Annotated in this window: 47 protein-coding genes and 3 pseudogenes (1 of these 50 only partly in view); 28 read left to right on the top strand and 22 right to left on the bottom strand. The window is 73.6% G+C overall.

Annotated elements, in window-relative coordinates:
• Positions 1-347 precede the first annotated feature (347 nt).
• Entirely contained in the window at positions 348-791 is a 444-nt protein-coding gene (locus AB0947_RS00480) for an ATP-binding protein (RefSeq protein ID WP_366748067.1), read from the top strand.
• A gap of 81 nt (positions 792-872) precedes the next feature.
• Here AB0947_RS00480 and AB0947_RS00475 read toward each other — a convergent pair whose 3' ends face one another.
• Entirely contained in the window at positions 873-1,916 is a 1,044-nt protein-coding gene (locus AB0947_RS00475) for a DUF2637 domain-containing protein (RefSeq protein WP_366748066.1), read from the bottom strand.
• Between the two features lie 314 nt (positions 1,917-2,230).
• Entirely contained in the window at positions 2,231-3,073 is an 843-nt protein-coding gene (locus AB0947_RS00470; protein ID WP_366748065.1) for a (2Fe-2S)-binding protein, read from the bottom strand.
• Between the two features lie 179 nt (positions 3,074-3,252).
• Between AB0947_RS00470 and AB0947_RS00465 the strand changes: the two genes are divergently transcribed.
• On the top strand, positions 3,253-4,041 hold the full coding sequence (locus AB0947_RS00465) for a GntR family transcriptional regulator (RefSeq protein WP_366748064.1): 789 nt from the start codon (positions 3,253-3,255) through the stop codon (positions 4,039-4,041).
• 376 nt (positions 4,042-4,417) lie between these two features.
• Here AB0947_RS00465 and AB0947_RS00460 read toward each other — a convergent pair whose 3' ends face one another.
• Positions 4,418-5,182: a hypothetical protein gene (locus AB0947_RS00460; protein WP_366748063.1), complete on the bottom strand. Its 765-nt coding sequence runs from the start codon at positions 5,180-5,182 to the stop codon at positions 4,418-4,420.
• Between the two features lie 166 nt (positions 5,183-5,348).
• Positions 5,349-7,022 (bottom strand): PucR family transcriptional regulator ligand-binding domain-containing protein, encoded by a 1,674-nt coding sequence (locus tag AB0947_RS00455; protein WP_366748062.1) that lies wholly within the window; start codon positions 7,020-7,022, stop codon positions 5,349-5,351.
• A gap of 352 nt (positions 7,023-7,374) precedes the next feature.
• On the opposite strand from AB0947_RS00455, the gene AB0947_RS00450 reads away from it, so the two are divergent.
• From AB0947_RS00450 to AB0947_RS00425, 6 genes are all read left to right on the top strand, one after another.
• Entirely contained in the window at positions 7,375-8,268 is an 894-nt protein-coding gene (locus tag AB0947_RS00450) for an FAD binding domain-containing protein (protein WP_366748061.1), read from the top strand.
• Positions 8,268-8,843, top strand: coding sequence for a (2Fe-2S)-binding protein (locus tag AB0947_RS00445; RefSeq protein WP_366748060.1), 576 nt, complete (start codon positions 8,268-8,270; stop codon positions 8,841-8,843). Before AB0947_RS00450 ends, AB0947_RS00445 begins: the two co-directional genes overlap by 1 nt.
• Before the next feature lie 2 nt (positions 8,844-8,845).
• The gene (locus AB0947_RS00440) at positions 8,846-11,227 is read left to right on the top strand and encodes a molybdopterin cofactor-binding domain-containing protein (RefSeq protein ID WP_366748059.1); all 2,382 of its coding nucleotides are present in this window, start codon (positions 8,846-8,848) and stop codon (positions 11,225-11,227) included.
• A gap of 155 nt (positions 11,228-11,382) precedes the next feature.
• Positions 11,383-12,840, top strand: a complete 1,458-nt coding sequence (locus tag AB0947_RS00435; RefSeq protein ID WP_366748058.1) for an NCS2 family permease — start codon at positions 11,383-11,385, stop codon at positions 12,838-12,840.
• 39 nt (positions 12,841-12,879) lie between these two features.
• The gene (locus tag AB0947_RS00430; RefSeq protein ID WP_366748057.1) at positions 12,880-14,031 is read left to right on the top strand and encodes an XdhC/CoxI family protein; all 1,152 of its coding nucleotides are present in this window, start codon (positions 12,880-12,882) and stop codon (positions 14,029-14,031) included.
• A gap of 43 nt (positions 14,032-14,074) precedes the next feature.
• Positions 14,075-14,713, top strand: coding sequence for a LysE family translocator (locus tag AB0947_RS00425; RefSeq protein WP_366748056.1), 639 nt, complete (start codon positions 14,075-14,077; stop codon positions 14,711-14,713).
• A 28-nt stretch (positions 14,714-14,741) separates the two neighbouring features.
• Here AB0947_RS00425 and AB0947_RS00420 read toward each other — a convergent pair whose 3' ends face one another.
• Positions 14,742-15,182: an SRPBCC family protein gene (locus AB0947_RS00420; protein WP_366748055.1), complete on the bottom strand. Its 441-nt coding sequence runs from the start codon at positions 15,180-15,182 to the stop codon at positions 14,742-14,744.
• Positions 15,183-15,374: 192 nt separating this feature from the next.
• Between AB0947_RS00420 and AB0947_RS00415 the strand changes: the two genes are divergently transcribed.
• A complete protein-coding gene (locus tag AB0947_RS00415) occupies positions 15,375-16,388 on the top strand; it encodes a DUF2278 family protein (protein ID WP_366748054.1) in 1,014 nt (337 codons plus the stop codon).
• Between the two features lie 13 nt (positions 16,389-16,401).
• On the opposite strand, the gene AB0947_RS00410 is transcribed toward AB0947_RS00415, so the two are convergent.
• On the bottom strand, positions 16,402-17,169 hold the full coding sequence (locus AB0947_RS00410; protein WP_366748427.1) for a polysaccharide deacetylase family protein: 768 nt from the start codon (positions 17,167-17,169) through the stop codon (positions 16,402-16,404).
• Between the two features lie 177 nt (positions 17,170-17,346).
• Here AB0947_RS00410 and AB0947_RS00405 point away from each other — a divergent pair, with 177 nt between their 5' ends.
• From AB0947_RS00405 to AB0947_RS00385, 5 genes are all read left to right on the top strand, one after another.
• The gene (locus tag AB0947_RS00405; RefSeq protein ID WP_366748053.1) at positions 17,347-19,044 is read left to right on the top strand and encodes a serine protease; all 1,698 of its coding nucleotides are present in this window, start codon (positions 17,347-17,349) and stop codon (positions 19,042-19,044) included.
• The gene (locus AB0947_RS00400; protein ID WP_366748052.1) at positions 19,041-21,308 is read left to right on the top strand and encodes a tetratricopeptide repeat protein; all 2,268 of its coding nucleotides are present in this window, start codon (positions 19,041-19,043) and stop codon (positions 21,306-21,308) included. Before AB0947_RS00405 ends, AB0947_RS00400 begins: the two co-directional genes overlap by 4 nt.
• A 71-nt stretch (positions 21,309-21,379) precedes the next feature.
• A complete protein-coding gene (locus AB0947_RS00395; RefSeq protein WP_366748051.1) occupies positions 21,380-23,017 on the top strand; it encodes a VWA domain-containing protein in 1,638 nt (545 codons plus the stop codon).
• Positions 23,014-24,093 (top strand): hypothetical protein, encoded by a 1,080-nt coding sequence (locus AB0947_RS00390; protein ID WP_366748050.1) that lies wholly within the window; start codon positions 23,014-23,016, stop codon positions 24,091-24,093. The genes AB0947_RS00395 and AB0947_RS00390 overlap by 4 nt, the downstream gene beginning before the upstream one ends.
• A complete protein-coding gene (locus tag AB0947_RS00385) occupies positions 24,090-25,409 on the top strand; it encodes an ABC transporter substrate-binding protein (RefSeq protein ID WP_366748049.1) in 1,320 nt (439 codons plus the stop codon). Before AB0947_RS00390 ends, AB0947_RS00385 begins: the two co-directional genes overlap by 4 nt.
• A 132-nt stretch (positions 25,410-25,541) precedes the next feature.
• On the opposite strand, the gene AB0947_RS00380 is transcribed toward AB0947_RS00385, so the two are convergent.
• A complete protein-coding gene (locus tag AB0947_RS00380) occupies positions 25,542-26,384 on the bottom strand; it encodes a patatin-like phospholipase family protein (protein WP_366748048.1) in 843 nt (280 codons plus the stop codon).
• Between the two features lie 117 nt (positions 26,385-26,501).
• On the opposite strand from AB0947_RS00380, the gene AB0947_RS00375 reads away from it, so the two are divergent.
• Complete coding sequence (locus AB0947_RS00375) at positions 26,502-27,626, top strand: winged helix DNA-binding domain-containing protein (protein ID WP_366748047.1); 1,125 nt, start codon at positions 26,502-26,504, stop codon at positions 27,624-27,626.
• Positions 27,627-27,736: 110 nt separating this feature from the next.
• On the opposite strand, the gene AB0947_RS00370 is transcribed toward AB0947_RS00375, so the two are convergent.
• The 3 genes from AB0947_RS00370 to AB0947_RS00360 all read right to left on the bottom strand — a co-directional run bounded on the left by AB0947_RS00370 (position 27,737) and on the right by AB0947_RS00360 (position 32,591).
• The gene (locus tag AB0947_RS00370) at positions 27,737-28,525 is read right to left on the bottom strand and encodes a serine protease (protein WP_366748046.1); all 789 of its coding nucleotides are present in this window, start codon (positions 28,523-28,525) and stop codon (positions 27,737-27,739) included.
• Positions 28,526-28,736: 211 nt separating this feature from the next.
• On the bottom strand, positions 28,737-31,559 hold the full coding sequence (locus tag AB0947_RS00365) for an AAA family ATPase (protein WP_366748045.1): 2,823 nt from the start codon (positions 31,557-31,559) through the stop codon (positions 28,737-28,739).
• A 201-nt stretch (positions 31,560-31,760) separates the two neighbouring features.
• On the bottom strand, positions 31,761-32,591 hold the full coding sequence (locus tag AB0947_RS00360) for a helix-turn-helix transcriptional regulator (protein ID WP_366748044.1): 831 nt from the start codon (positions 32,589-32,591) through the stop codon (positions 31,761-31,763).
• Positions 32,592-32,706: 115 nt separating this feature from the next.
• Here AB0947_RS00360 and AB0947_RS00355 point away from each other — a divergent pair, with 115 nt between their 5' ends.
• Together AB0947_RS00355 and AB0947_RS00350 are read left to right on the top strand one after the other, a co-directional pair.
• On the top strand, positions 32,707-34,380 hold the full coding sequence (locus AB0947_RS00355; protein WP_366748043.1) for an AMP-binding protein: 1,674 nt from the start codon (positions 32,707-32,709) through the stop codon (positions 34,378-34,380).
• Entirely contained in the window at positions 34,377-35,969 is a 1,593-nt protein-coding gene (locus AB0947_RS00350; RefSeq protein ID WP_366748042.1) for an AMP-binding protein, read from the top strand. Before AB0947_RS00355 ends, AB0947_RS00350 begins: the two co-directional genes overlap by 4 nt.
• A 94-nt stretch (positions 35,970-36,063) precedes the next feature.
• Here AB0947_RS00350 and AB0947_RS00345 read toward each other — a convergent pair.
• Both AB0947_RS00345 and AB0947_RS00340 read right to left on the bottom strand, forming a co-directional pair.
• Positions 36,064-36,480 (bottom strand): annotated as a pseudogene (locus AB0947_RS00345) (hypothetical protein); the annotation flags it as partial.
• Between the two features lie 732 nt (positions 36,481-37,212).
• Positions 37,213-37,470 (bottom strand): annotated as a pseudogene (locus tag AB0947_RS00340) (hypothetical protein); the annotation flags it as partial.
• 224 nt (positions 37,471-37,694) lie between these two features.
• On the opposite strand from AB0947_RS00340, the gene gcl reads away from it, so the two are divergent.
• The gene (gene gcl / locus AB0947_RS00335) at positions 37,695-39,482 is read left to right on the top strand and encodes a glyoxylate carboligase (protein WP_366748041.1); all 1,788 of its coding nucleotides are present in this window, start codon (positions 37,695-37,697) and stop codon (positions 39,480-39,482) included.
• A gap of 79 nt (positions 39,483-39,561) precedes the next feature.
• Here gcl and AB0947_RS00330 read toward each other — a convergent pair whose 3' ends face one another.
• From AB0947_RS00330 to AB0947_RS00310, 5 genes are all read right to left on the bottom strand, one after another.
• A complete protein-coding gene (locus tag AB0947_RS00330) occupies positions 39,562-40,248 on the bottom strand; it encodes a TIGR04222 domain-containing membrane protein (RefSeq protein WP_366748040.1) in 687 nt (228 codons plus the stop codon).
• Positions 40,249-40,407: 159 nt separating this feature from the next.
• Complete coding sequence (locus tag AB0947_RS00325; protein WP_103811724.1) at positions 40,408-40,641, bottom strand: hypothetical protein; 234 nt, start codon at positions 40,639-40,641, stop codon at positions 40,408-40,410.
• A gap of 467 nt (positions 40,642-41,108) precedes the next feature.
• A complete protein-coding gene (locus AB0947_RS00320) occupies positions 41,109-42,572 on the bottom strand; it encodes a catalase (RefSeq protein WP_366748039.1) in 1,464 nt (487 codons plus the stop codon).
• A 205-nt stretch (positions 42,573-42,777) separates the two neighbouring features.
• On the bottom strand, positions 42,778-43,665 hold the full coding sequence (locus tag AB0947_RS00315; protein WP_366748038.1) for a 2-hydroxy-3-oxopropionate reductase: 888 nt from the start codon (positions 43,663-43,665) through the stop codon (positions 42,778-42,780).
• A 28-nt stretch (positions 43,666-43,693) separates the two neighbouring features.
• Entirely contained in the window at positions 43,694-44,542 is an 849-nt protein-coding gene (locus tag AB0947_RS00310) for a TIM barrel protein (protein WP_366748037.1), read from the bottom strand.
• Between the two features lie 149 nt (positions 44,543-44,691).
• On the opposite strand from AB0947_RS00310, the gene AB0947_RS00305 reads away from it, so the two are divergent.
• The 9 genes from AB0947_RS00305 (at position 44,692) to AB0947_RS00265 (ending at position 52,454) form a co-directional block, all read left to right on the top strand.
• Positions 44,692-44,967 (top strand): thiamine-binding protein, encoded by a 276-nt coding sequence (locus AB0947_RS00305; RefSeq protein ID WP_366748036.1) that lies wholly within the window; start codon positions 44,692-44,694, stop codon positions 44,965-44,967.
• Positions 44,964-45,326 carry a helix-turn-helix domain-containing protein gene (locus tag AB0947_RS00300; RefSeq protein WP_366748035.1) on the top strand — a complete coding sequence of 121 codons (363 nt, stop codon included), beginning with the start codon at positions 44,964-44,966 and terminating at the stop codon, positions 45,324-45,326. The genes AB0947_RS00305 and AB0947_RS00300 overlap by 4 nt, the downstream gene beginning before the upstream one ends.
• A 151-nt stretch (positions 45,327-45,477) precedes the next feature.
• Complete coding sequence (gene uraD, locus AB0947_RS00295; RefSeq protein WP_366748034.1) at positions 45,478-45,990, top strand: 2-oxo-4-hydroxy-4-carboxy-5-ureidoimidazoline decarboxylase; 513 nt, start codon at positions 45,478-45,480, stop codon at positions 45,988-45,990.
• Positions 45,991-45,994: 4 nt separating this feature from the next.
• Positions 45,995-46,390 carry a hydroxyisourate hydrolase gene (gene uraH / locus AB0947_RS00290; RefSeq protein WP_366748033.1) on the top strand — a complete coding sequence of 132 codons (396 nt, stop codon included), beginning with the start codon at positions 45,995-45,997 and terminating at the stop codon, positions 46,388-46,390.
• Between the two features lie 5 nt (positions 46,391-46,395).
• Positions 46,396-47,319 (top strand): factor-independent urate hydroxylase, encoded by a 924-nt coding sequence (gene pucL, locus AB0947_RS00285; protein ID WP_366748032.1) that lies wholly within the window; start codon positions 46,396-46,398, stop codon positions 47,317-47,319.
• A gap of 64 nt (positions 47,320-47,383) precedes the next feature.
• Positions 47,384-48,796, top strand: a complete 1,413-nt coding sequence (locus tag AB0947_RS00280; protein ID WP_366748031.1) for a nucleobase:cation symporter-2 family protein — start codon at positions 47,384-47,386, stop codon at positions 48,794-48,796.
• A 68-nt stretch (positions 48,797-48,864) separates the two neighbouring features.
• A complete protein-coding gene (locus AB0947_RS00275; RefSeq protein ID WP_366748030.1) occupies positions 48,865-50,250 on the top strand; it encodes an 8-oxoguanine deaminase in 1,386 nt (461 codons plus the stop codon).
• Between the two features lie 278 nt (positions 50,251-50,528).
• Entirely contained in the window at positions 50,529-51,896 is a 1,368-nt protein-coding gene (locus AB0947_RS00270; RefSeq protein WP_366748029.1) for a nucleobase:cation symporter-2 family protein, read from the top strand.
• 180 nt (positions 51,897-52,076) lie between these two features.
• The gene (locus tag AB0947_RS00265; protein ID WP_366748028.1) at positions 52,077-52,454 is read left to right on the top strand and encodes a nuclear transport factor 2 family protein; all 378 of its coding nucleotides are present in this window, start codon (positions 52,077-52,079) and stop codon (positions 52,452-52,454) included.
• Between the two features lie 72 nt (positions 52,455-52,526).
• Here AB0947_RS00265 and AB0947_RS00260 read toward each other — a convergent pair.
• The 3 genes and pseudogenes from AB0947_RS00260 to AB0947_RS00250 form a co-directional block, all read right to left on the bottom strand.
• Positions 52,527-52,722: pseudogene (locus tag AB0947_RS00260) on the bottom strand (IS630 family transposase); the annotation flags it as partial.
• Positions 52,723-52,896: 174 nt separating this feature from the next.
• Positions 52,897-53,661, bottom strand: coding sequence for an XRE family transcriptional regulator (locus AB0947_RS00255; RefSeq protein ID WP_366748027.1), 765 nt, complete (start codon positions 53,659-53,661; stop codon positions 52,897-52,899).
• 984 nt (positions 53,662-54,645) lie between these two features.
• Positions 54,646-56,085 carry an MFS transporter gene (locus AB0947_RS00250; RefSeq protein WP_366748026.1) on the bottom strand — a complete coding sequence of 480 codons (1,440 nt, stop codon included), beginning with the start codon at positions 56,083-56,085 and terminating at the stop codon, positions 54,646-54,648.
• 118 nt (positions 56,086-56,203) lie between these two features.
• On the opposite strand from AB0947_RS00250, the gene AB0947_RS00245 reads away from it, so the two are divergent.
• On the top strand, positions 56,204-56,605 hold the full coding sequence (locus AB0947_RS00245; RefSeq protein WP_366748025.1) for a helix-turn-helix domain-containing protein: 402 nt from the start codon (positions 56,204-56,206) through the stop codon (positions 56,603-56,605).
• Positions 56,606-56,618: 13 nt separating this feature from the next.
• Here AB0947_RS00245 and AB0947_RS00240 read toward each other — a convergent pair whose 3' ends face one another.
• Both AB0947_RS00240 and AB0947_RS00235 read right to left on the bottom strand, forming a co-directional pair.
• The gene (locus tag AB0947_RS00240) at positions 56,619-57,041 is read right to left on the bottom strand and encodes an acyl-CoA thioesterase (RefSeq protein ID WP_366748024.1); all 423 of its coding nucleotides are present in this window, start codon (positions 57,039-57,041) and stop codon (positions 56,619-56,621) included.
• Positions 57,042-57,094: 53 nt separating this feature from the next.
• A protein-coding gene (locus tag AB0947_RS00235) for a hypothetical protein (protein ID WP_366748023.1) crosses the window boundary here: on the bottom strand, positions 57,095-57,671 show its 3' portion. It continues 44 nt past the right edge of the window; 577 of the gene's 621 nt are visible here — the last part of the coding sequence; its start codon lies beyond the right edge, outside the window; it ends in the stop codon at positions 57,095-57,097.

The following is a 57,671-nucleotide window of genomic DNA, read 5'->3' as shown; positions in this document are numbered from 1 at the left end:
GCAGGGCTGATCCAAACGAAAGACCCTAAGGGGAGGGATTTCGGCCAGTTTCACGTGGCGTGACGACGCGACGCCATCCGGTGCCGGACGCGGCCGGACCGGTGTCCCGGGGCGTCCGTGGCGTCCGGCGGCGTCCGGTGGGCGCGAGGTCCGGCCGCCGCGGTGTCCGGTGGCCGGACCGGGCGCGGTGCGGATATGGCCGAACCACCGGTCATCGGGCATGCGCCAGGACTGCCCGGGTGCCCGCTGGGCAAGCATCCCCCCGTGAACGTGTTCGACCAGGAGGGGCAGGGACCGGCGGCGTGCGGGCGGGGGTCATGAAGAGGCAGGCGCGAGGGGGCGGTCCCGTGGCGGCAGGGGCCTTCTCGGCGACAACGGGGGAAGAGACCGACACCATCACCGAACACGCGCGGCGGCTGCGGCGCGAGCTGGGCCGGGCAGACCTCAGGGCGGTGCCGGAGGCCCGCCGGGAGCTGCGCGAACTGCTGCGGCACTGGGGCAAACCGGGCCGCTCGGAGATCGCCGAACTGCTCACGAGTGAACTCGTCACCAACGCGCTCGTCCACACCGACGACGACGCCGTCCTCACGGCCGTCGTGGACCCCGGCGGACTGCGCGTGGAGGTACGGGACTTCGTGGCCCGCAGACCCGAGCCGCACGTGCCGGACACGGACGACGACACCCACGGCCGGGGCCTGCTGCTGGTGCAGTCCCTCGCCGACGACTGGGGCGTACGGCCGCACGAGGTGGGCAAGTCGGTGTGGTTCGAACTCGGCGCCGAGGCGGCGTGAGGCACGGCGGCACGGGACGGGGGCGTGACCCGCGCGGTCACGCCCCCGTCCCGTACCGCGGTCGCACCGCGGGTCCGGCCGTCAGCCGAACTGCTGCTCAAGGTCCTTCAGCTTGCGCTCCAGGGAGTCCAGGCGCGGCAGGGCCATGGTGTCGTCCTCGGCGGTGAGGTCGACGGTCACCGGCTCACTCCCGCTGGGGACCCGCTGCAGGGAGGGCCGTGCGCGGACGGGCAGCTGCTCCGCGGTCGATATGGCAGGCTCCGCGGTCGCGGGAGCCGGGCCGCGCTCCACGGCCTGCACCTCCACCTGCCGGCCGGCGCCCCGGCTGACGAAGCCGCGGTGGCCCCGGCTGATCGCCTTCAGCTGGGCGCGCTCCACACGCTGCTGGTCGCGCCGCCGCTGCCGGGTCTCCTCCTTCTGCCGCTTGTCCTCGCGGACCTCCTCGACGGCCTCGTCGAGGCTGCGCACGCCCTCCAGGAGCATCAGCGACCAGGCCCTGTAGGTCTCGCGGGGCGCCCGCACCCAGCGCACGATCCGGATCTGCGGCAGCGGACGCGGCACCAGGCCCTGCTCGCGCAGCGCGGCCCGGCGGGTCTGCTTCAGCGCCCGGTCGAACAGCACGGCCGCCGACAGCGACATGCCGGAGAAGAACTGCGGCGCACCGGCGTGCCCCGCGCCCCGGGGCGCGTGCACCCAGTTGAACCAGGCCGCCGCCGCGGCGAACAGCCAGACGAGTATCCGGGAGCCGAGCGCCGCGTCACCGTGGCTGGCCTCGCGGACCGCGAGGACGGAGCAGAACATCGCCGCGCCGTCCAGGCCGAACGGCACCAGGTACTGCCAGCCGTCGGTCAGCCCGAGGTTCTGCTCGCCGAAGCCGACGAGCCCGTGGAAGGACAGGGCCGCCGCCACCGCCGCACAGCAGAACAGCAGCACGTAGGAGGCCGTTCCGTAGATGGCCTCCTTGCGCCTGCGGCGCTCCTCGCTGCGCTCCCACGAGTCGTCCGCGCTCGCGTTCTCCCCGGTCGAGCGCTTGCCGCGCGCGAGCACCGCCACCGCCGCCAGCACGCCCAGGAGCAGTACGGCGCCCGGAAGCAACCAGTTCAGCGATATGTCGGTCAGTCTCATCAGGGTCCCTTGCATTGGGATAGGGCGTAACGCCCGCCATAGTGGCCCACTCCCGAGGGCCCTCAGGGGGTTTCGGGGCAAGAGGCCGCCAATAAGGTGCAAGGGGATGCCCAGGACGGCGTTCTGCTCGAACTGCCGCTTGAGGGGCGGGAGTTGAGTTCGAATAAGACTACCCGTACGGGTGGTTCCTCGGAAAGTTCCCGCGACGGGTGAGGAAGTTGTGAATCACCTGTCCGGGAACCGCGCCGAGGGCGGGCGGTCATGTGCGGAAGATCCTAGTGGACGCACGGGCGTGCTTCTGCCCTGACCACCCCTCAGGCCGCCGCGCACGTTGTGGGCTTGGCGATCCGCTCGCCGTCACGGGTGCGCGGGCAGGTGGCGCAGGTGTCCTCCGGGCGGACGGTGTAGAACATGCAGCAGCTCACCCGGTCCCGGGTGGGCAGCGTCGAGCCGTCCGGCGCGGTCAGCGTCCGGAACCCGGCGCCACCGGCGTACGGCAGGGTCGTCCCCGGCAGCAGCAGCTCCAGCTCGCGCTCGGCCCGCGCCGCCTCCCGCTGGCCGAACAGCCCGGCGACGTACCACAGGCCCTCCACCAGCTCGTCGGTCGCCATGCCCCACAGCGCGCGCCCCCGCCGCCGCATCCGGGGCCCGAACGCGCCGAGCACCGGCTCCAGGTGCCCGGCCACGGCCGCCCGCACCTCGGCCCGCAGCGCCTCCTCGTCCGGTACGACGACCGTGCCGGGCAGCGCGGCGGCGGGGTCGCCCGGCAGGCAGGCGAGGGAGACGGGGGGCCGTACGGCCATCCGGCCGGCCGTGCGGTCGTACCAGACGTGCGTCACGGGCAGCCGGGGCACCCGGCGGTGCAGGAACCACGGGACGGTGATCAGCAGACAGGCCGGCCAGGCGTAGCGGTGCAGGCCGAAACTCGCGACGACGTCCGGGCGGGCCGGCCGGCCGTAGTCCCGCACCACCTGGTCCGCGTCCCAGGCGAGGAAGGCGTCCAGCTCCGCGCCGCCCGCGGCGAGCCCGGCGGCGCCGGTCCAGCCCGCGCCCGCCGGTGCCGGGTCGTCCGGTCCCAGCTCGGTCACGGTCAGGCCCGGGAAGGCCGTGGCGAGGCGGTCGTACGCGGCGGTGAGCGGCGAGGCCGCAGCGGGCATGACGGGACCACCGGTCCTTGGACGCGTCCGCGAGCGCGGACTGGGCTGCACAGGTAAGCCTTACCTTAGCCGGAGTTGCCGGAGTTTGAACTGCCGCTCGGTGCGCCTAAGGTGCTTGACGGACAAGCGACAACCCGTCGTTAATGACCCCAAGTGCCGACAAGCCGCCAGGAGGAGCCGTGAAGCAGGGCGTGCAGGGCTCCCCGGGCGCGCCGGCCGCCGCCCACGTGCCCGCGCAGCAGCGGCAGCGGCCGGCCGCCGCCGCCGACCCGGGCCGGGAACGGGACCCCGCGGTACCGGGCGCGGCACGCGGCGAGCACACCCACGGCCAGCGGCCGGTCCCGGAGCCCCGGGCCGCGGTGCAGCGCTCCTCGGTGCGCGGGCAGATCCTGGACGCGCTGCGCACGGCGCTGGTCACCGGTGACCTGAAGCCGGGTGAGGTCTACTCGGGGCCGGCGCTCGGGGAACGCTTCGGCGTCTCGGCCACGCCCGTACGGGAGGCCATGCAGCAGCTCGCGCTGGAGGGCGCCGTCGAGGTCGTGCCCAACCGCGGCTTCCGGGTGGTAGAGCGGGGCGCGCGGGAGCTGGCCGAGCTGGCGGAGGTGCGCGCGCTCATCGAGGTGCCGGTGATGCTGCGGCTCGCGCGTACGGTGCCCGCCGAGCGGTGGGCCGAGCTGCGGCCGCTCGCGGAGGAGACGGTACGGGTGGCCGCCGCCGGCTGCCCGGCGGGGTACGCGGAGTCCGACCGGGCCTTCCACCGGGCCCTGCTCGCCCTGTCGGGCAACGAGCAGCTGGTCCGTGTCGCCGAGGACCTGCACCGGCGCGCCCAGTGGCCCCCGGTGCGGCGGGGACGGGCCGGGCTGCTCGCCGACGCGGCGGAGCACGCCGCCCTGCTGGACGCGCTGGCCTCCGGCGACGTGGAGCGGGTGCGGGGGCTCGTGGGCGGGCATGTCGCGGGCGCGGGCTGAGTGCTGACGGGAACGTCCGGGTACCGGTCGTCCGCCGGGTGCGGGTCCGTCGTGGCCGGTCGCGCGGTTCCCCGCGCCCCTCGGGGTGTGCGGCCGGCGTGCCCCCGGGAAGGGGCGCGGGAAGAGCACGGCACCGGGTCGTCGGCGACGCCGTCGACGCGCTGCTGGTGGGCGCCGCTCTCGGTGGGCTGTCCGGCGGCCCGTCCGGCAGTCGGCCCGGTGGCCCGCCGGGCGGCGTGTCCGGTGGTCCCTCCGATGCGGTGCCCTTGTCGAACGCAGCGGTCGTGACTCCGGTGGAGGCCGTTCCGGCGCGGAGCGGAGCGGTCGGCGTGCCGACGCCGGCCGGAGCCGTCGACGCGCGGGCGAGCACGGTCCCCTACGCCGTCGCCGCCCCCGGCGCGGGCGGTGCCAGCTGTTGCGCCAGCCACGTCGGCACACCGCCCAGCAGCCGGAACAGACGGCGGGCCTCCTCGCGCAGCCGAGACGCCTCCGGTTCCTCCTGCGTGTCGGCCAGGGAGACCAGCGCCGGCGCCGTGCCCACCAGGTAGCCCAACTCCTCCCTGATCCGCAGGGACTCGGCGAAGCCGTGCCGGGCCTCCGCCAGCTCGCCCTCCCGCAGAGCGAGTCCCGCCAGGTGGCGCCAGGTGAAGGACAGCAGCAGCGGGTCGGCGTTCGCCGCGGCGGCGGCGTGCGCCCGGCGGAACGCGGCGCGTGCCGCCTGCGGGGCGCCGGCCAGGTTCTGGGCCACCAGCCCCCGCCGGAAGTCCAGCAGGGCCCGCCCCCCGCCCCCCGGCGGGATCAGCGCCGCCGCCCGGCCCAGCGCGGCCCGCGCCTCGTCGGCCCGGTCGCGCACCCCGAGCAGCGTGGCGGCGTACGCCAGATAGCCCCGCTCGCACGCGGCGGCGCCCCGCTCCTCGTCGCTGTGCGCCACCGCCTCCGCCGTCCGCAGCGCGTCCTCCGCCTCCTCCCAGCCCCGCTCGGTGTACAGGCACCGTTCGGCCAGCAGGGCGGCCCGCTGCAGCGCCGGGGCGGGGCGGTCGGCGGGCAGCAGAGCCGCCGCGTCGGCCCAGCAGGCCCGGCTGCGCAACCGCCATACCGCGGTCTGGAGCGGATCGTCACCGGTGGTTCCGTTACCAGACATGGCGGTATGCGCCACGTTGCCCTCCCCGAGCACGCCATCGAGCTGTTGAGTGGTGGCGGCATTCCAGCACCAATCGCGGGGCCCGGCCAAGAGGGTGGGTGAAAGATTTCACAAAGTCGTGGGGCGCGGGCGTGACCTCATCCGGCCGCCGCACGCCCCGCTGACCTCAGCTCATGCGCAGGGCCAGGAAGAAGTCCAGCTTGTCCTCCAGGCGGGACAGGTCCCGTCCCGTCAACTGCTCGATCCGGCCGACCCGGTAGCGCAGCGTGTTGACGTGCAGGTGCAGACGGGTGGCGCAGCGCGTCCAGGAGCCGTCGGAGTCGAGGAACGCCTCCAGGGTCGGGATCAGCTCGGCCCGGTGCCGGCGGTCGTACTCCTTCAGCGGGTCCAGCAGGCGGGCCGTGAAGGCGCGCCGGACGTCGTCCGGGACGAACGGGAGCAGCAGGACGTGCGACGCCAGCTCCTGGTGGCCGGCCGCGCAGACACGGCCGGAGCGGGCGGCGGCCACCCGGCGGGCGTGCCGGGCCTCCTCCAGGGCGCCGCGCAGGCCCTCCGCCGAGTGCACGGCCGCGCTGACCCCGAGGGTGAGCCGGCCGTCGTCGTCCAGGCCGGCCGACAGCGGCTCGCGCACCGACCGCAGCAGGGCGTCGGCGAGCAGGCCGGTCTCGGAGCCGTCGTGCTCGGCGGCGACCGCGGGCAGCGGCACCAGGGCGACGGCCTCGTCGCCGGTGTGCGCCACGGCTATGCGGTCGGAGGGCTCGGGGCCGGTGGCCAGCGGGTCGACCAGCACCTCCTCCAGCAGGGACTGGGCGACCGGGCCGCCCTCGACCTCGCCGCCCTCCCACTCCACCCGGGCCACCACGACCTGCCAGTGCGGAGCCGCCCCGAGCCCGGGGAGCAGCACCGGGGCCGCCACCCGGAGCCGGGCGGCGATCTCGGCGGGCGCGGCGCCCGTCTGCACCAGCTCCAGCACCTCCTGGGCGAGCCGGCGGCGGACCGTGCGGCCCGCGTCCCGGCGGTCCCGCTCGACGGCGATCAGCTGGGTCACGCCCTGCAGCAGGTCCAGGCGCTCGCCGGGCCAGTCGCCGGCGTCCGCCTCGACGGCCAGCAGCCAGTCCGACAGGACCGTCTCGCGGACATCGCGGGCGGCCTGCGGGGAGCGGGCGGAGGAGCGGACCGGGAAGAGGGAATAGGCGGTGCCGGACACGTGGACGCGGTGCGGGCCGCGGCGGCCGGTGCGGGTGGCCGCGAGGTGCTCGGCGGCGAGCCGGGCGCAGGTCTCGGCGGGCAGCGCCGGGCCCGCCGCCTTGGAGCCGGCGATCATCCGGCCGGTGGGGGAGAGCACCCAGGCGCGCAGGTCGAGGTCGGAGCCGAGCAGGTCCAGGACGACGTCCGGGCCGCCGCCGGCCGGACCCGAGGTCATCATCCGGCGGTGCCGGTCCACGACGGCCGCCAGGTCCCCGGCGCGCTCGCCGGAGACCTGCCGCACCACGTGCTCGGTGATCGTCGCGAACGCCACCGACTCGTGCACGGCGAACAGCGGCAGTCGGTGCTTCGCGCAGGCCAGCACGAGGTCGTCCGGCACATCGCCCAGCTCGGCCTCGCCGGCCGCGAGGGCGGCCACCCCGGCCTGCACCAGGAGGCGTACGAACGGCTCGGAGTCGGCGGCGTCCCGGCGCCAGGCCAGCCCGGTGAGCACCAGCTCGCCGCCGGAGAGGTAGCGGCTCGGGTCGCGCAGGTCGGTGGTCATGACCCCGCGCACCGCGCGGTCCAGTTCGTCCTCGCCGCCGAGCAGCCGCAGGCCCAGCGCGTCGGTGTCCAGCAGTGCGCGCAGCCGCATCTCGTCGCCGCCGTTCTTCTGTCTCGAAACCTACGATGGATCTTGGAGGGGCACCGTGGAGTGGCCCGGTGAGGGGCCGCACCGGCCGGAGTCAGGGGCCGCCACGCCGTCACCTGTGTTTCTCCGGGAAAACGGAGAGGTGAGCGATGACCTCCGTTCATACGAATCTACAAGATGCTCCCGCTGGCCAGCGAACTCCTTCATGGTTTCGGTGACTGACCCCGTCGGAGCACAGGACGGTGTACTGAGGCCACTCCGCGTGAACAGCACATGAACGAGCCGGGCCCGCCGCACACGGATTGGCTCAATCTGCACGACCTCAAGAGCACTGAGACGAAGAAGAGAGCCGGTCATGGACTTCCTTCGCCCCGCCAGCTGGGAGGAGGCGCTCGCCGCGAAGGCCGAGCACCCCACCGCTGTGCCGATTGCGGGTGGCACCGACGTGATGGTCGAGATCAACTTCGATCACCGCAGGCCCGAGTACCTCCTCGACCTGGGCCGCGTCGGCGACCTCTACGAGTGGGAGGTCGGCGAGGACACCGTGCGGCTGGGTGCCTCCGTCCCGTACACCGCGATCATGGAGAACCTCCGTGCCGAGCTGCCGGGCCTCGCGCTCGCCTCGCACACGGTCGCCTCCCCGCAGATCCGCAACCGCGGCGGCGTCGGCGGCAACCTCGGCACGGCCTCGCCCGCCGGCGACGCCCACCCCGCCCTGCTCGCGGCCGGCGCGGAGGTCGAGGTGGAGTCGGCGGCCCGAGGCACCCGGCGCATCCCGGTCGACGCGTTCTACACGGGCGTCAAGCGCAACGCGCTCCACCCGGACGAGCTGATCCGCGCCGTACACATCGACAAGGCCGACGGCCCGCAGCAGTACTCCAAGGTCGGCACCCGCAACGCCATGGTCATCGCCGTGTGCGCCTTCGGTCTCGCCCTGCACCCGCGGACCCGGACCGTGCGCACCGGCATCGGCTCGGCCGCGCCCACCCCGGTGCGGGCCACGGCCGCCGAGGAGTTCCTGAACGCGGCCCTGGAGGAGGGCGGCTTCTGGGACAACGGGAAGATCATCACCCCGTCGGTCGCCAAGCGGTTCGCGGACCTGTGCTCCGCTGCCTGCAACCCGATCGACGACGTCCGGGGCACCGCGAGCTACCGCCGGCACGCGGTCGGCGTGCTGGCCCGCCGGACGCTGACCTGGACCTGGGAGTCGTACCGCGGCGCCCGCCGCGCCACCGAGGGAGCTGCGTGATGCGCGTCAACTTCACCGTCAACGGACGCCCGCAGGAGGCCGACGACGTCTGGGAGGGCGAGTCCCTGCTGTACGTGCTGCGCGAGCGGCTCGGCCTGCCGGGCTCCAAGAACGCCTGCGAGCAGGGCGAGTGCGGTTCCTGCACGGTCCGCCTCGACGGCGTGCCCGTGTGTTCCTGCCTGGTCGCGGCCGGCCAGGCCGAGGGCCGGGACGTCGTGACCGTCGAGGGCCTGGCCGGCCACGCGAGGCAGCGCTCCCGCGGGACGGGCGCCCGCGGCGGCACGAGTCCGGACGAGGCCAGGGGATGGCAGGCCGAGGGCGCCGGCTCGCACACCGGCGAGGGCGCCGGACTGAGCCCCGTCCAGCAGGCGTTCATCGATGCCGGCGCCGTCCAGTGCGGCTTCTGCACCCCGGGCCTGCTCGTCGCCGCCGACGAGATGCTGGAGCGCAACCCGAACCCGAGCGACGCCGACATCCGCGAGGCGCTGTCGGGCAACCTGTGCCGCTGCACGGGCTACGAGAAGATCATGGACGCGGTCCGCCTGGCGGCCGCCCGCCAGTCCGAGGGGGTCTGAGCATGCCGGCCAACGGCGCACCCACCAAGATCACCCAGGGGTCGCAGACCAGGGGCGGCATCGGGGAGTCCACGCTCCGCCCGGACGGCACCCTCAAGGTGACCGGCGAGTTCGCGTACTCGTCCGACATGTGGCACGAGGACATGCTGTGGGGCCAGATCCTGCGCTCCACCGTCGCGCACGCCGAGATCGTCTCCATCGACACCTCCGAGGCCCTCGCCCTGCCCGGCGTGTACGCCGTCATGACGTACGACGACCTGCCCACCGAGGTGAGGAACTACGGCCTGGAGATCCAGGACACCCCGGTCCTCGCGCACGGCAAGGTCCGCCACCACGGCGAGCCGGTGGCGATCGTAGCCGCCGACCACCCGGAGACGGCCCGCCGCGCCGCGGCGAAGATCAAGGTGGACTACAGGGAGCTGCCCGTCGTCACCGACGAGGCCTCCGCGACCGCACCGGACGCGATCCTCGTCCACGAGCACCGCGACGACCACCACGCCGGGCACGTGCCGCACCCGAACATCGTGCACCGCCAGCCGATCGTCCGCGGCGACGTGGCGGAGGCGCGCCGGCGCGCGGACGTGATCGTGCGGGGCGAGTACACCTTCGGCATGCAGGACCAGGCCTTCCTCGGCCCCGAGTCCGGCCTCGCCGTGCCCGAGGAGGACGGCGGCGTCCACCTCTACATCGCCACCCAGTGGCTCCACTCCGACCTGCGCCAGATGGCGCCCGTCCTCGGCCTGCCCGAGGACAAGGTGCGCATGACCCTGGCCGGCGTCGGCGGTGCCTTCGGCGGACGCGAGGACCTGTCCATGCAGATCCACGCCTGCCTGCTGGCGCTGCGCACCGGCAAGCCGGTGAAGATCGTCTACAACCGGTTCGAGTCCTTCTTCGGGCACGTCCACCGCCACCCCGCCAAGCTCCACTACGAGCACGGGGCCACCCGCGACGGCAAGCTGACCCACATGAAGTGCCGGATCGTCCTGGACGGCGGCGCCTACGCCTCCGCCTCCCCGGCGGTCGTCGGCAACGCCGCCTCGCTGAGCGCCGGCCCGTACGTGATCGACGACGTCGACATCGAGGCCGTCGCCCTCTACACCAACAACCCGCCCTGCGGTGCGATGCGCGGCTTCGGCGCGGTCCAGGCGTGCTTCGCCTACGAGGCGCAGATGGACAAGCTGGCGAAGGAACTGGGCCTGGACCCGGTGGAGTTCCGGCAGCTCAACGCCATGGAGCAGGGCACCGTCATGCCGACCGGGCAGCCGGTCGACTCCCCGGCGCCGGTCGCCGAACTGCTGCGCCGCGTCAAGGCGATGCCCATGCCGCCCGAGCGCCAGTGGGAGTCCAGCGAGGGCGCCGACGTGCGCCAGCTGCCCGGCGGACTGTCCAACACCACGCACGGCGAGGGCGTCGTACGCGGGGTCGGCTACGCGGTCGGCATCAAGAACGTCGGCTTCTCCGAGGGCTTCGACGACTACTCCACCGCCAAGGTGCGCATGGAGGTCGTGGGCGGTGAGCCCGTCGCCACCGTGCACACCGCGATGGCGGAGGTCGGCCAGGGCGGAGTCACCGTCCACGCGCAGATCGCCCGCACCGAGCTGGGCGTCGCACAGGTGACGATCCACCCGGCGGACACCCAGGTGGGCTCGGCCGGTTCGACCTCGGCCTCCCGGCAGACGTACGTCACCGGCGGCGCCGTCAAGAACGCCTGCGAGCTGGTCCGCGAGCGGGTCCTGGAGATCGGCCGGCGCAGGTTCGGCTCCTACCACCCCGCCTGGGCCACGGCGGAACTGCTGCTGGAGGACGGCAAGGTCGTCACCGACGGCGGGGAGGTCCTCGCCGACCTGGCCGACGTGCTGGAGGACCAGGCCGTGGAGGTCGAGGAGGAGTGGCGGCACCGGCCGACCGAGCCCTTCGACCTGCGCACCGGCCAGGGCAACGGACACGTCCAGTACTCCTTCGCCGCCCACCGCGCGGTCGTCGAGGTCGACACCGAACTCGGCCTGGTCAAGGTCGTCGAACTGGCCTGCGCCCAGGACGTCGGCAAGGCGCTCAACCCGCTCTCCGTCATCGGCCAGATCCAGGGCGGTACGACCCAGGGCCTGGGCGTGGCCGTGATGGAGGAGATCGTCGTGGACCCGAAGACCGCGAAGGTCAGGAACCCCTCCTTCACGGACTACCTGATCCCCACCATCCTCGACACGCCGACCATCCCGGTCGACGTGCTCGAACTCGCCGACGAGCACGCCCCGTACGGGCTGCGCGGCGTCGGCGAGGCCCCGACCCTGTCGTCCACCCCGGCCGTCCTCGCGGCGATCCGGAACGCGACCGGGCTGGAGCTCAACCGCACGCCGGTGCGGCCCGAACACCTGACGGGAACGTGACCCTTCGGGGATCCAGCCGGTGATTCTCCGGGGGGACCTCGTCCCCCCGGGCCCCCACTGTTCGTCTCGGGCCGTCCCCCGGGTCGTCCAATCCCAAATCCCGTGCCCGGACAAGGCGCCGCACGGGTGCACCTATGAACCTTGGGAGTTGGCCCATGACCCAGCAGTCAGTGGAGCCCGGGACCGCCGCCGAGGACGCGGGCGAAGGCAGCCGCGTCCCGGCCGGGCGGTCCTGGCTCGACCGGTACTTCCACATATCCGGAAGAGGATCCACGGTCGCGCGTGAGGTGCGCGGCGGCATCACCACCTTCATGGCGATGGCCTACATCCTCCTGCTCAACCCCCTCATCCTGTCCGGCAAGGACGCCGCCGGGGACACACTCGGCCAGAAGGCGCTGATCACCGCGACCGCGTTCGCGGCGGCCTTCACCACGCTGCTGATGGGGTTCGTCGGCAAGGTGCCGCTCGCCCTCGCCGCCGGCCTCTCCGTCTCCGGCGTCCTGTCCTCGCAGGTCGCCCCCGCCATGACCTGGCCGCAGGCCATGGGCATGTGCGTGCTGTACGGCGTGGTCATCATGCTGCTGGTCGTCACCGGCCTGCGCGAGATGATCATGAACGCGATCCCGCTCGCGCTCAAGCACGGCATCACCATGGGCATCGGCCTGTTCATCGCCCTCATCGGCTTCTACAAGTCCGGCTTCGTGCACCAGGGCAAGGCCACCCCGCTCGCCCTCGGTCCCGCCGGGGAACTCGCCGGCTGGCCGGTGCTGCTCTTCGCCGGCACCCTGCTGCTGATCTTCATGCTCCAGGCCCGGAACGTCCCCGGCGCCATCCTCATCGGCATCGTCTCCGGCACGGTCGTCGCCGCCGTCCTCAACGGCCTCGGTGTCATCGCCCCGGCGCAGTGGGCGGGCGGCGCCCCCCGACTGCACGGCAGCGCCGTCTCGATGCCCGACTTCTCGCTCTTCGGGCAGGTGGAGTTCGGCGGCTGGGGCGAAGTCGGCGCGATGACGATCGGCATGATCGTCTTCACCCTGGTGCTCGCCGGCTTCTTCGACGCGATGGCCACCATCATCGGCGTCGGCACCGAGGCGGGACTGGCCGACGGCGAGGGCCGGATGCCGGGCCTGTCCAAGGCGCTGTTCATCGACGGCGCCGGCGGCGCGATCGGCGGTGTGGCGGGCGGCTCCGGCCAGACCGTGTTCATCGAGTCGGCGACGGGCGTCGGCGAGGGGGCCCGCACGGGGCTCGCCTCCGTCGTCACCGGCCTGTTCTTCGCGGCCTGCCTGTTCTTCACCCCGGTCACCGCGATCGTGCCGCAGGAGGTCGCCTCCGCCGCGCTGGTCGTCATCGGCGCCATGATGCTGATGAACGCCCGGCACGTGGACTGGGCCGACCGCGCGACCGCGATCCCGGTCTTCCTGACCGTCGTCCTGATGCCGTTCACGTACACCATCACCACCGGTGTCGCCGCGGGCGTCATCTCCTACACCGCCATCAAGGCGGCACAGGGCAGGGCCCGCGAGGCCGGCGCCTTCATGTGGGGCCTGACGGCCGTCTTCCTGGTGTACTTCGCCCTCCATCCCATCGAGGCATGGCTGGGCGTGCACTGACCACCCTGACACCCGCGACCCGTTCGAGGAGACCGACAGATGCTGGACATCGCCGAGGAGCTGGACCGGTGGGCCGAGCAGGGCCGTGACTTCGCCGTCGCCACCGTGGTGGCCGTCGGCGGCAGCGCCCCGCGCCGGCCCGGCGCCGCCCTGGCGGTGGACGCCGACGGCACGGCGATCGGCTCGGTCTCCGGCGGGTGCGTGGAGGGCGCCGTGTACGAGCTGTGCCGGCAGGCGCTGGAGGACGGCCACACCGTCCTCGAACGCTTCGGGTACAGCGACGAGGACGCCTTCGCCGTCGGCCTGACCTGCGGGGGCGTCATCGACATCCTCGTCACGCCGGTCCGGGCGGACGGTCCCGCCCGGCCGGTGTACGCGGCCGCGCTGGCCGCCGCCGCCCGCGGGGAGGCGGCGGCGGTCGCGCGGATCGCCGAGGGCCCCGGGGAACTGCGCGGCCGGGCCCTCCTGGTCCGGCCCGACGGGTCGTACGACGGCGGCTTCGGCGCCCACCCCGAGCTGGACCGCACGGTCGCCGCCGAGGCCCGGGCCTTCCTCGACGCGGGCCGCACCGGCACCCTGGAGATCGGCGCACAGGGCTCGCGCTGCGGCACCCCGCTCACGGTCCTCGTGGAGTCCGCCGTCCCCGCACCCCGGATGATCGTCTTCGGCGCGATCGACTTCGCGTCGGCACTGGTCCGGATCGGCGCGTTCCTCGGCTACCACGTCACCGTGTGCGACGCCCGCCCGGTCTTCGCCACCCGCGCCCGCTTCCCCGAGGCCGACGAGATCGTCGTCGACTGGCCCCACCGGTACCTGGAGCGCACCGAGGTCGACGGCCGCAGCGTCCTGTGCGTCCTCACCCACGACGCCAAGTTCGACGTCCCGCTGCTGAAGCTGGCGCTGCGGCTGCCGGTCGCCTACGTCGGCGCGATGGGTTCCCGCCGCACCCACCTGGACCGCGCCGAGCGGCTGCGCGCGGTCGGCGTCGGCGAGCGGGAGCTGGCCCGGCTGCGCTCCCCGATCGGGCTGGACCTCGGCGCCCGCACCCCGGAGGAGACGGCGCTGTCCATCGCGGCGGAGATCGTCGCGGGCCGGCGCGGCGGCAGCGGGGTGCCGCTGACCGGTGGACACACCCCCATCCACCACGACACGGCGGCGGGGACGGCGGGACGGATCGGGTCGGTGGCCTGAAAAGCGTTTGCCGGCCGCCGCCGCCCCTGTGTTGCATGACGGCATGGTGTCCCCCGACCGGCTGGCGGCCTTCGCCGTCCTGTCCCTCCTGCTCATCATCGTCCCCGGCCCCAGCGTGCTGTTCGTGATCGGACGGGCGCTGGCCCACGGCCGCCGGGCCGCGCTGACCACCGTCGTGGGCAACACGCTCGGCGCGTACCTGCTCGTCGTCGCGGTGGCGTTCGGCGTCGGACCGGTCGTCGAGCGCTCGGTCCTGGTCTTCACGGTCCTGAAGCTCGCGGGCGCCGCGTACCTCGTGCACCTCGGCGTCAAGGCGTGGCGGCAGCGCGGCTCGCTGCGGGCCGCGGTCGCGGAGTCCGGCCCGGCGCGCGGTGGTCTGCGCACCCTGGGGGAGGGGTTCGCGGTCGGCGTGGCCAACCCCAAGACGATGGTCTTCTTCGCCGCCGTACTGCCCCAGTTCGTGGACCGCCAGCAGGGTCACGTGCCCGCGCAGATGCTGCTGCTGGGGCTCGTCTTCAACGCCATCGCGGTGATCTCCGACGCCGTCTGGGGCCTGGCCGCCTCGGCCGCCCGCGACTGGTTCGCCCGGTCCCCCCGCCGGCTGTCCGCGGTCGGCGGAACGGGTGGCCTGACGATGATCGGCCTGGGTGTGACGGTGGCCCTGACGGGCCGCGGGGACTGAGGGCCGTGCGGGGGCGCCCGCCCCCGGCTCACCCCCGGGTCAGCAGGTGGTCCGCCGCCCGGCCGAACAGCAGGCGGGAGGCCGACTCCAGGGGGCCGTCGAAGACCCGGGGGAGGAAGCGGACGCTCAGGTCCTCCCGCCACACCACGCGGCTGCGGCCCCCGGGCGCCGGGTGGACCTCGATCTCCGCCCAGCCGAGGACCAGCCGCCCGCGTTTGTCCAGACGGCACAGCGCGGGCACGTCGCCGGCGGGCGGGCGCCACACCGTCACCTCCATCACGTCGTCGACGGCGAGCGGGCCGACCCCCGACCGGGCCACGAAGCGCGTGCCCTCACGGGTCGGCGGGGGCGTGAGCACCCTGATCCGGGTCAGCGGCACCGCATCGGCGTGGCGCGGCCAGTCGGTGAGCCGGCGCCACGCCTCGCCGGGCGACAGCGGGACCGTGCGTTCGAAGGAGATGGTGGGCACGGCACGATCCTAGGCAAGGGGGCCCGGTCACCTGCGCGTTCAGCCGCCGCGCCGTCCCGTTCGCGTAGCAGGTGTCCGCCGGGAGTCGTACCCTTGAGCCGTGGGTGCGCGGGCGGTGCCACGGGGACACCGCTTCCGCGCTTCCTGCCCCGGGCCGGTCAAGCGGCCCGTCTTACGGGGGAGTTGATCGTCATGCCGGTGAAGAACTACGGCGTCCTGGTGGCCCGCGTCGTCGAGACACGGCGCGAGGGCGCGCGGGAGACACCGCACTACCAGATCCACCTGACGGACGACCACGGCACGCACTACCGCGCCGCGGTCAACGTGCTCTCCCAGGAGCACCCCTCCGAACTGCTCTACCTGGTCGCCGACGACTTCCGGCACCCGCTGACCACCGCCCTGGAGGGCCTGCCCGGCGGCTGGAACACCCTGCCGGCCGGCCCCGGCGGCCCGGCCCTCGACTTCGTGCGCGGCAACCTGTTCGACCCGGCCGGGATGCGCACGCTCCCGCCGGACGTCGAGGGACCGGACAACGACCTCGCCGACCTCCTCGACCACTACGTGCAGCGCGCGGTCGCGGCCCCGGAGGCGCGGGCGTACGTCTTCGGCTCCCGCTTCGGCCCCGAACCCGCCGTCAAGGACAAGGTGTTCGGCTTCCTGCCGGGCAACGGCGTGCACGACGTCCACATGAACCAGGGCAACAGCCGCCGCTTCCGGGGCGACGACGGGGTGTGGCAGGACGGCGGGCTTCTGCTGCGCTTCCCCGCGCAGTCCCGCTGGGTCGGCATCTTCCTGGCCTTCCAGAGCCAGTCCTGGCACACCGACGACACCACCGGGCACACCCTGGAGGACGTCGACGGCACCCGGCCCACGTCCGGCGCGCAGCCCGTGGTGATCGTCGCCGCGGCGGTCAACCCGAAGGGCCCCGCTCCCGAGGCGGAGACCGTGACCCTCCTCAACGCCTCGCCCGAGCCCGTGGACCTGACCGGCTGGCGGATCGTCAGCCGCCTCGGCCACGGTTCCCCGGTCCCGGCCACGGCCCCGCTCGCGCCCGGCGGCTGCCTCGCCGTGCCGCTCACCGAGGAGACCCCGCTCGGCAACCAGGGCGGCGAGATCACCCTCCTCGACGCGGCCGGCCTGAAGGTCCACGGCGTCTCCTACACCGCCGGACAGGCGTCCCGCGAGGGCTGGTCGGTGGTGTTCTGAGCCCCGGGAGGCGCTACGGGCGGTACACCTCGCCCGGCTCGGCCCTGCCGGGCGCCAGCAGCTGGGGGACCGTCACGAAGACGTAGCCCCGCGCCTTCAGCGCGTCGATGATGCCGGGCACGGCGGGCACGGTCCCGGGGTAGATGTCGTGCAGCAGGATGATCCCGTCCCGGGACGACTGGTCGAGGACCCGCTTGGTGATGAGCGCCGGGTCGTCGGTCGTGTAGTCCTTGGCGGTCACGCTCCACAGCACCTCCGCCAGGCCCAGCTCCTTGCAGATCTTGTGCACGTCGGCGTCGGTGCGGCCCTGCGGCGGGCGCATCAGCGTCGGCTTGTGCCCGGTGAGCCGCTGGATGGCCTCGTCGGGCCGGTTCAGCTCCTCACGTATCTCCTCGTCCGATATCCGGGTGAGGATCTTGTGGTCCCACGTGTGGCTCGCGACCTCGTGGCCCTCCGCCGCCATCCGCTTGACCAGCTCGGGGTACTTCTCGATGTGCCGCTTGCCGAGCAGGAAGAAGGTGGCCGGGACCTTCTTCTCCTTCAGGATGTCGAGCAGCCGCGCCGAGTTCTCGCTGGGGCCCGCGTCGAAGGTGAGCGCGATGCACTTGGCCTGACGGCAGTCGACGGTCCCGAACCGGGCCGGCGCCCCGTGCGCCGCCTCGGCGCGAGCGGTGCTCGGGGCGGTGGTGTCGACCTCGGCGCACCCGGACAGGGTGAACGCCAGGCAGGCGGCGGCGGACGCGAGCGCCCAGCCACGCAACCTCCGGCCGGTTCCGCGCATCTTCCTGGGCGCGCCGGTGCTCGCGGACGGGGGTGTCGGGGTCGCTTCGGTCGTCAGAGGCATGCCGGGACTATACACCCTGTGTATAGCTCACGTGTTCGGGCCCCTGTGCGGCTTCCGCGACGACCCCGTGCACACCAGTAGTACCGGGCGGGTACGCGGAGTAACCTCTGGACCATGACGCGCACGGGGGAGCGAGTCGTCGCATCGCGCTTACGGACACCGTCCTGGATCGCGCGCATCGAGACACCGGACGGCCGGGTGCTGGGCGCCGGCGTGCTGCTCGCCCCCGAGCGGGTCCTCACCGCCGCACACGTCGCCAGCCCCGGCCACCGCTACACCGTCCGCCTGGTCGGCGTCCCCGGCCTCGCCGCCGTGACCGCCACCGTCCGCCCGGACGAACACGTGCCCCAGAGCGAGGACACCTTCGGCGACCGCAGCGGCGACCTCGCCCTGCTGCGCCTGGACGCCCCCCTGCCCGCCGCGCACGCCACCCGCCTCTACCGGCTCGCCGCCCCCCACGGCCCCGTCAGCATGTACGGCTTCCCGCGCGGCGACGACGGCGGGCGCTGGCACGGCGCCACCCTGGTCGCCGCGCGCGGCCGGGACAGCCAGGTGCAACTGCGCCCGCTCACCCCCGAGGAACTCGCCGACGACGGCTTCAGCGGCGGCGGCGTCGTCGACCACGCCACCGACCAGGTCATCGGCATCGTCCTGAGCGTCGACGACGGGCCGGGCTCCGCCTTCAGCTACATGAGCCCCACCGAGACCATCCTCAGCCATCTGCCGCAGGTCGCCGCCTGGACCGACGGCGCCGAGGCCGTCGACCCCCGGCTGCGCACCGGCACCGGCACCGGCGCGGCCGCCGGCCGGCTCGACGTCCCGTTCGCCACCGAACTCGCCTCCTGGTTCCGCGGCGAGGGCTGGCCGGTGCTCGTCACCGTCGTCCCCGCGCGCGGGGACCGCGCCTGGACCCTGCGGCGGGCCGTCACCCTCGCCGACCGCGAACTGCGCACCCACGGCAACACCAGCGCCGTCAGCCACGACCCGCCCGAGACCGTGCCCCCCGCCGGCGCCCACGACCTCGCCCTGGACGTCAAGGGGCTGACGGCCGCGGAGGTCATGGACCGGATCGCCGAACGCCTCGGCATCCGCGACGACCCCCGGCCCGAGCGGCTCGGCACGCTGCGCCTCCCGCTCGCCGCCGTCCTGGTCGCCGTCGACGAGGCCGCCGACCCCGACGCCCTGCTCGGCCTGCTGGACCGGCTCGCCCGGCAGGGCGCACGGCTGCTGCTGGTCTTCCGCGAGCGGGGAGAACGCGCCGAGCAGGCCGCCGAGTTCCTCGTGCACCGGCCACTGCGCGAGCGCTGGGCCCGCCTGCACACCGAACTCGACCGGATCACCGACGAGCTGGGGCCCGCACTCGACGCCCGCCGGGACCGCGTCCTGCCCCCGCCCGGCGCCCGGCTGCTGCTCGACCGGGCCGAGGCCGGCGTCCGGCGCAGCCGCATGCTGCGCGCCTGGATCGACCACGCCCCCGACCAGGAACGCCAACCCGCGCGCGCCGGGCTGCTGTTCACCTTCGAGGGCGCCGTCGGCCGCCGCCGGAGCCGCCTGGAGAAGGCCGTCCGCCTGCTCGACGCCCGGCTGCGCCGCCGCGAGGAACTCCTCGGCCGCGTCGGCGCCGAGTGGCCGCTGTGCCGGCAGCGCGCCGCCGCGCAGGGCGACCGGGTCGTGGCGGCGTACCGGCTCTACGAACAGGCCGTCTCGCTGCTGCGGCAGACCCCCTGCGACATCGAGCGGGCCGAGGCCGCCGTCGAGCGGTTCGTCGGCTTCTGCTCCGCCACCCCACCCGGTGAGGAGGGCGCCTCGTGACCTCGTGCGTCCGGCCCGGCTGCGCGGGCCGCATCATGGGCACCGGCTACTGCGACACCTGCGGCCACCGGCACGCAGAACCGCGCACCGCACCGCCGGCCCGGCCCCCCGCCGGCACCGCCGGCGAGCCCGAGCCACCCGGCCCGGCGGCCGTGCACGCCGTCGCCGGCATCGGCGAACTCGACCAGCACGGCCTGGTCGTGCTGCCCGAGGTCCCCGTCCCCGACGACGTCCTCGTCGAGGACCCGCGACCGCCCACCGGCGGCCGCCGCTGCGGCGCGAACGGCTGCACCATGACCATCGGCATCGGCTACGGCGGCCAGCCCGCCCGCGACACCGGCCGGTGCCCCCGCTGCGGCACGCCCTACTCCTTCCGGCCGCAGCTCACCAGGGGCGACGTCGTCGCCGGCCACTACAAGGTCCTCGGCTGCCTCGCCCACGGCGGCCTCGGCTGGGTGTACCTCGCCGAGGACACCCGCGCCGACGGCCACCGGGTCGTCCTCAAGGGCCAGATCAACGTCCACGACGCCCTCGCCCGCCGCACCGCCGTCGAGGAGCGGCGCTCCCTGACCGGCCTGCACCACCCCGACATCGTCCGCATCATCACCTACGCCGAGCACCGGGCCCCCGGCCACGCGCCCACCGGCTACCTGGTCATGGACTACATCGGCGGACGCTCCCTGCAACAGCTCTTCGACGCCGACGACGTCGAGCGGACCTTCCACGGCCGCCCCCGGCTCGACCACGTCCTCACCTACGGCTGCAAGATCCTCGGCGCCCTGCAGTACATGCACGAACGCGGGCTGCTCTACTGCGACATGAAACCCGCCAACGTCATCCACTTCGGCCGGGCGGTCAAGGTCATCGACCTCGGCGCCGTCCGCGCCATCGGCGACCGCACCTCCGCCTACGTCCACACGGCCGGCTACGCCCCGCCCCAGGAGGAGATCGACCGGCGCGGCTGGCACGTCGACAGCGACCTCTACACCGTCGGCATGACCCTCCAGGCCCTGGCCCGCACCACCGAACCCGCCCGCGGCCTCGCCCCCGACTCCTTCCGCCGCCTCATCGCCCGCGCCACCCACGCCGAACCCCGCGCCCGGTTCCGCTCCGCCGCCGAGATGTCCCGCCAGCTGTGGGAGGTCCTCCGGGAGTTCCGCTCGCTCCAGTTCGGCGAGCAACTGCCGGAGAGCTCCACCCGGTTCCGCGCGACCGGCGCCAGCCTCGACGCCGGACTCGGCGCCATCCCCGCCCTGGACCACTGGACCACCCGCCCCGGCGAGCGGCCCGCCGGCCTGGACGTCTCCCCGCCGCCCGCCGCCGAGGTGGCCGGAGCCCTGCCCGAGCCGCTGCCCGACCCCGACGACGGCGCCGCCCTGCTCCTGGACACCTTCCCGCCCGACGCCCCCGACCGGGTCGCCCGGCAGTGGCCCCGCGAATCCCGCCTGGGCACCCCCGAGACCGCGCTGTGGCTGTGCCGCGCCTACCTCAGGAAGGGCGAGCAGCGGGCGGCGGAGAGCTGGCTCGCCGAGGCCGAGACCCAGCTCGGCGAACGCGCCGCCCACGACTGGCGCATCGCCTGGCACCACGGCGTGCTGCACCTCAGCAAGGGCGAGGTGGAGCCGGCCGGCGCCCGCTTCGACGCCGTCTACCGGGCCCTGCCCGGCGAGTACGTGCCCAAGCTGGCCCTCGGCTACTGCGCCGAACACACCGGCTCCCGGCCCGCGGACCGCGAACGCCCCACGCGGGCCATGCGGTACTACGAAGCCGTCTGGAAACGGGACTCCGCGCACACCGCCGCCGCGTTCGGCCTGGCCCGCGGCCACCTGGCCGGCGGCGACCGGGACGCCGCCGTCCGCGTCCTCGACGAGGTGCCCGCCACCTCCCGGCACCACGACGCCGCCCGCATCGCGGCCGTCCGCGTCCGCGCCGGCGTCCTGCACGGCGACCCGCCCACCCCGGCCGGCCTGCGGGACGCCGTCCGGCGGCTGCCCGAACTGCGTCTGGACGGCGGCGCGGCGGCCGGGGAGTCCCGGGCCCGGCTGGTCGCGGAGGTCCGCGAGAACGCCCTGCACGGCCGGCCGGCCCAGGGCTGGGGACCGGACTTCCCCGCCGGGGAACTCCTCGGCCCCGGGGACGAGGACGGCCTGCGCACCCGGCTGGAGCACTCGTTCCGGCAACTGGCCGCCCAGGCCCGCACCGCGGGCGAACACGGCCGGCTCCTCGACCTGGCCCACGCGGTCCGGCCGATGACCCGGTTTTGACCACGCACGGTCCTCCGGGAGCCCGACGCCCGGAGGAGACGACCTTCTGGACCACTTGGGAAGAGGCAGCGATGACCGTGGCCGAGGAGACCGAGGTGACGCTCGCGGTCGGCCAGCAGAAGGAACTGCCGGTCGCGCCGGACCCCGCCGGACGGCACCCGGACCCGGAGATGCACGCCATCCTGGAGATCGGGGTCAGGAGCCACGGCCGCCCGGCGCGCCCCGGCGCGCCCGTGCCCGGCACCGGGCCCGCGCTCGCGGAGGTGCTGATCGTCGACACCTCCCGCTCGATGCTCCACCCCGCCGCCAAACTGCACGCGGCCAAGGACGCCACCGTCGCGGCGGTCCGGATGCTGCCCGACGGCACCGCGTTCGCCGTGCTCTCCGGACGGTTCGACGCCACCCTCGTCCACCCCGGCGCCGGCAGCGCCGTGCTCGCCGTCGCCGGTCCCGGCGAACGCGAGGCCGCCGAACGCGCCGTGCGGATCCTGGACGCGGACGGCGGCACCGCGATCGGCCCCTGGCTCGACCTCGCCCGGTGGCTGCTCAAGGACCACCCCGCCCCGGTGAAACACGTCCTGCTGCTCACCGACGGGCGCAACGAGCACGACCACCGGGCCGCCATGTCCCTGGAGACCGCCCTCGACGCCTGCGAGGGCCGGTTCGTCTGCGACGCCTGGGGCATCGGCGACGACTGGGACGCCGATCTGCTGCTGCGCATCACCCGGCGGCTGCACGGCCGCGCCCGCGCCGTCCGCGCCGAGTCCGAACTGACCGCCGCCTACGAGGAGCTGGTGGCCGGACTGCTCGGCACGGCGGTGCCCGAGCTGCGCATCCGGCTCACCCCCACCCCGGGCACGGTGATCCGGCAGGTCAAGCAGGTGGTGCCGAGCGAACAGGAGCTGCCGCCCGTGCCGGCCGGCCCCGGCGGGCGCGCCGCGGAGTACGTCACCCGCGCCTGGGGCGAGGAGGTACGGCACTTCCAGGTCGTCCTGACCGCCGACCCGGCCGGCCGCGAGACCGGCGAGGACCTCCAGCTCGCCGCCGTGGAGATCGCCGTACCCGACTTCGGACGGCCGGTACGGCTGCCCGCGCCGCGGCCCATCCTGGTGCGCTGGACCGACAACCCCCTGGACGCCTCCCGGCAGCATCCCGGGGTCCGCCGGCACGAGCTGTACCAGCAGGCGAGCGCCGCCGTCGCCGGCGCCTACCGGGCCTGGCTGCGCGGCGCGGACGGCCGCGACACCGCGGACCGGGAACTCGCCCGCGCGCTCGGGCTGGCCGCCGAACTGGGCGACGCCCAGCTGCTCGGCGCGCTGCGGCTGATCGAGGCCGCCCCGGGCACCGGCCGGGTCCGCACCGGCCTGAAGGACGTCGACTGGCAGCACCTGATCCTCTCCAGCGCCCTGACGACGCCACCGGAACAGCCGGCGGTGGGCTCGGGGGAGGGGAGCGCCGCCGCACGCGGCGCCGGGTCCGCCGGGACCCCACCGGGCTCCGGCACCCCACCCGGAGCCGTCCCACCGGCTTCCGGCAGCCCGCGGGAAGCCGCCCCGCCCGGCGCCACCCCGCACGGCTCCGCCGAGCCGGCCCTCCCCGTCCGAGCCGACGGACTCGTCGAGTGCCCGGGCTGCAAGTGGCTCGGTCCGGCCGACTCCGTCTACTGCGGCGGCCGGTGCGGCCGGCCGCTGAGAGGGGCACCCGCATGAGCACCGGCGGAGGGACGACACCCGGCCCCGGACCCGCGACCGGCGCGCGGCCGGCGGCCCCGCCCACCCCGCGCCCCGCACGGGGCCGCCCGGCCGACCGCCGCGCCCGGGGCAGGGCGGCCCCCCGGCTACGGCTGCCCGGTGCCGGGCCGCGCCCGGCGCCCGGCGCCAGCACGACCGCCCACGACCTGACCGTCCGCCACCGCCTGCTGCTGTCCCTGTCGGCCCTGCTCGCGCTGTCGCTGTTCGTGTCGTACCAGGGCGTGCACGGCGACGCGAACCCGCTGCGCACCTCCAGCGCCCCGGCCGTGCTGTCCCTGGACACCGCGCTGTACGCGCTCGGCGAGGCCGAGCGGGACGCCCGCGCACCCGCCCCGACCAGCGACTTCCAGAAGCAGATCTCGGTCGCCGCGCAGAGCCTGTCGGCCGCCGCCGCGGACGACGACGTGGGCGGGCCGGCGGGCCGGCAGACCCTCCAGACGATCGCCGGGCTGATCACGGTCTACGCGGTCACGGTCCAGAAGTCCCAGCTCCAGCCCGACCGCAGCCTGTTGCGCGAGGCGTACCGGAGCTACGCCACCAGGATCCTGACGGAGAAGGGCACGGGTGTACAGGACCGTCTGAAGGCGCTGCAACGCCAGCAGCGCGCGGCCGTGCACCGGCAGACCTCGTTCGGCCCGCTGCTGTGGCTCGCCTGGAGCGTCAGCCTGCTGCTGGCCCTCGCCCTGGGGGCCGCGCTGGTGGAGACCCAGCTCTTCCTCCGCCGCCGTTTCCGGCGCCGGTACAACCGCCAGCTCCTGGCCGCCCTGGCGCTGTCGGCGGCCGGTGTCGCCACCGCCGTGCTGTTCACCGTGTGGACCCAGCAGGGCATGGCGGACACCCGGCGGCTGCTCGACCGTCCGCTGCCCGGACGGCTCATACCCGAAGCGGGGCGGGACGCCGCCTCGTACCTGGCGCACACCGGCTTCCGCGCGTCGGCGGCGGTGTGGATCCCGATAGGAGGCGTCCTGCTGATGGCACTGGCCGAGACGGGCCTGCGGCGGCACATCGACGACTACCGGTTCAGGCCCCGGTGAACGCGCGCCCCGGCGGCTCCGCGACGGCCGTCCCCGCGACCCGCTCCCGCCCCTCCCGCCGCCTGGTCCGCATCGTCACGGTGGTGGCGAGCTGCCTGGCCGTGCTGGCGGCGGCCCTCGTGGTGGGCGTACGCGCCCTCGGGCAGGAGCCGACCGTCACCCTGCTGGCCAACTGGACCGGCGAGGACGAGAAGAACTTCCGCCAGGCGGTCATCGAGCCGTTCGAGCGCGAGCACCACATCCGCGTCGACTACCAGGGCAGCAACGCCGAGAGCCAGGTGCTCGGCGCCGACGTCGAGGCCGGCACGCCACCCGACGTGGTGGCGCTCACCGGCCCCGGCGAACTCGCCGAGTACGCCCGGCAGAAGCAGCTCCTGCCGCTGGAAGACCTCGTGGACCAGGGGGACTTCGGCACGTTGTGGGCCAAGCCGCTGGCCGACGGGCACGTGTACTGGTTCCCCCTCAAGGCCGATCTGAAGAGCATCGTCTGGTACCCGGCGGGCGTCGGGGAGCAGGAGCGGAAGCAGGCGGCGCGCCGGCCGGCCGCGTGGTGCGTCGGCATGGGCTCCGGCGCCACCAGCGGCTGGCCCGGCACCGACTGGATCGAGGACATCCTGCTACAGCGCTACGGCCCCGGGGTCTACGAGCAGTGGGCGCGCGGCACGCTGCGCTGGGACTCGAAGCAGGTCAGGACGGCCTGGACCACCTGGCGCGACCTGGTCGGCGCCGGAGGCGACCCGGACCTCGTCCGGCGGGCCCTGCTGACCCCGTACGACGCGGCGTCGCGACCGGTCACCGCGAGCCCGCGCGGCTGCACGCTGGAGCACCAGGCGTCGTTCATCCGGGGCCGCCAGCACGCCTGGAAGGACGTCGACGGCCGCTACGAGCCCTCCGCCCGGCTGCTCCTCGGCGCCCCCGCCAACCGGGCGTGGGAGGTCTCCGCGGACCTGGTCGCCCTGCTGCACGCCACCCCGGCGGCCAAGGAACTGATCCGGTACCTGGCCTCCGCCGACACCCAACGCGCCTGGAGCGCCCAGCAGTCCGGCTTCTCCGTCCACACCGGCGTCCCGCCCGCCGGCGCCACCGACCCGGACTGGCGCCGCTCCCTGGCACGCACCCTGCGCGACCCGGAGGCCGTGCGCTGCTTCGACGCCTCCGACGCGATGCCGCCCGCGGTACGGGACGCGTTCGCCGAGGCGGCGATCGAGTTCCTCGCCCACCCGGGCCATCTGCGGGACCTCCTGCGCTCCCTGGACACCCTGAGCGCCACCCGGGGCCTGACCTGGCTGCCGTCCGTGTGCGACCCCACCCGGTGAACGTCCGGCGCGCGGACGGGGGTGCCGCGAGGGCACCCGCGTGGGCGGGGCGCCGTCCGGGTCCGGCCGCGCGTCACGCCCAGGCGGCGTACGCGCCGGCCGCCCCGTGGAGCCGGCGCCGTCCGGGACCGCTCAGTCCCGCGCCCAGGGCGGCGTGAGCGCGCGTCCCTGGGCCCGGCCCGCCTCGGCGGCCGGGCGGCGGGTGGCCGGGTCGAGGGCGTTGTCGCCGATCGCCGCGGCCGACGCCTCGTCGGGAGCGACGACCACGACCTCGGCGCCCGCCGCGCGCAGCTCCGCCACGGACCGCTCCAGCGGCCGCTCGCTGGGGAAGGGCTCGGTGGCGCCCAGCGGCACCAGCACCAGCACCCGGTCGGCACCGGCGGCGAGGTCGGCGTTGGCGACGGACCGCACCCCGCCGTCCACGTACCGGCGTCCGCCGATCGTGACCGGCGGCCACACGCCCGGCACGGCGCAGCTCGCGGCGACGGCGTCCACCAGCGGCACGCCCGAGGTGCGGTCGAAGACGCGCGGCTCACCGCTCACCGCGTCCACCGCGACGATCCGCAACGCCCGCTCCGGCCACCCGTGGGACGGCAGCCGGGACTCGATCACCGCGCGCCGCTCCGCCTCGGAGACCGTCCGCGCGTCCAGGGCCATCCGCCCGACCGCGCGCCGCACCTCCGCCAGGGAGGCGGCCGATGCCAGGGCCGCGCCGATCTCCGCCGCGAACTTCTCCAGGTCCATCTCGGCCATGATCTCGGCGGCCTGGAGGGCGGGGTCCACCTGCCGGGCGTACAGCTCCTCCAGACCCAGTCCGCTGCCCACCTGCGCCGCCACGGTGGACCCGGCGGAGGTCCCCACGAGCAGACCGGCGCCGGTCACGTCCTGCCCGGCGTCGGCGAGCCCCGCCAGCACCCCGGTGATCCAGGCGATGCCGCCCACGCCCCCGCCGCCCAGCACCAGCGCCTCGTTCATGTCCGCCCCTTCCGCAGAGCCCTAGGTCCCCGCGTACGACACCACAGGCGACGGCGGGGGGACAACCGCCGGGCATCGCGGACAGAACTCGTCCGCAAGGGGTGTCAGCGTACGGTCATGACCCACAGCACAGGGAAGCGGAGCGGGCCGGGAAGCGCACCCGTCATGGACGTCCGGGCGCTGAACCGCGCCACCCTCGCCCGGCAGCTCCTGCTGAGCCGGTCCACGCGGCCGGCCGGGGACGCGGTGAGCCATCTCCTCGGACTCCAGGCGCAGAACACCAGGCCCCCGTACTACGCCCTCGCCGCCCGGCTGGACGGCTTCACGCCGGAGCGGCTGTCGGCGCTCATGGCCGGCCGGGACGTGGCCCGGATCGTCACCCTGCGCTCCACGATCCACACCCACACCGCCGACGACTGCCTGACCCTGCCGTCCTTCGCCCAGCCGGCCAGCGACCGCGGACTGGGGGCCTTCCGCGCGGGGCTGACCGGCGTCGGCCTGGACCGGCTCGCGGCCGTCGCCCGGGAGCTGGTGGAGGCCGAGCCGCGGACCCTGGCCGACTTGCGCGCGGCGCTCGGCGCCGAGTGGCCGGACGCCGACCCGCAGGCCCTCGCCGTGGCGGCCCGCTGCACGCTCCCGCTCGTCCAGGTGACCCCGCGCGGCCTGTGGGACGAGAGCGGCCAGGTCGCGCTCACCACCGCCGAGCACTGGCTGGGCCGCCCCGCAGGGCCCGCCCCCGAGCCGGACGCCGTGGTCCTGCGCTACCTCGCGGCCTTCGGCCCCGCCTCCGTGCGGGACATGCAGACCTGGTGCGGACTCACCCGGCTCGGGCCCGCCTTCGAACGCCTGCGCCCCCGGCTGCTGACCTTCCGTGACCTACGCGGCGTCGAGCTCTTCGACCTCCCCGACGCCCCGCGCCCCGACCCGGCCACCCCCGCACCGCCCCGCTTCCTGCCCGAGTTCGACAACCTCCTGCTCTCCCACGCCGACCGCACCCGGGTCGTACCGCCCGAGCACCGCGGCCGGCACTGGCAGGGCAACCAGGCCTACCGCACGCTGCTGGTCGACGGTTTCCTGGCCGGTCTGTGGAAGCTCGACGGCGGCACCCTCGTCATCGAGACCTTCGCCGAGCCGGACAGGGCACGGCGCGAGGAGGTGACCGCGGAGGCGGAACGGATGCTCGCGGTCATGCACCCGGGCACCGCGTACGACATCCGGTTCGGGCACGTCGTACGGCGGTAGGGCGCCGCCCGACCGACCGCAGGGGTGGAGAGGGGGCGTTGCGGGCCGCTCGTGGTGGCCCGCAACGCCCCCCGGCCGTTACCCGAGCGGTGCTCGGGAAGTCTTCCGGGTCACGAGCCGACCTGCGCGGTCACCAGGTCCGAGAAGGTGGTCAGCCGGGTGTAGACACCCGGGTAACCGGCCTCCGCGCACCCCTCGCCCCAGGAAGTGATCCCTGCCAGGACGCCCCCGATGAGCAGGGGACCGCCGCTGTCGCCCTGGCAGGTGTCAACGCCGCCGGACGTGTATCCGGCGCAGACCATGTCGGACTGGACGAAGTCCGAACCGTAGGAGGAGCGGCAGCTGGAGTCGGACACGACCGGGACGGTCGCGGTCCGCAGCTGGTTGGAGGAGCCGCCGTTCTCCGAGGTGGTCCCCCAGCCGAGGATGCGGGCGGTGGTGCCGGCCGCGTACACGCTCGTCTGGGAGGAGGTGACGTACTTCGCCGTGGTGTACGGCATCGACGTCGAGAGGGTCAGCACGGCCACGTCGTCGCCGTTGGTGGCGTCCGTGTAGTCCGGGTTGATCCAGATCTTGCTGACCCGGCTCACCGTGCCGTTGGTGCCGTTGAGGTAGGTCCGGCCGCCGACCACGCGGACGCTGCCCGTGGTCTCGCCGGCCATGCAGTGCGCGGCCGTCACCACTTTGTTGGGCGCCACCAGGGTGCCGCCGCAGAACTGGTTCTGGGACGCGTCCGTGATCTGCATCATGAACGGGTACGCGGTCGTCGTGGTGGTCGTACCGCCGACGATGGGCTGGGGGGCGGCGCTCGCCGTGGGGGAGGCGAGCAGCGCGGACGCCGCGGCGGCGGCGGCCACCACGGTCGCGGCGGTCCTTCTTGCACGTGTGAGCCCGAACATGAGTCTCCTCAGTGGGGTTGCACCGGTGGGGGGTTCGCGCGGGTCTGTGTGGGGGGTTTGCATGGGGGTCGCGGGACCGACCCCCATGTGCCCGGGCGAGCGGCACGCCCATTACGCTAGGACCCGGCACCCTCGGCTCCCAATGAGGGAACCCCCTAGGGGGTTGGGTGAGGGAAAACCCTCGGTCCGGTTCAGTTAACAAGAGCACCGCTCAGGGCGCGCGGTGACCTGCCGCCAATCGGACGATGTCCACCCGCGAGCGGATCCCCAGCTTGCGGTAGACCCGCGTCAGGGTCGCCTCCACCGTCTTCACGCTGATGAACAGCCGGGCCGCGATCTCCCGGTTCGTGGCTCCCTCCATGACGAGCGCGGCGACCTGACGCTCCATCGCGGCCAGCGCGTGCAGCGCGTCCAGGGCCTCCGGCACGGCCGGCGCGGGTTCCGGTACGGCGGTGGCCGGGGATTCGTCCACCTGGCGCAGCCAGGGCAGCGCCCGGCAGCGCCGGAACAGCCGGGTGGCTTCCTCGAACACGCCCGGCCCGGCCCCCGGGCCGCCGCGCAGCCGGGCCAGCGCGAACGCGGCCCGTGCCTCCTCCAGGCCGTAGCCGAGCTTGCCGAGCCGGTCCTGAGCGGACGTCAGCTGGGCGAGCGCGGCCTCCCGGTCGCCCCGGGCGGCGCGCACCAGCGCCTCGGACCGGTCGAGCACGGCGAGGACGCTCTCCCGGCCGAGCCGCAGCGCGTGTTCCCGGCTGACGTCGATGACGTCCTGCGCCTCGGCCGTCTCACCGATCAGGACGAGCGCCTCGGCGAGGTCGCCGTGCCAGCGGCCCCGCGCCGGGTCGGTGATGCCGAGGCCCAGCTCCAGGGTGCGCACCCGGCGCAGCGAGCGCACGGTGCCCGCCGGGTCCCCGGCCACCAGCTGGGCGTACCCGAGGGCGCCCAGCGCCCGCGACAGGTACATCTGGTCGCCGTCCTCCTCGGCGTGGTGCGCCGCTTCCCGGGCCAGGGCCAGGGCGCGGTCCACGTCGCCGCCGGAGGCCTCGGCGAGCGAGGTGAGCATCGCCGAGGCGGTCTCGCCGATCCCGGAGTCCCGGGCGAGCCGCAGGCCGTCGCGGGCCAGTTCCAGGGCCCGCCCGCAGTGCCCGGCGCGCAGCTCGGTCTCGGCGAGACCGCGCAGGAAGTGCACCTCGCTCTCCACCGAGCCGCGCCGGCGCACCTCGCGCAGCAGCCCGGTGACCGCGGCCCGGGCCTCGGCCAGCTGGTCCCCCATGACCAGCCAGCGGAACCGGGCGCTGCCCGCGCCGTTGTGATGCCACGCCACCCGGGGGTCCTGGGGCTCCTTCAGGGCCCGCTTGATGGTGCGGGGCGCCTCCGGATGGCCCATCAGGGTCTCGGTCTGCGCCTGGAAGGCGAGGGAGAGCAGCTCGGTGCGCCGGTCCTCGCCGCGGGCGGCCAGCCCGGCGGCGTGCGCGGCGGCCTCCCGGGCCTCGGTGAAGTCGCCCTCCACGATGAGCGCCCGCCAGGCCAGCTGGTAGTGGACCAGGGCGAGCAGCCGGGGGTCGTCGCCGGCGTCGGCGAGGGCCTGCGGGAAGACGGCGTCGACCTCGGCCATGGTGTGGCCGGCGGTGTCGATGACGATCATCCAGGCCCGTACCCGGTCGGCGGGCACGGTCGCCCGGGCGAGCACCTCCCGGGCGATGTCCCGGGCCAGGTCGACCTCGCCGGCGGTGATGGCGTCCTCGGCGGCCGTCAGCCGGCGTTCCTGCGGGCTCGGGGCGCCGTCGGCGGGGGTGTGCCGGGCGGCGAGCAGCCCCAGCTGGGCGGCGACCGAGGGCGCTCCGCGGTCCCGGGCGAGGGCGGCGGCCTCGGCGAGCCGGGCGGCGACCTCCGGGTCGGTGCCGGTGGTGGCCAGGGCCAGGTGCCGGGCCCGTTCGATCGGGTCGGAGGCCGCGGTGGACAGCGCCGCGTGCGCGGCCCGCCGTTCGTGGGCGGGCGCCTCCGCGTACAGCGCGGCCGATATCAGCGGGTGCGCGAACCGTACGGCCGGGGCGTCCGGCTCGGTGGCCAGCAGCCCGAGTTCGGCGGCCTGGGCGCACTCGGCCTCGGCGTTCTTCCGGCCGGCCGCGTGCAGCAGGGCCGGGGTGGGGCGGGCGCCGGCGCTGGCCACCAGCAGGGTGCGGCGGGCCTCCACCGAGAGCATGTCCAGCCGGCTGAGCACCAGGGCGCGCAGCGAGGTCGGCACGGGCAGCGGCTCGCCCGGCCGGGGCGGGGTGGGGCTGTCGGCGAGGGCGCGGCCCAGTTCCAGGGCGAAGAGCGGGTTGCCGCCGCTGGTGCGGTGGATCTCGCGGACCGTGGAGCGGGACAGGCAGCCGTGGCCGCGGTGGTCGAGCAGCTCGGCGACCTGGGTGCGCGAGAGCGGGCCCAGCCGGACCGCGAGGGTGCCCGGCGGACAGGCACGCAGGTGGCGGTCGTACTCCTGGCTCTGCCGGCCCTCCGTGCGGACCGCGCACAGCAGTTGCACCGGGGTGCCCTCCAGGCGCCGGGCGGCGAAGCCGAGGAGTTCCGCGCTGGCCGGGTCCAGCCACTGGAGGTCGTCGGCGACCACCAGGACGGGGCCGTGGACGGCGAGGGCGCGCAGCGCGGAGAGCACGGCGAGGCGCAGGGCGAGTCCGTCGCGCTGGAGGCTGGACTCGCCGCGGCCGGTGAGCGCCGACTCCAGGGCGGTGCGCTGGGCGGCGGGCAGCCGCGGGGAGACCTCGTCGAGCACCAGGCCGAGGAGGTCGGCGAGGGCGAGGAAGGGCAGGTGCGATTCGGACTCGGTCGCCGAGCAGCGCAAGACCGTGCGCGCGGTGGCGCCGTATTCCTCGGCCAATGCCCGCAGGACGGTGGATTTCCCTATTCCGGCGGGGCCGTGGAGCAGCACACTGCCCCCGGAGGCGAGTCGCTCACGGGCGTCGGCGAACAGCTCCTCGCGGCCTATGACCAGGTCGGGGCGGCACCTGGCAGGCTCCTTGAAGTCCCGTCGCACGGTCACCGCTCCCCTCGTGTGTCGTGTCCGGAGCAAATTCTAGGCAACGATCCCTGAAATCCGGACGGAAGCCCTGGTGAGGGAAATAACAAACGGTCAAGCAGAGGGAAATTCAAAGTAGCGCCGGATGAATGGTCAGGTTTCCTGACCAACGGGTTTCCGGATCGGCGGGTTGCATGACCGTCAGGTTTCCCGGCCGGCTCCGGGCTACGGCAGCAGCCCCGCCCTGCGCGCCGCGGTGACCGCCTCCCCTCGCGTGTGCGCGCCCAGCTTCCGCATCGCCGAACGCAGATACCCCTTGACCGTCTCGGGGCCGATGCCCAGCCGCTCGGCCACCGCCGCGTTGGTGGCCCCCGCCGCCACCCAGGACAGCACGTCCACCTCGCGTGGCGCCAGGGTCACGCTCCCGGCTCGCGGCGGCGCGGTCAGCAGGCCGCACGCGGACAGCAGTTCGGCCCGCAGCCGCGGATCGGCGATCCGCGGGGCCAGCGCCCGCAGTGCCGCGTGCGCCTCGCGCACCTGTTCCCACGCGGCACCGCCCTCGGGGACGGTCCGCTCGGGCCGGGCCGCCGCCAGCAACTCCCGCGCCCCGTCCCGCACCACCAGCGCCTGCTCCACGTCCCGCGCCACCGCCACCGCCGCGTCCAGCGTGCGGTCACCGAGCGGCCGGGCCGAGCGCAGCGCGCCGTACAGCACCCCGCGCACCCGGCGCCGCACCACCACCGGTACGGCGAGCACCGCCCGGATGCCCTCGGCGGCCACCGGCACGTCGTACTCGTGGCTGATCCGGCGTGAGCTGGAGTAGTCGGTCACCGCGCACGGCCGGGCCAGCGCCACCGCCTTGCCGCCGAGCCCGCTGCCCGAGGTCACCGCGAGCGAGCGCAGCGCCGCGGTGGTCGTGCCGCTCAGCTCGCTGATCCGGATCTGCGGCCGGCCGGACTCCACCAGGCCGCCGAAGGCCACGGGCAGTCCCGTCACCCGCCGCAGCCGGGCCAGCGCGCCGCAGATCTCCACCGTCCCCACCGCGTCTGCCGTCACCCGTCCGCCCTTTCGGCCGCCCACACCCCCGTTCGGGGGTAGTGAGACCCGCATCACGGATTAGACGATGCCAGAGAGCCGCCCGGCAATGGTCCGGAGCATAGGAGGAGAACCGATGACGACGGCGACGGAGATGTTCCGCAGGGCACGGGACTTCCTGCTGGAACACCGAGAGGACTACGCCACCGCCTACGAGGGCTTCCGCTGGCCCCGGCCCGAGCACTTCAACTGGGCGCTGGACTGGTTCGACGAGATCGCCGACGGCAACGACCGCACCGCGCTGCACATCGTCGAGGAGGACGGCTCCGAGACCCGGCTCTCCTTCGCCGAACTGTCCGAGCGGTCGAACCGGGTGGCCCGGTGGCTGCGCGAGCGCGGGGTCGCCGCCGAGGACCGCGTCCTCGTCATGCTCGGCAACCAGGCCGAGCTGTGGGAGACCGCGCTGGCCGCGATGAAGCTGCGCGCGGTCGTCATCCCGGCCACCCCGCTGCTCGGCCCGGCCGACCTCGCCGACCGGGTGGAGCGGGGGCGGGTGAAACACGTCGTCGTCCGGGCGGAGGACACCGCCAAGTTCGCCGACGTGCCCGGCGCCTACACCCGCATCTCGGTCGGCGGCCTGCCGCAGGAGGGCTGGGAGCCGTACGAGGACGCCTACGCGGGCCCCGCCGACTTCGTCCCGGACGGCCCGACGCTGGCCGACGACCCGCTGATGCTGTACTTCACCTCCGGGACGACCGCCCGCCCCAAGCTGGTCGAGCACACCCACACCTCGTACCCGGTCGGGCACCTGGCCACCATGTACTGGATCGGCCTCCAGCCCGGCGACGTCCACCTGAACATCTCCTCGCCCGGCTGGGCCAAGCACGCCTGGTCCAACCTGTTCGCGCCGTGGAACGCGGAGGCGACGGTGTTCGTCTTCAACTACACCCGCTTCGACGCGGCCCGGCTGATGGCCGAGATGGACCGGGCCGGCGTGACCACGTTCTGCGCGCCGCCGACCGTGTGGCGGATGCTCATCCAGGCCGACCTCGGCCAGCTGCGCACCCCGCCCCGCGAGATCGTGGCCGCGGGCGAGCCGCTCAACCCCGAGGTCATCGAGCAGGTCCGGCGCGCCTGGGGGGTGACCGTCCGGGACGGCTTCGGGCAGACCGAGACGGCCGTGCAGGTCTCCAACAGCCCCGGCCAGCCACTGAAGACCGGTTCCATGGGACGTCCCAGCCCCGGCTTCCGGGTGGAACTGCTGGACCCGGTCTCCGGCGCTCCCGGCGCCGCCGAGGGCGAGATCGCGCTCGACCTCGCCGAGCGCCCGGTCGGCCTGATGACCGGCTACCACGGCGACCCGGACCGCACGGCCGAGGCCATGGCGGGCGGCTACTACCGCACCGGGGACATCGCCGCCAGGGACGAGGAGGGCTACCTCACCTACATCGGGCGCAGCGACGACGTCTTCAAGGCCTCCGACTACAAGGTGAGTCCGTTCGAGCTGGAGAGCGCCCTGCTGGAGCACGAGGCGGTCGCCGAGGCGGCCGTCGTCCCCGCCCCGGACGAGCTGCGGCTCGCGGTGCCCAAGGCGTACGTCGTCCTCGCCGAGGGCTGGGAACCCGGCCCGGACACCGCGAAGGTCGTCTTCGAGCACTCCCGTGACGTGCTCGCGCCGTACAAGCGCATCCGCCGGCTGGAGTTCGGGGCGCTGCCCAAGACCGTCTCGGGCAAGATCCGCCGGATCGAGCTGCGCGAGGCCACGGCGGCCGGCTCGGAGAACGAGTACCGCGAGGAGGACTTCCGGTGACCCCGCAGCTGTCGTACACGCACGGGACGAGCCCGACCGTCCTGCTCGGCGACACCATCGGCGCCAACCTGGACCGTGCCGTGGCGGCCTGGCCGGACCGCGAGGCGCTGGTCGACGTGCCGTCAGGGCGGCGCTGGACGTACGCGGAATTCGGCGCGGCCGTCGAGGAGCTGGCGCAGGCCCTGGTGGTCAGTGGCGTCGCCAAGGGCGACCGGGTGGGCATCTGGGCGGTCAACTGCCCCGAGTGGGTGCTGGTGCAGTACGCCACCGCCCGCGTCGGCGCCGTCATGGTCAACATCAACCCCGCCTACCGCACCCACGAGGTCGAGTACGTCCTCAGGCAGTCGGGCGTCTCGCTGCTGGTGGCCTCCCTCAGCCACAAGACGAGCGACTACCGGGCGATGGCCGAGCACGTGCGGGGCAACTGCCCCGAGTTGCGCGAGATCGTGTACATCGGCGACCCGAGCTGGGAGGAACTGCTGCGGCGGGCGACGCCCGGGGTGTCGTACGAGGAGCTGTCCTGCGACGACCCCATCAACATCCAGTACACCTCGGGCACGACCGGCTTCCCGAAGGGCGCCACCCTCTCCCACCACAACATCCTCAACAACGGCTACTTCGTGGGGGAGGCGATCGCCTACAGCGAGCAGGACCGCGTCTGCATCCCGGTGCCCTTCTACCATTGCTTCGGCATGGTCATGGGCAATCTGGCGGCCACCTCGCACGGCGCCTGCATGGTCATACCGGCGCCGTCCTTCGACCCGGCGGCCACCCTGGAGGCGGTGCAGCGGGAGCGGTGCACCTCGCTGTACGGCGTCCCCACCATGTTCATCGCGGAGCTGAACCTCCCCGGCTTCGCCTCCTACGACCTCTCCACCCTGCGCACCGGCATCATGGCGGGCTCCCCCTGCCCGGTGGAGGTGATGAAGCGGGTGGTGGCCGAGATGCACATGGAGCAGGTCTCCATCTGCTACGGCATGACGGAGACGTCCCCGGTGTCGTTGCAGACGCGGATCGAGGACGACCTGGAGCACCGCACCGCGACCGTCGGCCGGGTCCTGCCCCATCTGGAGGTCAAGGTGGTCGACCCGGCCACCGGGGTCACCCGGCCACGGGGCGAGGCGGGCGAGTTGTGCACCCGCGGCTACAGCGTGATGCTCGGCTACTGGAACGAGCCGGAGAAGACGGCCGAGGCCATCGACGCGGGCCGCTGGATGCACACCGGGGACCTGGCGGTGATGCGCGAGGACGGGTACGTCGAGATCGTCGGCCGGATCAAGGACATGATCATCCGGGGGGGCGAGAACGTCTACCCGCGCGAGGTCGAGGAGTTCCTGTACGCCCACCCGGGGATCCGGGACGTCCAGGTCGTCGGGGTGCCGCACGAGCGGTACGGCGAGGAGGTCCTCGCGTGTGTCATCCCGAGCGACCCCGCCGACCCCCTCACGCTGGAGGAGCTGCGGGACTTCTGCGCGGGACGGCTCGCGCACTACAAGATCCCCAGCAGGCTCCAGCTCCTCGACGCCTTCCCGATGACGGTGTCGGGGAAGGTCCGCAAGGTGGAGCTGCGGGACAGGTACGGGGTGTGATCCGGGTGTGAGGCGGCCGGGAACGAGCATGCGGTGGATGTCCCACGGCGGTCCTCGGGGGAAGGACCCCGGGGAAGGGCGGCCGGCGGGGCGGTCAGGTCCGCCCGTCCCGCGTCCTCGTTCCCCGCTCCGGTGCGCCCCTGGTGTGCAGGGCCTCGGCGGGGTCGTTCACGGGCTGGGGCACGCCCGCGAGGCCGAGCACGAACAGCGGGATGCCGAGGGCGTCCGCGCCGGCCCGGGCGGCGTCGGTGTGGCCGGCGAGGGAGAAGTGCGCGCACTCGGCGGACTCGGTCATCGCCGTCAGCCACAGGCACTCCACGTCCCTCGGGCCGGCCGGCCGCACGGTCGGGTCCACCTGGGCGAGCAGCCCGCGGGCGGCGAGCCCGATGCCGGTCACAGGCCGCTGGTCGGCCCGGCGGATGTCCCGGTAACCGAGCCAGCGGAGGTACAGCGCGGCGGTGGTGACGGCGTCCCGGGCGGTACGGATGGTGCGGGGCTGGAAGGGGGGACGGTGACCGGGCGCGGGGCGGGCGCCGACCCGACCCGGCGCGTCGGCCGGCCCACCTGAACGGGCGGGTTCCCGTGTGTCGGTGGGTGTGTCGGGAGTGGCGGGTTCCCGTGCGTCGGCGGGTGTGTTGGGAGTGGCGGGTTCCCGTGCGTCGGCGGGTCGGCTTGGACCAGCCGGTCCCCGTGCGTCGGTGGGTGTGTCGGGAGTGGCGGGTTCCCGTGCGTCGGCGGGTCGGCTTGGACCAGCCGGTCCCCGTGCGTCGGCGGGTGTGTTGGGAGTGGCGGGTTCTCGTCTGTCGGTGGGTCGGCTCGGACTGGCGGGTTCCGGTGCGTCGGTGGGTCGGCTCGGTCTGGCGGGTTCCCGTGCGTCGGTGGGTGTGTTGGGACCAGCCGGTCCCTGCGCGCCGACAGGTTCCTCCGGGCCGGCCGGTGCCGCTGGGCCGATGGGCCCCCCTGGGCCGACGGGTCGCCCTGGGCCGGCGGTTGCCCCTGGGCTGGCGGCCCCACCTGGGCCGGCGGGTCCTTCTGGGTCGGCGGGCCTCCCGGGGCCGATGGGTCCTCCGGGACCGGCGGGTCCCCGGGTGCCCTTCGCTGGGTGCGGGCCGGTGGGTTCCGGTGGGCCGGTGGGGCGCTGCAGGTCGGCCGGGGGCCAGGTGCCGCCCGGGTCCCGCGTCCCCGGTGGTCCCCCCGCGCCGGGCGGCCCCCACGTCCCCGCCTCCGGTTCCGCCGGCCACGCCCCCGTCACCGGAATGCGCAGGACCGTGCCGCACGGGCAGCCCAGTTCGGGGCGGGGCCAGTGGCCCAGGCGCCCGCAGCCGGCGCACGGCAGCGTGAGCCACTCGTCGTCCCAGGCGCGGTGCGCCGCCACGGCCGGTTCGGCAGCCGGGTCCAGCCGGGGCGCGGCCGGTGCCCCGCACGCGCAGGGATACGCCGGCGCGGTGTAGACGTGCGTGCGCCGGCAGGCCGGGCAGCGCACCGGAACGCTCTCGGGCATGTCCCACTCCAAGGCGTCGCGTCGGGACGGCGCTCCCATGGTGCTCCTCCCCGGCCGCCCCTGTCCGGCGCTTGCCGGTGTCCGGACCACTCTTGACGGCCTTGTCGCACCCCCTTACATTGCTTCCAGATAGCAGAAGTAAGTTTCCGTTATACGGAAAACATGGGTGCTCACCGCGGGGCGCGACGGGAGTACGCATCCGACAGCCGAAGCAGGAGTACTCGATGGCTCGTATGACCGCTGCCCGCGCGGCAGTTGAGATCCTCAAGCGCGAGGGCGTCACCGACGCCTTCGGTGTGCCGGGCGCGGCGATCAACCCGTTCTACAAGGCCCTCAAGGAGGGCGGCGGCATCAACCACACCCTCGCCCGCCACGTCGAGGGCGCCTCGCACATGGCCGAGGGCTACACCCGGACCACGCCGGGCAACATCGGTGTCTGCATCGGCACTTCCGGCCCGGCCGGCACCGACATGATCACCGGTCTGTACTCGGCGATCGGCGACTCCATCCCGATCCTGTGCATCACGGGCCAGGCGCCCACCCACGTGATCCACAAGGAGGACTTCCAGGCCGTCGACATCGCCTCGATCGCGGGGCCGGTCACCAAGATGGCCGTCACCGTCCTGGAGGCCGCGCAGGTCCCCGGTGTCTTCCAGCAGGCGTTCCACCTGATGCGCTCCGGCCGCCCCGGCCCGGTCCTGATCGACCTGCCGATCGACGTCCAGCTCACCGAGATCGAGTTCGACCCGGAGACGTACGAGCCGCTGCCCGTCTACAAGCCGGCCGCGACCCGCGCCCAGATCGAGAAGGCCCTCACCTTTCTTCTGGAGTCGCAGCGCCCCGTCATCGTCGCCGGCGGCGGCGTCATCGGAGCCGACGCGGCCGACCTGCTGGTGGAGTTCGCCGAGCTGACCGGCACCCCCGTCATCCCGACCCTGATGGGCTGGGGCGTGCTGCCCGACGACCACGAGCTGAACGCCGGCATGGTCGGCGTGCAGACCTCGCACCGCTACGGCAACGCCACCTTCCTGGAGTCGGACTTCGTCCTCGGCATCGGCAACCGCTGGGCCAACCGCCACACCGGCTACAAGCTCGACGTCTACCGCGGGGACCGGAAGTTCGTCCACGTCGACATCGAGCCCACCCAGATCGGCAAGATCTTCCCGCCGGACTACGGGGTCGTCTCCGACGCCAGGGCCGCGCTGGAGCTGTTCGTCGAGGTGGCGAAGGAGCTGAAGGCCGGGGGCAGGCTCCCCGACCGCTCCGACTGGGTCGCCGCCACCCAGGAGCGCAAGGCCACGCTGCTGCGCCGTACCCACTTCGACAACGTGCCGATGAAGCCGCAGCGCGTGTACGAGGAGATGAACAGGGCCTTCGGCCCGGACACCCGGTACGTCACCACGATCGGCCTCTCCCAGATCGCCGGCGCGCAGATGCTGCACGTGTACAAGCCGCGCCACTGGATCAACTGCGGCCAGGCCGGCCCGCTCGGCTGGACCATCCCGGCCGCGATCGGCGTCGCCAAGGCCGACCCGGACTCCCCGGTCGTCGCGCTCTCCGGCGACTACGACTTCCAGTTCCTGATCGAGGAGCTGGCGGTCGCCGCGCAGCACAGGATCCCGTACGTCCACGTGCTGGTGAACAACGCCTACCTGGGCCTGATCCGGCAGGCGCAGCTCGGCCTGGACATCGACTTCCAGGTGAACCTGGAGTTCGAGAACGTCAACACGCCCGAGATCGGTGTCTACGGCGTCGACCACGTCAAGGTCGCCGAGGGGCTGGGCTGCAAGGCGATCCGGGTCACCGACCCGGACGAGCTGGGCGCCGCCTTCGAGCAGGCGAAGAAGCTGGCCGCCGAGTACCGGGTGCCGGTCGTCGTCGAGGCGATCCTGGAGCGGATCACCAACATCTCGATGAGCCGCACCATGGACATCAGCGACATCAGCGAGTTCGAGGACCTGGCCACCGAGCCCGGCCACGCGCCGACGTCCATCAAGCCGCTGAAGGTCTGATCCGCCGCACGCACCGCGCACCGCGGGGGCGGCCCGTCGTCCGGACGGGCCGCCCCCGCGTCGTACGCGCGCCCGGTCCTCAGTCGAACCCGCCGCCCCCGCCGCAGCCACCCCCGTAGTCGTGACCGCCGTGGCCGTGCCCCCCGTCGCCGTGGCCGCCGTACCCACCGCCACCGCCGTCCCGGCCGTCGTCCCCGCCCTCGCCCCCCACGACGTACCGGAAGGCCGTGCCCCGGCCGAACGGGAAGCGGCCCTCGTCCGCGAGCGCGCCCCGGCCGGTGAGCCCCGCTTCGCGGGCGAAACGCGGGGCGAGGGCGGTCAGGGCCCGCCCGCCGTACAGCGCGACGGCCAGCAGCACCTCGTCCTGCGACAGCCCGTCCGGCCCCTCGGGCAGCGGACGGCGCGCGCGGAGGTCCGCCAGCAGACGGCGGGCCGCACGGGTGCGGCCCGGCGGCAGCACCCGCAGCAGCCCCTGCGCCGCCAGCTCGGCCCGCATCCGGGCGAGGGCCCGCCGCACCACCGCGCGGGCGGGCAGCTCCCGGGGGCCGGCGGGCCGGTAGAGGGCGGTGCGGACGGCCTTCTCCAGCGGATGCGGCAGGGGCCCGGCGTCGCCGGCCGCGCTCTTGCGCAGCGTGCCCGGCCGGCCCGCCTCGACCGCGCCGCGCAGATGCATCCCGAGCACCGCGACGGTGAGGGCGGCACGGTCGCCCCCGCGCAGCAGAGCGACCGCGCACGGGTCCGGCGGATTCGGCGCCGTACGGTTCATGAGACACCCCCGTACGGGGCCCGTCGCCCCCGTGCCGACGGGCCCCGTCTGCCCTCAATGTGCCCTGCCGACGGGGTGGTTCAAGCCTGCGCCGCGGTCTTCAGAGGTTGATTTGAGGGTGGCGCACCCGGTCTACGACCGCTGCCGTACGCGCCGCCGTCACCACTCGTGCTCCGACAGCCCCGGCCAGTCGTCCGGGCCGCCGCCCTGCCATTCGATCAGGTCGCTCTGCTCCACCTCGATCCGGTCCAGATCGGCCAGCCGCAGGATCTCCACGACGTCGTCGAGATGCGAGGCGATCCCCAGCGTCACGTCCCCCTCGGTCACCCGCCGGGAACCGTCCAGCGCCGGGGGGTGGACCACGATGTGCGGGTAATGGGTCGGATTGGCCATGCCTTCAGCCTGCGGCGCGCGAAGCGGATCTGCACGCCGGGACGGTGTCCGCACCGCACGTCACCCGGGCCGAGGTGCTCACCTGCAAGGAGCTGCCGGACAACGCCGAACGCTCCCTCACCGGGGGACATGACCCCGGTGCCGGGAGCGCTTGGTGGCCGTCCGACGGCGCGAGGCTGGGCGCGACAGGTCGTTCGCGCCGCCGGACGGGGCGGGTGGGCCCCTCGGGAGGGGCCGGGCGGGACCGCGGTGGACGCGACGGAACCGGGTTCCCTTCCCTCTGGTCGAGAAGGGGACGCGGGTCCTTCACCACCGCACTGGCTCGCGGGCCACCGCGGTCCTCGCCCTGCCCGCGCGCCGCGCCGGCGGCCATCCCTCATCCGGGCCGTCCGGCGTGCCGCGCGGGCCGCGTGCGGAGATCGTGACCTCCCGTCAGATCCCGCACGCAGCTTGCGGTTCCTCGCTGTTCAGTCCTCGCGCAGGGCGCGGACCGCCTCCTCCACGCGCTTGCCGTACCCGGGGTCGGCGGCGTGGAAGTGGGCCAGGTTCTTCTCGATCACGTCGTCGCGGGAGACCTGCGCGAGGCCGCCGGCGATGTTCGCGACCAGGCGGGACTTCTCCTCCGGCGACATCAGGCGGTACAGCTCGCCGGCCTGGAAGAAGTCGTCGTCCTTGGTGTGCAGGGGCGCCTCGTGGGTGCCCGTGTGGCCCGAGACGGCCAGCGGGGCCGACAGGGGGCGGCCGGTCTCGACCGGGCCGTCGTAGGAGTTCGGCTCGTAGTTCTTGGCGTGGCGGCCCTGCGCGTTGAGCGCCATGAAGCCGTCCCGGCCGTAGTTGCGCGCGCCGCCGGGAACCGCCTTCGGGGCGTTCACGGGCAGCAGGGTGTGGTTGACGCCGAGGCGGTAGCGGTGGGCGTCGGCGTAGGCGAACAGGCGGCCCTGGAGCATCTTGTCCGGGGACGGGCCGATGCCGGGCACGAAGTTGTTCGGGGAGAACGCGGCCTGCTCCACCTCGGCGAACACGTTGTCCGGGTTGCGGTCGAGGACCAGGCGGCCCACCCGCTGGAGCGGGTAGTCCCCGTGCGGCCACACCTTGGTCAGGTCGAACGGGTTGAAGCGGTAGTCCGCCGCCTCGGCCGCCGGCATGATCTGCACGTACAGCGTCCAGGACGGGTGCACGCCCCGCTCGATCGCCTGGAGCAGGTCGGTCTGGTGGGAGGCGGGGTCCTTGCCGGCCAGCTCCTGCGCCTGCTCGGCGGACAGGCAGCGGATGCCCTGGTTCGTCTTGAAGTGGTACTTGACGAAGAAGGCCTCGCCCTCGGCGCTCGTCCACTGGTAGGTGTGCGAGCCGTAGCCGTTCATGTGCCGGTACGACGCCGGGATGCCGCGGTCGCCCATCAGCCAGGTCACCTGGTGCGTGGCCTCGGGGGAGTGCGCCCAGAAGTCCCAGACGTTGTCCGGCTCCTGGCGGCCCGTGAACGGGTCCCGCTTCTGCGAGTGGATGAAGTCGGGGAACTTGACGGGGTCCTTGATGAAGAACACGGGGGTGTTGTTGCCGACGAGGTCGTAGTTGCCCTCCTCGGTGTAGAACTTCACCGCGAAACCGCGCGGGTCGCGCACGGCGTCGGCGCCGCCGAGGGAGTCGGCCACGGTCGAGAAGCGCACGAACACCTCGGTGCGCTTGCCGATCTCGCCGAGGAAGGCGGCGTGGGTGTAGCCGGTGACGTCGTCCGTCACCTCGAAGTGGCCGTACGCGCCGGAGCCGCGGGCGTGCACCACACGCTCCGGGATCCGCTCGCGGTTGAAGCGCGCGAGCTTCTCCAGGAGGTGCTGGTCCTGGATCAGGAGCGGGCCGCCGACGCCGGCGGAGGCGGAGTTCTGGTTGTCGGCGACCGGGGCGCCGGACTCGGTGGTGAGCACGCGCTGCGACATCGTGGACCTTCCATGCGGGTGTCAGCGGAAACCTGTTTCCGCTTCGTGGAGCCTAGAAGTGCGGCGATCTGAGCGTCAACAGTTTGTTGAACTGAATCAGGGCCGGAGTGGAGCCGGGGTGGAGGTGGTTCCGGGCCGCGGCGCCGCCTGGGCGCGACAGGACAGGTGTCGGCGGCGCCGCGGCCCGGAAGTCGGTGCGGGCCCGTCAGACCTGGGCGCCGGACAGGCGCTCCACGGCCCGCAGCAGGGCCGAGTGGTCCAGCCCCCCGTCGCCCTGGGCGCGCAGCGACGCGACCAGCTGGGCGACCACGGCGCCGACCGGCAGGGCCGCGCCGACGGCGCGGGCGGCGTCGGTGACGATGCCCATGTCCTTGTGGTGCAGGTCGATGCGGAAGCCCGGCGTGAAGTCGCGGTTCAGGAAGTTGTCCTTCTTGCGCGTCAGCACGGTCGAGCCGGCGAGGCCGCCGCCCAGCACGTCCAGCGCGGCCTTCAGGTCCACGCCCGACTTCTCCAGGAAGACCACGGCCTCCGCGCACGCCTGGATGTTGACGGCGACGATCAGCTGGTTGGCCGCCTTCACGGTCTGGCCCGAGCCGTGCGGACCGCACAGCACGATGGTCTTTCCGAGCGCCTCGAAGACCGGCCTGGCCTCGTCGAAGTCGGCCTGCTCGCCGCCGACCATGATCGACAGTACGGCCTCGACGGCACCGGCCTCGCCGCCGGAGACGGGCGCGTCCAGGACGCGGACGCCCTTCTCCTTCGCGTTCCTCGCGAGGTCTACGGAGGTCTGCGGGGTGATGGAGGACATGTCGATCAGCAGGGCGCCCTGCCGGGCGTTCTCCAGGATGCCGTCCGGGCCGTAGGCGATGGCCTCGACCTGAGGGGAGGCGGGCACCATCGTGATCACCACGTCGGCGTCCCGCACGGCCTCGGCGATGGAGGCGGCGGCCGTGCCGCCGGCGGCGGCCAGCCGGTGCAGCTTCTCCCGCTCCAGGGTGTAGCCGGTGACGTCGTAACCCGCCTTGATCAGGTTCTCGGACATGGGGGAGCCCATGATGCCGAGGCCGATCCAGGCGATCTTGGGAAGACTCATCGGGGGTGCCTTTCTCAGTGCGGGGTGGTCAGCGGGCCGCGCGGGGCAGCCAGTCGAAGGCCTCGGCGCTCGGCCGGTCGCCGGGCTTGTACTCCAGGCCGACCCAGCCGTCGTAACCGGCCTTCCTCAGCCGGCCGAGGAGGTCCTCCAGGGGCAGCGAGCCCGTGCCGGGGGCGCCGCGGCCCGGGTTGTCGGCGATCTGCACGTGCCCGGTCCTCGCGGCGTACCGTTCGATGACCGACGGCAGGTCCTCGCCGTTCATGGACAGGTGGTACAGGTCCATCAGGAACTTCGCGTTCCCGAGGCCCGTCGCCTCGTTGACCTTGTCCACGACCTCGATGGCGGCGGGGGCGCTCACCAGCGGGTACAGCGGCGACTCGGGCTTGTTGAGGGCCTCGATCAGCAGGATCGCGCCGATCCGGTCGGCCGCGCGGGCCGCGAGGGCCAGGTTCTCCAGGGCGAGGGCGTCCTGCTCGGCCGGGGCCACGCCCTCGACGCGGTTGCCGTACAGGGCGTTGAGCGCCGTGCAGCCGAGGGAGGCCGCGAAGTCGGCGGCGACGTCGACGTTGGCGCGGAACCTCTCGGACTCCTCGCCGGGGACCGACAGGGCGCCGCGGTCCGGGCCCGGCAGCCGGCCGGCGTAGAAGTTCAGGCCCGTGAGCCGGACTCCCGCGTCCTCGACCGCGTTCTTCAGGGCGTCCAGTTCGGACCGGGCGGGGGTGGGGGAGTCGGTCCAGGGCCACCACAGCTCGACCGCGGAGAAGCCCGCCGCGGCGGCGGCCGCGGGGCGCTCCAGGAGCGGGAGTTCCGTGAAGAGGATCGACAGGTTGACGTTGAAGCGGTGGTCCGCGGCGGTGCTCCACTCGAAACCCGGCATTCGGGCCGCGCTCCCTTCCGTGGGTCGAGTTTCCGTATTACGGAAGTTTCTTTCTGCGTAATGGAAGATTGCCGTCGGGTGTCGGAGCTTGTCAAGGGGGGTCGGCCGCCGGGCACCCGGAAAGCCGTGCCGGGCGTTAGGTTGAGCGCGTGCGATTGAGAGTGGAGTTCACGACCGAACCCTTCGACCTGGACGAGGCGCCCGCGCACGCCCTGGTGGCGCGGGAGGTCATCGAGACGGCCGGGCTGGACGCCGTCGACGTCGGCCCGTTCGGCAACACGGCCGAGGGCGGCGCCGACCGCGTGCTCACCGCGGTGGACGCGCTGCTGCGCAAGGCCCTGGAGGCCGGCGCCACCCGTGTCTCGCTCCAGGTCAACGTGATCGACGGCGTGAACGGCGACGGGGCCGCGGAGCGCGGCAGATGACCGGGGACGAGCCGTTCATCGCGGCCGTGAAGCCCCTGGTCGACGCCATGGGCGGGGAGATGCTGCCGCCCGACGAGGCCGGCCCCGACGACGTCGTGCTCGCCTGGGAGGGCGTCGACGTCGTCGCCGTGCGCCTGCCCCAGCTCGCCGACTCCCTGGACCACATCCTCGCCGCGATGGAGCGCAGACAGGGCCGGCCGCTGGCCGATCTGGACCGCAAGGCCAAGCAGGAACTGGTGCGCAGCCTGGAGGCGCGCGGCGCGTTCGCCGTGCGGCACGGCGTGGAGACCGTGGCCGGCGCGCTCGGCGTCAGCCGGTTCACGGTCTACAACTACCTCAACCGGGAGAAGGGTTCCTGACCGGGCCGGAAGCGGGGGCCGACGTGCCGTCAGGGCCCGTCCCCGCTTGTTACGCGGAATTTTCAACAAAGTGTTGACGGGATGTTTCCGAGGGCGTTAGCTATCGGCAGCCCGATCAGCACGACGGCCCATCGTGGCCACGGAGGCTCCCGTGACGTCGACTTCCACGCCCCCGGGCCTGGCCCGGTTCAACGATCTGGAGGAGCGCGCGGCCCTCGCCGCCCTCCACGAGGCGTGCGCTTCCACCGAGTGGGCCCGGCGGCTGCTCGCCGCCCGCCCCTACGCCACCCCGGAGGACCTCTACGCCGCCAGCGACGCCGCCACGGCCGAGCTGACCACGGCGGACCTTGAGGAGGCGATGGCCGGGCACCCGCCGATCGGCCGCCCCAAGCCCGGCGACCCGGCCTCCGCCCGCGAGCAGCGCGGCATGGCCGGCGCCTCCGACGAGCTCAAGGCGGAGATGCTCGAACTGAACCTGGCCTACCAGGAGAAGTTCGGCCACGTCTTCCTCGTCTGCGCCACCGGCCGGACCGGCGAGCAGATGCGGGACGCGGTCAAGGAGCGGATCGGGAACGCGCCGGAGCAGGAGCGGGAGATCGTCCGCACCGAGCTGGGCAAGATCAACCGCATCCGACTGGCCCGACTCGTCGAAGAGGACGCCTGACACCATGAGCACCAGCACCACCGCCTCCGTGTCCACGCACGTCCTGGACACCTCGATCGGCCGCCCCGCCGGGGGCGTCGCCGTCCGCCTCTTCGCCCGCGGCGGGCAGGGAGGGGACTGGCAGGCACTCGGCGGCTCCGCGACCGACGCCGACGGCCGGTGCAAGGACCTGCCGGCGCTGCCGGAGGGGACCACCCACGTACGGCTCGACTTCGAGGTGGAGCCGTACTTCGCGAAGAAGCAAGCCGATGCGCAGCAGGACGCCCCCGCGAACCGGGACAGCGGGCCGGCGGTGTTCTTCCCGGAGGTGGCGATCACGTTCGCCGTCGTACCGGGCGAGCACTACCACGTACCGCTGCTGCTCAACCCGTTCGGCTACTCCGTTTACCGAGGGAGCTAGCTCACATGCCGACCATCCTGGGACAGAACCAGTACGGCAAGGCCGAGAACCGAGTCGTCAAGATCACGCGGGACGGCGCCACCCACCACATCAAGGACCTCAACGTCTCGGTCGCGCTGAGCGGCGACATGGAGGAGGTCCACTACTCCGGCTCCAACGCCAACGTCCTGCCGACCGACACCACCAAGAACACGGTGTTCGCGTTCGCCAAGGAGTACGGCATCGAGTCCGCCGAGCAGTTCGGCATCCACCTCGCCCGGCACTTCGTCACCAGCCAGGAGCCCATCCACCGGGCCCGCATCCGCATCGAGGAGTACGCCTGGGAGCGGATCGAGACCTCCGACGCCAACAGCAGGTTCATCGGCGCCGACGAGGTCAAGCACTCCTTCGTCCGCAAGGGCCAGGAGACCCGCCTCACCCAGATCACCTACGACGGCGAGCGGTGGGAGGTCGTCTCCGGCCTGAAGGACCTGGTCGTGATGAACTCGACCAACTCCGAGTTCTGGGGCTACGTCAAGGACAGGTACACCACCCTCCCGGAGGCGTACGACCGCATCCTGGCCACCCAGGTCTCCGGCCGCTGGCGGTTCAACTGGACCGACGACGAGCAGAAGATGCCCAACTGGGAGAAGTCCTACGAGCAGACGAAGAAGCACATGCTCCAGGCCTTCGCCGAGACGTACTCCCTCTCCCTCCAGCAGACGCTGTACCAGATGGGCGCGCGCATCATCAACAACCGCGGCGAGATCGACGAGGTCCGCTTCTCGCTGCCGAACAAGCACCACTTCCTGGTGGACCTGGAGCCGTTCGGACTCAAGAACGACAACGAGGTCTACTTCGCCGCCGACCGCCCCTACGGCCTCATCGAGGCCACCGTCCTGCGGGACGGCTGTGAGGCCCGTATCCCGGTCGACATGACCAACCTCTGACGCGGGACGCGTGCCCCCGGCCCCGCCACCCGGGCCGGGGGCCCGCCACACCGGAGGGAACGAAATGGCACAGCCTGCGAAGGGGCCCGCCACAGCCCCCTGTTCCACCCCGCCGGAGCACACCGAGGACGCCGTCACGTCCGTGCACCCGGTGGACGAGAAGCTCCACCTCTCGCGGCTCGTCCCCGCCGCGCTCCAGCACATCGCCGCCATGTACGCGGGCGTTGTCACTCCTCCGCTCATCATCGGCCAGGCCTGCGGACTCGACATCGCGGCCCGCACCCGGCTGATCGCCGCGAGCCTGCTCATCGCGGGCGTCGCGACCGTCCTGCAGACCCTCGGCGTCAAGGGCCTCGTCGGCAACCGGCTGCCCTTCGTCAACGCCGCCTCCTCCGCCGGCATCGCCCCGATCCTCGCGATCGCCGAGACCACCACCAAGGGCCACCAACTCCCCGCGATCTACGGCGCGGTGATGGTCGCCGGCGCCTTCTGCCTGGCCCTCGGCCCGTTCTTCGGCCGGCTGCTCCGCTTCTTCCCGCCCCTGGTCACCGGCGTCGTCATCACCCTGATCGGCGTCACGCTGATGCCCGTACCGGTCGGCTGGGCGCAGGGCGGCGACAGGACCGCCGCCGACTTCGGCTCCATGCGGCACCTCGCGCTCGCCGGGTTCACCCTCGCCGTCATCCTGTTCATCCAGCGTTTCGGCAAGGGCTTCGTCAAACAGGTCGCGCTGCTGTTCGGGCTGCTCGTCGGCACCCTCGCCGCGATCCCCTTCGGCATGGCCGACTTCAGCGGCCTCCAGTCCGCGCCCGTCGCCGCGCTGCCCACGCCGTTCGCCTTCGGCGCCCCCGAGTTCCAGCCGGCGGCCATCCTCTCCCTGTGCATCGTGATGCTGGTCCTGATGACCGAGTCCAGCGCCGGCATGCTCGCCCTCGGCGAGATCTGCGACCGCCGTGCCGACGCGCGGACCATCACCCGCGGACTGCGCACCGACGGCATCGCCACCCTGCTCGGCCCCGTCTTCGGCGGCTTCCCCACCTCCGCCTTCGCCCAGAACGTCGGCGTCGTCTCCCTCACCCGGGTGCGCAGCCGCTACGTCGTCGCCGTCGCCGGCGCCGCCCTGCTGGTCCTCGGCGCCTTCCCGGTCCTCGGCGCGGTCGTCTCCCTCGTCCCCATGCCGGTCCTCGGCGGCGCGGGCATCGTCCTCTTCGGCTCGATCGCCGTCAGCGGCATCCGTACGCTGGCCGAGGCGGGCCTGGACGACAGCTCCAACATCATCCTGGTGGCCGTGGCCCTCGGCGCCGGCATCATCCCGCTGGCCGCGCCGACCTTCTACGCCGGCTTCCCGGCCTGGGCGCAGACCGTGCTCGGCTCCGGCATCAGCGCCGGCGCGCTCGTCGCGGTCCTGCTCAACCTGTTCTTCCACCACCTCGGCACCCGGAACGGGCAACCGGCTCCGGCACTCAAATCCTCCTAGGGTCCTGCCGTGCCCTCCCCGTGGACCCCTCCCGTCCACGGGCCGCCACCGAAAGACAAGGAAGCACGATGGCACCACCGGCAGCCGAGCGCATCGTCATCGAGAACTGCGCCATCGCGACCGTGGACGCGGGCGACACCGAACACGCCTCGGGACACCTCGTCCTGGCGGGCAACCGCATCGAGTCGGTCGGCGCGGGCAAGGCCCCCGAGGGTTTGGAGAACGTGGTACGCCGGATCGACGCGACCGGCCACCTGGCCACGCCCGGTCTGGTCAACACCCACCACCACTTCTACCAGTGGATCACCCGGGGCCTGGCCACCGACCACAACCTGTTCGACTGGCTGGTCGCGCTCTACCCCACCTGGGCGCGCATCGACGAGCGGATGACGTACGCCGCCGCGCAGGGATCGCTCGCCATGATGGCCCGCGGCGGTGTCACCACCGCCATGGACCACCACTACGTCTACCCGCACGGCTCCGGCGACCTGTCCGGCTCGATCATCCGGGCCGCCGCCGAGACGGGCGTCCGCTTCACGCTGGCCCGCGGCTCGATGGACCGCGGCGAGAAGGACGGCGGGCTGCCCCCGGACTTCGCCGTCGAGACGCTGGAGGGCGCCCTCGCCGCCACCGAGGAGACCGTCCGCACGCACCACGACGCCTCCTTCGACGCGATGACCCAGGTGGCGGTCGCGCCGTGCTCGCCGTTCTCCGTCTCGACCGACCTCATGCGCCAGGCCGCCGAACTGGCCCGCCGTCTCGGCGTACGGCTGCACACCCACGGCTCGGAGACGGTGGAGGAGGAGAAGTTCTGCCACGAGCTGTTCGGCATGGGCCCCACCGACTACTTCGAGTCCACCGGCTGGCTCGGCGCGGACGTGTGGATGGCGCACTGCGTCCACATGACCGACTCCGACATCGCCGCGTTCGCCCGCACGAAGACCGGCGTCGCCCACTGCCCGTCCTCCAACGCCCGCCTCGCGGCCGGCATCGCCCGCGTCCCCGACATGCTCGAGGCGGGCGTCCCGGTCGGCCTCGGCGTCGACGGCACCGCCTCCAACGAGTCCGGCGAACTCCACACCGAACTGCGCAACGCCCTCCTGATCAACCGTCTGGGCGCCCACCGCGAGGCCGCCCTGAACGCCCGGCAGGCGCTGCGGCTCGGCACCCACGGCGGCGCCCAGGTGCTCGGCCGGGCGGAGCAGATCGGCTCGCTGGAGCCCGGCAAGCTCGCCGACCTGGTGCTGTGGAAGATGGACACGCTCGCCCACGCCTCCATCGCCGACCCGGTGACCGCGCTGGTCTTCGGCGCCGCGGCCCCGGTCACCGCGTCCTTCGTGAACGGCCGGCAGATCGTCGGGAACGGCCGCCTGCTCACCGTCGACGAGGACGCCATCGCCGTCTCCACCCGCACGGAGGCCCAGCGCCTGGCTCGTATCACCGCGCGGGCCTGACCGGCCCGGGCCCGCACAGACTCCGGCCGGGAGGGACGGCTCCCGGCCGGGACCCGTGGATCCGAGCGGGATCCACGGCAGCCGTCCCCGGGGCGCGTGCGTGCACCCGCCCCGGGGACGGCCACCTCCACACCGCCCGCCCCCGCTCACGTGCCACCCCCGTCAGGTCCCTCCCCCGGTTCTCGGCTTCGCTGGAACAGGGAGGTGCCCATGCCCACCAGCACCACCTCCATGAAATCCACGTCGGCGACGACGTGTTACCCGCCCGGAGGACCGCCGTGGCCGACCATCCCGTAGACGAGAAACTCCCCGCCCTGAAAATGGCGACCAGTGGCCTGCAGCACGTGGCCGCCATGTACGCCGGAGTCGTCGCCCCACCGCTCATCGTCGGCGCGGCCATCGGCCTGAGCGCGACCGACCTGACCTTCCTCACCGGTGCCTGCCTGTTCACCGCGGGCCTCGCCACCTTCCTCCAGACGCTCGGCTTCTGGAAGATCGGCGCCCGGCTGCCCTTCGTCAACGGCGTCACCTTCGCCGGTGTCGCCCCCATGACCGCGATCGTCGCCTCCACCGAGGACAAGTCCGACGCCCTGCCGGTCATCTTCGGCGCGGTCATCGTCGCCGGTCTCCTCGGCTTCCTCGCCGCGCCCGTCTTCTGCAAGGCGGTCCGCTTCTTCCCGCCCGTCGTCACCGGCTCCGTCATCACCCTGATCGGCGTGTCCCTGCTGCCGGTCGCGTTCGGCTGGGCCCAGGGCCCGGACCCCCGGGCGCACGACTACGGTTCCACGACCTACCTCGCCCTCGCCGGCGTCACCCTGCTCATCGTCCTGCTGCTGCGCCGCTTCACCCGCGGGTTCGTCAAGCAGATCGCCGTGCTGCTCGGCCTGATCGTGGGCACGCTCGTCGCGATACCGTTCGGCGTCACGGACTTCGGCCCCGTCGTCCACGCGGACGTGGTCGGCTTCCCCACCCCGTTCCACTTCGGCGCCCCGCGGTTCCAGCTCGCCGCGATCCTCTCGCTGTGCGTGGTGATGGTGGTCTCGATGACCGAGTCGACCGCCGACATGCTGGCGCTCGGCGAGATCGTGGAGCGTCCCGCGGACGAGAGGACCATCGCGGCCGGCCTGCGCGCCGACACCCTCGGCTCCGCGATCAGCCCGCTGTTCAACGGCTTCATGTGCAGCGCCTTCGCCCAGAACATCGGCCTGGTCGCCATGACGAAAATCCGCAGCCGGTACGTCGTCGCGACCGGCGGCGGCTTCCTGGTCCTGATGGGCCTGTGCCCGATGGCCGCCTCGCTCATCGCGGTCGTACCCCGCCCGGTCCTCGGCGGCGCCGGTGTCGTCCTGTTCGGCTCGGTCGCCGCGAGCGGCATCCAGACCCTGGTCCGGGCCGGTCTCGACCGGGACAACAACGTCCTGATCGTGGCCGTGTCCCTCGCGGTCGGCATCATCCCGATCACCGCGCCGGAGTTCTACCACGCGTTCCCCGAGACCGCGAAGATCGTCCTGGACTCGGGCATCTCCACGGGCTGCGTCACCGCCGTGGTGCTCAACCTCCTCTTCAACCACCTCGGCAAGGGCCGCGAGGCCCAGGACGTCACCCACCCCATGGAGTCCGGCCAGGAGATCGCCGCCGCGCACTGAGACCGGCGGCCAGGACCCGACCGGCCGGGGGAGACGACGGCGACGCCGCGGGCCCCCGGCCGTTTCATGAGGCCGGCCGGCGTTCCGGGCGACATCCGGTGCGGTGACCGGGACGGTTCACCGTGATCGGAAGGCGGCTCGCGGGACGAGCGCACGCGGAACGGCTGGTATTACTGGGGCATGCAGGAAGAGATTGCACGCTCCGCGATCGACACGTTCATCTCCGCGTTCAACGCCTCGGACGACAGCTATGTGACTGCCCTGCTCTCCCAGGCTCTGACCTCGGACGTGGTCTTCTGGGGGCCGTTGGGCCGCAGCGAAGGAATCGCGGCGGTCGAGCGGTTCGTGCTGGACATCCGGAGCCACCCCGCGGGGACCGGCACGATGGTGCGCTGCTCGGCGGTGGACATGCCCGACGAGTGGGCCCGGTACCAATGGGTCTTCACCACGCCGGACGGAGGTCCCCGCCTGGCGGGAACGGATGTCGTCCATCTGCGGCGGAGCCTCATCGACCAGGTCATCGTCTTCGCGGGGGAGATCGAGCCGTTCGCCTCCTGAGTCGTCCATCTGTCGCTGTCCTTCTCCCGAACTTGCCCCCTTCGGCGTTCGGGCGCTGCGGTTCGCGGTCGGTCAGGCTGCGGTGTTGCGGGGGTGCAGTGCCTGGGTTTGCGCGGAGTGGTCGCGGTGGTGGGAGTCGGCCAGGGTGAACTGCCGCAGCGGGCCGGAGGACGATGTAGATCGGTGCGCCGTCGAGTCGGGCGGCGCGGATCGACTTGAGCGCGGCTACGGTACCGGCGGTGCCCTTGCGACGTCGGTTGACGCCCCACGGATCGGACGTCGCCGCACATCCAACTGCCACGACCGCCAACCCGGTGAACCTATGCGGTCACAGCCCCAGGCGTACCCTCCAGCCGCTGCCTGCGCGTCGACCGCATCAACAGACCCTGGACGCGATTGAGCCCCCGCCAACGGGCAGGGGCTCAGTGCTGGGCGGGCTCGGTCATTCCGGTGCCCGGTTGTACTGGGCGATGGTGGCCTTGCCGGTGTCGGCGTCCACGAACTCCAGTTGCCACGGACCGGTGTTCACGTCGAACTCCTTGCCGAAGCCGACCCACTTCCCGGCCATGCGGCGGCCGGTCGGCTCGACCAGCATCTGAAGCGCACCGAAGTAGCGCGCCCCCCGGTAGTAGCCGTCGCTCGCCGTCTGTTCGTTCCACGTGCCGGTGACAATGTTGCCCTCCACCTGGAGATCCACGGTGAGCGGCGAGCCGGGGTTCAGCGACCCCTGCGGCAGGCTTCGGCCGGTGAGCCTGTTGCCGTGCTGGAGCAGCACCACGTAGTGCTTGCCGGTGAAGGTCTGGTCGCGCCCCGAGCTGAAGAACTCGTACGTGCTCAGCCAGATGCCGGAGTAGTTGCCCCTCGGTGCCGCCTGTGCTGTCGGCTGGCCGCTGGCGGACGGGATGCCGACCGGGCTGTCCCGCACGTCGTGGCCGCCGTGCCCGTCGCCCGAGACGCGCAATTGCGGCACCGGCGCCGCGAACCCCAGCGCCTCGATCGGGAGCCCCGTGACGGCCTCCAGGGCGCGGGCGTACGCCGGCCGGGGTGCGGCTGTCTCGCCGCTCTCCCAGCGCTGTACGAGCCGCTTGCTGGCGTCGTTGGGCTGGCCTGTGCGCTGCCCGGCGTCCCGGACCGCACGGGCGAACTCGTCCTGGCTCATCACTAGTCCGAGCCGTACGGCCCGGAGCGTGCTGTTCGGTGTCGTCATGCGATCAAGCTACCCGGTAACACCCGCTAATGACACCGAATTGACGCCCCTTCTGTCGCCGAAATGACGCTCCTTGCGTCGCCGCGCATCGTGGCAGGTGGGCGCGATGTTGAAGCCCATGACGACCGCAGACAGTGACGGACAGGTCACGCACCCCGGATTGACCATCTCGGTCTACCGCTTAGACCTGGCGACCGGCCAGCGCACCCAGGTTCGGCCCCGGCGCCACGTACCGCCCTCCGACGAGCTTCCCCTCAACCTGGCCTTCCCGCCATGCGAGTGCTACCGCTGCGCCAAACAGGTGAACCGATGAGCCCGGCCTGGGACATGGAGTCACCCCCGGCGTCCGGAGTGTGCGCACGCTGCGGCCGGTGGACCGAGGCGGGCATCCGGCACTGGATACCGCGCGCTTCGGGACCCGAGGCCGACGTCGTCTTCTGCGCCGACCCGGCCGACTGCCCCCCGCCGCCGCAGGCCGACCGCCCTCGCCGGTACCCCACCGGCCGGGGAGCCTGACGCCCCTCCACACCGAGCCCCGGACACTCAGCCGTCCGGGGCTCTCGCGTGTCGGGGTGCCGCCCGTGCCGGCGTCGGCCGGGCCGGACTGACACGGGCTGACACGTCAGCCCGGCTGTCAGCCGTGTGATCGCCGACGTTGACGCAGTTCTAGGCGGGAGGCCGCTGCGGGAGCCCTGACAAGCGGCCTGACACGGGTCCGCAAAGGGGGCTGACACCCGGGCTGACACGCACCTCGGGCCCACCCGGACAACCTGTTCGCCGGGCCGGACACCGCGCGGGACAGCCGGTAACCCTGCGCCCGGCCGGGCGCCGTTGTCCCGTGATCCCGTCCGCCTGTCCGTCCATTGTCCGGACACCCTCGCCTGTCTTGTGAGGACGTCTACGGCCCCCATGCGCCCGGCGCGTGACCCACGGCCTGCCGCCCCGGCCGGGGTCGGGTACGACCCGCCCCGTCCTCGCCCGGCGTCAGGCGCGGCGCTCGCGCAGGAGCAGGGCCGCCAGGGCCAGGGCCGCGGCTGCGGTGCCCGTGGCCACGGTGAACGCCAGCCGGTAGCCCCCGGCGGTCGCGGGCAGCAGGGGCGTGCCGTCGGCGAGCAGGCCCCCGGTGCGGCCGGCCGCGAGCGTCGTCAGGACGGCCAGGCCCAGCGAACCGCCCACCACCTGCGTGGTGTTGAACAGCCCGGAGGCGAGTCCCGCGTCCTCCGCCCGGGCGCCCGACATCGCCAGCCCGGTGAGCGCCGGCATGGCCGCCGCGAACCCGGCGGACAGCAGCAGCATCGCCGGCAGCACATCGGTGGCGTAGGAGCCGTCGGCGGGCACCCGGCCCAGCAGGGCCATGCCCGCCGTGATGAGCACCAGGCCGGTCAGCAGCACCCGGTAGCCGCCGAACCGGGCCACGGTCCGCGCCGACAGCCCCAGCATCAGCACGCCGATCGCGAGAGGAGCCGGCAGGAACGCGGTGCCGGTGGCGAGCGCGCCGTACCCCAGCACCCGTTGCAGATACAGCGCGCCGATGAACTGGAATCCGTACATCGTGGCGATCATCAGTACCTGGACCGCGTTGGCGCCGGTCAGCAGCCGGGAGCGGAACAGCCGCAGCCGCAGCAGCGGGCGCGCGGCCCGGGCCTGGCGCACGGTGAACGCCGCGAACAGGGCGACGGTGAGGGCGGCCAGCAGCAGGGTGACGGTGGTGGGGCGGTCGCCCGCGCCGACGATGACGTACACCGTCAGCATCAGTGCGCCGGTGATCAGGGCCGCCCCGGGGTAGTCGGCGCCCCGGCCGAGCCCGGCGCCGGGTTCCGGGGCGAGCACCCGCACCGCGGCCAGCCACGCGGCGACGCCGATCGGCAGGTTGATCAGGAAGATCCAGTGCCAGCCCAGCGCCTCGGTCAGGGCGCCGCCGAGGAAGGTGCCGAGCGCGCCGCCCGCCGCGCCGACCGCGCTGAACGCCGCGATGGCACGGGCCCGTTCGCGTGGCTCGGGGAAGAGTGCCACCAGCATCCCGAGGACCACCGCCGAGGCCATCGCCCCGCCCGCGCCCTGCACCGCACGCGCCGCGATCAGCATGCCCTGCCCGGTCGCCGTCCAGCACAGCACCGACGCCAGCGTGAACACCGCGAGCCCCGCCGTGAACATTTGCTTGCGGCCCACCAGGTCGCCGAGCCGTCCCGCCAGCAGGAGCAGTCCGCCGAAGGCGATCAGATAGGCGTTGACGACCCAGGCCAGCCCCGGCCCGCTGAAGCCGAGGTCGCTCTGGACGGCCGGCATCGCCACCGTGACGATGTTGCCGTCCAGTACCGTCATCAGTGTGCCCGCGCACAGCACGGCGAGGGAGGTCCAGCGGGAGTACCGTGCTCCCGGAGCCACCGCCGCCGGTGACGGACCGTTCTCGATCATGGCCGACATCGTGTGCCGCCTCCCCGTTCTTCCTCGGCGCCTCTGTTCTTTCCGCGCACCTTGGTGCACGACTTGTAACGGGGAACATCGTGGGTGACCATGAGGGCCGGCGTAAGGAGGCAGCCCGATGTCCCAGGGGAACACCGGTGTTACCGTCCAGGCAGTGAACGCGCACGCCTGCCCCGTCCGCGAGGTTCTTGACAGGGTGGCCGGCAAATGGAGCGTGCAGATCCTCGTCGCCGCCGCGCACGGACCCATCCGGTTCACGGAGCTGGAGCGCGGCATCGAGGGCATCAGCCGCCGCATGCTGACCCTCACCCTGCGCAACCTGGAACGGGACGGCCTGGTGACGCGCACCGTCCATCCGACGGTGCCGCCGAAGGTGGAGTACGAACTCACCTCCGTCGCCCACGAGTTGCACGACACCCTGCAACGGCTGACCGACTGGGCCGAGCGCAACCGGGTGTACGTCGCCGAGGCGCGGGCGGCCTACGACGCCGAGCACCGGCCGGACCCGCTCGACGCATAGACCGCCGGCGGGACTACAGGCCGAACGGGGCGGGGTCCGCCGCCAGTTCCGCGAACACCTCGCGGGGGCCGGGCAGCAGCTTGCGCGCGGTGAGGTCCATCAGGCCGCCCACCGCGACGACCTCGGCGGCCAGGGTGCCGTCGGTCTTCACGATCTCCTGCCGGATCCGGAAGGTCTTTCCCTCCCCCCATTCGAACGCGCAGGTCACGTCGACCTCGTCGCCGGCGAGCAGCTCACGGCGATAGCGGATGGTCGTCTCCAGCGCCACCGGGCCCATGCCCCGGCCCGCCAGCCGGGCCTGGCTGATCCCGGCCGCCTGGAGCAGCGACCAGCGGGCGTGCTCCGCGTAGTTGAGGTACACCGCCTGGTTGAGATGCCCCTGCACATCGGTCTCGTAGCCGCGGACGGTCACACGGACGGAAAACGGTTCGGCCACTGCTTGCCCTTCTCCCTGTTCGAATCTCCGGTCGACCGATCCTGGCACGCCCGTCACACCCGGCGCGGTGAGGCCAGCAGATAGCGCGCTCTCGTCCGGGGCTCGGTGTACTCGCCCGCCTGCCAGCCGGCCCGCTCCAGGGTGACCGCACAGGCGGCCAGTGTCCGTGCGTCCGGCGCGTACACCGCGACCGCCTCCGGCTGCGGGGTCGCCCGGACCCGGTAGCCGTCCGTGTCCCCGCCCGCCGGCCGGTGCCCGGCCGCCTCCAGTGCGAGGGCCGCGGCCCGCACGAGATGCGTCCGCTCCCACCCGCACGGCCGGTCCGCCGCGCCGTCGGGATTCGTCATCCGGCGCAGCTCCAGCAGCCCCTGCCAGGCACTGTGCACCTCGCGCCGCCGCGCCGGGCCGGACTCGGGCGGCTCCTCCTCGCCGCCGACGCGGGCCGTGAACACGCCGGTGTCCGGCGCCGGCTCCACCGGTGGCTCGGGCACCGCGTCCCGTATCCGGTGGCCCGCCGGGGTGAGGAAGTGGTCGTGCGGCGGCCGGGGATGCCGGAAGGCGAGCCCCCGCTTCACCAGCGCCGCGAGCTGGGTCCCGGTACCGCGCAGCCGGCCGGTGACCGGATCGGCG

The organism is Streptomyces sp. NPDC047841 (assembly GCF_040704085.1).
GTDB classification, from domain to species: Bacteria; Actinomycetota; Actinomycetes; order Streptomycetales; family Streptomycetaceae; genus Streptomyces; species Streptomyces argyrophylli.
Note: the sequence above shows the minus strand (reverse complement) of the source record. Positions and strands in the feature narration are given on the sequence as shown.

Coding starts and splice junctions, on each gene's coding strand:
- AB0947_RS00380 (WP_366748048.1), bottom strand. CDS start 26,384: ATGAACGAGGCGCTGGTGCTGGGCGGCGGGGGCGTGGGCGGCATCGCC.
- AB0947_RS00330 (WP_366748040.1), bottom strand. CDS start 40,248: ATGAACCGTACGGCGCCGAATCCGCCGGACCCGTGCGCGGTCGCTCTG.
- AB0947_RS00450 (WP_366748061.1), top strand. CDS start 7,375: ATGGACTTCCTTCGCCCCGCCAGCTGGGAGGAGGCGCTCGCCGCGAAG.
- AB0947_RS00395 (WP_366748051.1), top strand. CDS start 21,380: ATGACCGTGGCCGAGGAGACCGAGGTGACGCTCGCGGTCGGCCAGCAG.
- AB0947_RS00425 (WP_366748056.1), top strand. CDS start 14,075: ATGGTGTCCCCCGACCGGCTGGCGGCCTTCGCCGTCCTGTCCCTCCTG.
- AB0947_RS00460 (WP_366748063.1), bottom strand. CDS start 5,182: ATGTCTGGTAACGGAACCACCGGTGACGATCCGCTCCAGACCGCGGTA.
- AB0947_RS00410 (WP_366748427.1), bottom strand. CDS start 17,169: ATGCGCGGAACCGGCCGGAGGTTGCGTGGCTGGGCGCTCGCGTCCGCC.
- AB0947_RS00375 (WP_366748047.1), top strand. CDS start 26,502: ATGACCCACAGCACAGGGAAGCGGAGCGGGCCGGGAAGCGCACCCGTC.
- AB0947_RS00310 (WP_366748037.1), bottom strand. CDS start 44,542: ATGCCGGGTTTCGAGTGGAGCACCGCCGCGGACCACCGCTTCAACGTC.
- AB0947_RS00245 (WP_366748025.1), top strand. CDS start 56,204: ATGTCCCAGGGGAACACCGGTGTTACCGTCCAGGCAGTGAACGCGCAC.
- AB0947_RS00255 (WP_366748027.1), bottom strand. CDS start 53,661: ATGACGACACCGAACAGCACGCTCCGGGCCGTACGGCTCGGACTAGTG.
- AB0947_RS00300 (WP_366748035.1), top strand. CDS start 44,964: ATGACCGGGGACGAGCCGTTCATCGCGGCCGTGAAGCCCCTGGTCGAC.
- pucL (WP_366748032.1), top strand. CDS start 46,396: ATGCCGACCATCCTGGGACAGAACCAGTACGGCAAGGCCGAGAACCGA.
- AB0947_RS00275 (WP_366748030.1), top strand. CDS start 48,865: ATGGCACCACCGGCAGCCGAGCGCATCGTCATCGAGAACTGCGCCATC.
- AB0947_RS00445 (WP_366748060.1), top strand. CDS start 8,268: ATGCGCGTCAACTTCACCGTCAACGGACGCCCGCAGGAGGCCGACGAC.
- AB0947_RS00355 (WP_366748043.1), top strand. CDS start 32,707: ATGACGACGGCGACGGAGATGTTCCGCAGGGCACGGGACTTCCTGCTG.
- AB0947_RS00280 (WP_366748031.1), top strand. CDS start 47,384: ATGGCACAGCCTGCGAAGGGGCCCGCCACAGCCCCCTGTTCCACCCCG.
- AB0947_RS00430 (WP_366748057.1), top strand. CDS start 12,880: ATGCTGGACATCGCCGAGGAGCTGGACCGGTGGGCCGAGCAGGGCCGT.
- AB0947_RS00415 (WP_366748054.1), top strand. CDS start 15,375: ATGCCGGTGAAGAACTACGGCGTCCTGGTGGCCCGCGTCGTCGAGACA.
- gcl (WP_366748041.1), top strand. CDS start 37,695: ATGGCTCGTATGACCGCTGCCCGCGCGGCAGTTGAGATCCTCAAGCGC.
- AB0947_RS00250 (WP_366748026.1), bottom strand. CDS start 56,085: ATGTCGGCCATGATCGAGAACGGTCCGTCACCGGCGGCGGTGGCTCCG.
- AB0947_RS00325 (WP_103811724.1), bottom strand. CDS start 40,641: ATGGCCAATCCGACCCATTACCCGCACATCGTGGTCCACCCCCCGGCG.
- AB0947_RS00435 (WP_366748058.1), top strand. CDS start 11,383: ATGACCCAGCAGTCAGTGGAGCCCGGGACCGCCGCCGAGGACGCGGGC.
- AB0947_RS00320 (WP_366748039.1), bottom strand. CDS start 42,572: ATGTCGCAGCGCGTGCTCACCACCGAGTCCGGCGCCCCGGTCGCCGAC.
- AB0947_RS00470 (WP_366748065.1), bottom strand. CDS start 3,073: ATGCCCGCTGCGGCCTCGCCGCTCACCGCCGCGTACGACCGCCTCGCC.
- uraH (WP_366748033.1), top strand. CDS start 45,995: ATGAGCACCAGCACCACCGCCTCCGTGTCCACGCACGTCCTGGACACC.
- AB0947_RS00390 (WP_366748050.1), top strand. CDS start 23,014: ATGAGCACCGGCGGAGGGACGACACCCGGCCCCGGACCCGCGACCGGC.
- AB0947_RS00475 (WP_366748066.1), bottom strand. CDS start 1,916: ATGAGACTGACCGACATATCGCTGAACTGGTTGCTTCCGGGCGCCGTA.
- AB0947_RS00455 (WP_366748062.1), bottom strand. CDS start 7,022: ATGCGGCTGCGCGCACTGCTGGACACCGACGCGCTGGGCCTGCGGCTG.
- AB0947_RS00315 (WP_366748038.1), bottom strand. CDS start 43,665: ATGAGTCTTCCCAAGATCGCCTGGATCGGCCTCGGCATCATGGGCTCC.
- AB0947_RS00405 (WP_366748053.1), top strand. CDS start 17,347: ATGACGCGCACGGGGGAGCGAGTCGTCGCATCGCGCTTACGGACACCG.
- AB0947_RS00440 (WP_366748059.1), top strand. CDS start 8,846: ATGCCGGCCAACGGCGCACCCACCAAGATCACCCAGGGGTCGCAGACC.
- AB0947_RS00370 (WP_366748046.1), bottom strand. CDS start 28,525: ATGTTCGGGCTCACACGTGCAAGAAGGACCGCCGCGACCGTGGTGGCC.
- AB0947_RS00265 (WP_366748028.1), top strand. CDS start 52,077: ATGCAGGAAGAGATTGCACGCTCCGCGATCGACACGTTCATCTCCGCG.